The sequence below is a fragment of the Sphingobacterium sp. UBA6320 genome, assembly GCF_002440335.1.
Classification (GTDB): Bacteria; Bacteroidota; Bacteroidia; order Sphingobacteriales; family Sphingobacteriaceae; genus Sphingobacterium.
Window position 1 is genome coordinate 143,450 of sequence record NZ_DJTA01000002.1, and the last position, 57,671, is coordinate 201,120.

Genomic DNA, 57,671 nt, shown 5'->3' on the forward strand with positions numbered 1-57,671 from the left:
TTGAAACCCTTTTCTATTATATTTATAGTTTTATTGAGGTCAGTTATCGTTCGAACATCATTTCTACCAAGACATTCCAGTTTGCTTTTGACACATCATCCTTTGCCAGTTCGCTTAATTTCCAGATTCGAATATAATTATATTTGACAACCTTATCTTTCAGATTGACTGTAGCAGTTCCGAAAGAATAGGCATATTCGCCACTATAAGCTCTACCCACTTTTTCAGGAGTTGTGATGATATTAATTCGGGATTTTTTCAAATATGCCAGTATATCCTTTTTACCTTCTATCGGTTGGATCCAAGGAAAAAGTAAACGCGAGTCCTCATGTAAAAACTCTTTATAACCAGCTTGGTTATCCGCTTTTAATACGGTCGACAAAAGCTTATCAGTCTCAAAAACAATCTCTTTACGCTGATCTAAACGTACTTGAGAACGATGCTTTAAATACCAAGCTTCGCTAGGCTCATAAAATTCCAATTCAGAATTTTCCTTATTGCCAAAATTTTCGACTTCAGCGCGAATATCGACAAGCCATTTCCCTTTTTTATTTCTTTTCCAGACCGTTAGATACTGTCCAAAACGTTTTCTGGCGCCAACTTTCTGAAATTCAAAAGGGCCTGTAGTAACACCAAATTCTTGACTTTTTGAAACCATTGCTAATGCTGGTTCCCAAGTTAGTACATCAGGTATATTCGGCCTATTATTCAGATAATCTAAAGCATTGACCTCAGAAGGAACAAAAAATTTAGACTCTTTATCGACAATTGACAGAAATGCCTGATGAGGTGTTGTTGTTTTAGAAATCAATGCAGCTTCTTTATCTGCACGGATTAAACTACCTACTTTATCGGGAATCTGCGCATACACTTGTGCTGAAAATGCACTCATGAAAACTATTGCCGACATTTTATTCCATATATTCATGTAATGTTTTGATATTAATTCGACACTAACTATCAAATCTTATTCCAAAGCGTCCCATCTTTGCTATCTTTCAGTTGTATACCGATCGCATTGAGTTCCTCACGAATACGATCCGATGTTGCAAAATCTTTATTTTGCTTAGCACCATCGCGTAATTTAATGACAATAGACATAATCTCATCCATACTATCATTGCTGGATATTTGATCATCTTGCAGTCCAAGAATATCAAAAACAAAATGTTGTAAAAATGTTTTTAATTCTTCTAGATCAGGAGCACTAATAGCTGCTTTGCCGTCATATATTGAATTAATCAAACGAACGACCTCAAATAATTCCGCAATTAAAATAGGGCTATTAAAATCATCATCCATTGCAGCATAGCATTTTTCACGTAAATCGGCGATATTCAAAGCTGACTTACCTTTTGAAGGCTTCAATTTATCCAATAGATTAATGGCTGTCATCAAACGTTTAAAGCCCTTATCAGCTGCATCTAATGCTTCATTAGAAAAATCCAATGTACTTCTATAATGAGCCTGCAACATAAAGAAACGCACGGCCATAGGTGTATAACCACGTTCCAATAAAGGGTGATCTCCCGTAAACAATTGATGTGGCAAAAATCCATTTCCTGATGATTTTGACATGCGCGCACCATTGACCGTCAACATATTGGTATGCATCCAATATTTAGCCGGAGCAGTATGATTACATGCTTCTGACTGCGCGATTTCATTGGTATGGTGAGTTGCTGCCAAATCCATTCCTCCACCGTGTATATCAAACTGGTCACCCAAATATTTACGGCTCATAGCAGAACACTCAATATGCCAGCCCGGAAAACCTACACTCCAGGGCGAAGGCCAACGCATAATATGTTCTGGTTTAGCTTTGATCCATAGGGCAAAGTCCAAACGACCATGTTTCTCATCCTGACCACCGAGTTCACGTGTATTATTCAACATATCATCAAGCTTACGATTAGTCAAAACGGTATAATCGTAGTCCTTCACATATTTTTCAACGTCAAAATACACGGTTCCATTGACCTCATAAGCATATCCATTAGCAATGATTTGTTGAACCATTTCGATCTGTTCTGAAATATGACCGGTAGCTGTAGGCTCGATGCTAGGAGGTAAGGTATTGAAAAGACGTAAAACATCATGGAAACCAAGTGTATATTTTTGCACAATCTCCATCGGCTCCAGCTGCTCCAGTTTTGCCTTTTTAGCAAATTTGTCATCACCTTCGTCATTATCCCCTTCCAGATGGCCAGCATCTGTTATATTACGTACATAACGGACTTTAAATCCAAGATGCTTTAAATATCGAAATATCAAATCAAACGACACGAAAGTGCGACAATTCCCCAAGTGAACATCACTGTATACGGTAGGCCCACAAACATACATCCCTACTAAAGAGGGATGTAATGGTTGGAATTTTTCTTTTTTACGTGTTAACGTATTGTATAAATAAAGATTGTTTTCCATGTCTAGAAAAATATCAGTTTCTATTTTTGTCTAAAATATATTTGAATTGGAACTCCCTCGAAATCGAAGTGTTCACGTAGTTTATTTTCAATATAACGTTTGTATGGATCTTTCACATACTGTGGTAAGTTACAGAAGAATGCAAACATGGGTGTACGTCCAGGAAGCTGAGTAACATACTTCACTTTGATATATTTACCTTTTAGAGCTGGTGGTGGATAATTTTCGATCACCTGCAACATCACTTCATTTAATTTTGAAGTAGGAATCTTCTTTGTTTTATTTTCGTAAACCTTTGCCGCAACTTCCAAAGTTTTGAAAATACGCTGTTTCTCAGTAACGGAAGTAAAAACAATAGGAATATCTGTAAAAGGAGCGATTTTCTCTTTGATACGCGCCTCAAACTCTTTCATTGTTTTATTATCTTTATCAATGGTATCCCATTTGTTGACAACGATTACAATCCCTTTTCTATTTTTCTCTGCAAGATGGAAAATATTAATATCCTGCGCTTCAATACCGTCATTGGCATCCAACATCAACAGAACAACATCCGAATCCTCCAAAGCTTTGATCGTACGCATGACAGAGTAAAACTCAATATCTTCGTTCACTTTAGACTTACGTCTCAATCCAGCGGTATCGATCAATAAGAATTCATGACCGAACTGTTTGTAATGGATACGAATCGAATCACGAGTAGTACCGGCTACTGGAGTGACGATATTACGATCTACACCTAACAATGCATTTGTTAAAGAAGATTTCCCCACATTAGGGCGACCTACAATCGTATATTTTGGTAATGTCGTATCGTCTTCGGGTTCATCTTCAAAAGTGGAAACTACTGCATCTAATAACTCTCCTGTACCAGATCCTGTAGCTGAAGAAACATTATAGATCTCACCTAAACCGAATGCATAAAACTCAGCCGAATCATGATGTAATTTAGCATGATCAACTTTATTTGCTGCCACATATACAGGCTTAGAACTTCTTCTTAAAATATCAGCAATCTCATCATCTAAATCAGTGATTCCTGTGGTTACATCTACCATAAATATAATAGCAGATGCTTCTTCTATTGCGATATGAACTTGGTCACGAATTGCTTCTTCAAAAACATCATCCGATCCATGTACAAACCCACCAGTATCAATAACTGTAAAATTCTTTCCTATCCATTCTGCCGTTTCATAGTGACGGTCGCGCGTCACTCCACTAAAGTCATCAACAATAGCTTTTCTACTCTCCGTCAGACGATTGAAAAGCGTGGATTTCCCAACATTTGGACGACCTACAATTGCAACAATATTTGCCATATTTTTACTATATATTATTCTCGTTACCTCACGGCAACTTATTTAAATACAATTTAACTCAGTGGGCAAAGTTACACATTATACCTGGTATTTTTGAAAATCAATCTAATCTTATCGTAATCTCTACCATTTTTCTAATCCATGACAACAATCAGGTATAACACGATTAAACAGAGCGATTATCCGCTTATAAAAATTTTATAGTCAGAATCCGATTTTGACTGCAATTAGCTGGTTCCGATCAGCCAAAGGAGTTGCTAAAAAAGAAAGCCTCAGTGAGCACACTGAGACTTTCCAACAATACAAAATAGCATGCAACCTATTGCAGTACAAGTTCAAATTTATGGATCTTAATTTCAACAATATGGTCTGAGCTATTGATTAATCGGGCAGCTTTAGATTTGGACGTTTTAGTTGCTGACCAGGTCTCCCCATCATCGCTAAATTCTAATTTCAGTAACTCTTGTTTTGGCAAAACTTCAAAAAGCACGTCTTTTATAAACTGGGAAGAGGTGACCTCCAGACCAATATTATCTTTAGGATTTAATTTAACAACCTCCAGCATAGGACTTAATTTCAGGATCTGTTGTGGTCTATTTCCTGTAATCACATCATTCAAGATGGGTAAAGCCTTTAATGGAGCCAAACTCGTTATTACATGGCCACTAGCCTGATCAATGGATTGAGGCACTGCAAAACCTTTTTCTCGAAATAATTGTGCAAAATGAAAATACGATTTCTCCACCCAGGGTAATATATGACGGCTACCCGTTACAATACCGGGCTGATAGGGATTCCGATTATTATTTCGATCAATATCAACCAACTTATTACGTTGAGTCTGCAGTTCAAGAAAATGCCGGTAAGCTTCCTGGTCATCTTTTGAAGTTAAAAGATCCAGTAGCGATAAACTTGCTTGGCCCAAGCTTGCGAAGTGAAATAACCAAGGTTTTAATTCGCTTACTAACTTTTGATTACGCGAACGTTCAACAATATGCTGGACAGCAGGAGCAAATTTTGAAAACTCAGCTTGGAGTAAAATATAATGATCAGATTTTAATGCAATGGGAAAAGTTTTAAATTTCGGTGTAACATGTAATAAACTATCTATTAATGGACCAAAACCTTCCGATTCTATACGTCGATACTGATGATAACTTGGACCAGGATCTGTATTATGTTTTGAAAATAAAGCATATGATGTTTCAATCTCAGGCATTACTTCGTGTATACCTCGGAGCCAAGAGGTATTTGAATCAAAAGATTTCAAATTCCAAGAATAGTCCGCAACTGAAAAAATAGCGACTTTAGAAGCTTCGGCCTTATCCATTGGGTTAGTTACAAAACCTGACATATCAGATTTAATATCGTGACTTAAACCATAGACAGGTCCTAACAAAAGATGATTTCGAACATAATCACTCACTGGAAAATTCCACCAAACAAATGAAGGTCTTTTAATACGATTATTGACCCAAACTTGTCCTTCTTTCGTGATATCATGGATAACTGAATTGCCCGTCCACATGATTTCAATCTTGTTATCCAACTGATCTCCCAATAGATCTAAATAAGTATTTGGCTTTAAATTGGACCATAATTTATTGTACTCCGTCGGGCACATGATCAATGCCCCTACATGCTGCTTTTTATCGACAAATTCCTTTTGTAAGTAATTCAACAAACCTGCCTGTTTCTCTGCTTTTGTTCCTTCACCAGAAATATCATCAAAAAATACAGCAAAGTGTCTTACTCCCAAATCATACATTAAATCAAACTTATGCAATACAGCCAGACTATCTGCCTTATTCCATTTAATATCTTTCCCTGGATGAATCGCCCAATAAAAATCTACTTCATTATCTTTGGCAACCTGCACTAATTCCTGTATGCGCTTTGCTTCTTCTTGAGGATATGGTTCACGCCAATTGGGTGATGAATGATAAGGGTCATCTTTAGGACCATACAAGTAGGTATTCATTTTCCATTGCCCATAAAACTTCAACTGTGCAATGCGATCTTCGAAACTCCATGGCTCGCCGTAAAAACCCTCGACTGTCCCTCGAAAGGCAACGTCAGGAAAATCATGTATAAGCTGCTCTTGTAAAAAGGAGGTTTGTTTAGCAGTATCTAAAAGTTGTTTTAAACTTTGAGCAGCATAAAAAGCACCTCGTTGAGTTTTATAAGTTACTTCAATGCTCTTTGGACCAATAGATAAATCATATCCTTCCTGATTTGTCACCGTTTTTGACATTTTAAATCGAACAGGAATACCTGACTTAGCCCAATAGGGTGTCAATATAGAGGAGATCTGCTGATCTATATTTCCCTTTAGTACGATACCTGCATAAGGAATATGTTCTTTCTTTAGAATTGTTTTTTGAGGTATGGGGTAAATGTGCTGGGCTCGACTAGTTGCAAATAACGTACAAATAACAAAACATAAAATTAAAAATCTGGATAACATAATGATTGTAGAAATTGAATTAGGTTAAAGTAAAACAAGTATAATGGTATAAGATGAATGTCACAAATTCGAAAGTCATGAAATCGTTTGCGTGAAAACAAGAGAGGAAATACGATAAAAAAAATGGCCTTGCAAATCTGCAAAGCCATTTTCTTAAAATGATCAACTTAATCTATTGTGTTGGATTTTGAGTCAACACTCCAGGGTATGAATTAATCGCACTCTGCGGGATATAGTATACGACACGAAAGTCCGTTGGCGCTATAACCTCAGATTGATTATGCGGTCCTGGATATTGACGCGTCAATGCTTTACCATTACGAAATACATCATAGCTACGTTCTGCTTGAAATGCCAATTCCAATTCACGCTCTTTATCAATTAATGTACTTGCATTTGAAGCATTTAAGGATGAATACGCACCATTTGTAATCGAGCGGGTTCTTATTTTATTTAAATCCGCTAATGCTGCAGCGTAATTACCCAGTTTTGCTTGTGCTTCTGCTCTATTGAGATAAACCTCTCCTAATCTGCTGATGATTGGTGAATGTAATTGCGAATTTTCACCTTCTTTAGAACATTTCGTAATATAGAACTGAGGATATACACGATTTAATGAAATATAATAATCCAATACCCCATTATACGTTTTACCATCCTTGTATTTTATACTATAGGTTCCTTCATTGACGTTGATCACGATTAATGCATAAGGTATTCTTTGTTCGGCAGTAGTTGCCGTTTTTGGAATTACCTCTATAGCAGTAACGGTGTTACCTGTTCGCTCAATAATAAATTGGGCATAATTTAATGTATTTGCAGCGTCTTCTTTTATAAAGCGAAAGACCTCGGTATACTTCCCTGTCTTTTCATCTTCGGAATAAGTGGGTTCTATAAAGGAAGCACGCGCATCAACGATACGGTAGTTGTCTGGGCGCCAGTCGTTACGACCTGTTTCATTTAGCAAATCGATGTATTTTGCACTTGCATACATCTCACCCCAGCCCATACCGCCGATATTTGAATACATACCACCAACACCATAATAATGATCATAACCCGAAAATTCAGATGCTACTCTTTTAATGGCAAAGATCGTCTCGGCATTATTCTCTGGTGTAAAGGTATTATATTTCATAAATTTGTCTCGATCCAACAAGGTATAGTCTCCAGAGTTGATCACTTTATCCGCATACTCTACTGACAATCTTGCGTATTCGGCATTTGGGGACTGGTATGTACCACTCATATACAGATAAACCCGAGATAACATGGCTTGAGCTGCTCCCTTAGAAGCATAGATATTGCCTTTGTTAATTGTCAATAAGGATTCTGCCTTCTTCAAATCACTGATCGCCTGTTCATACGTTGCTTTAACCGTAGCACGGTCAGGTAAACGCAGATCATTAAAAACATCATCAGGGGTACCATTTACAATAGGCACTCCAAGATTGGTTTCAGGACTTTGGTAATAAGGACGTCCATAGGCACGAACCAAGTAGAAATACATCATGCCACGAATGTAATAACACTCCCCTAATTGGTTGTCTTTTTCAGGACTTTCACCTTCAGTAATGATTTTCATCACATTGGATGACTGCGCAATAGCCTTATACCCCGCATTCCAAAATTCAGATAAACGTCCGTTATTTGGCGTACGTGCATACGAAATAAACTCATAAAATGCATCCGTCGAAGCTCCGCGAATCATCATATTATCGCCGGCATACTCGCCAGCGCGATGCATCGGATCCGACCAGGCTTTCAATTGTCCATATGCGCCATTAATCCCGGCATCTGGATTGCTAGAAATATTATCCGAATCCATTAAATTATGGGGGAACCGATCTATATTACATGATGTAATGGTAGCAGCTGTTAATAGTATAGATAGTATCTTTTTCATAAAATTTTTCTCTCTTTTAACTAAAATGTCACATTAAGACCAAACATAAATTTGCGTGTAGCAGGATATATAGCTGGACCTGCCGAACCTAAGATAGCGCCTGTATCTTCATTGATCGAAATCTCAGGATCCACACCTGAATAGTTCGTAATGGTAAACAAGTTCTCCCCCGTAAAGAATACACGGACATTTTTCAATTTATATTGTTCCAATTTCAGGTTATAGCCCAAGGTCAACGAACGCAATCTTAAAAAATCACTATCTTCTAAATAACGCGTTGATGTAGAATTTCCTTTATCGTTATTATTGTATTTAGCGATTGGATGCGTAGCAATATCTCCTGGTTTTTCCCAGCGACTCCAGCCGTCTTGCAATTTCATCTGATTCCTATCGGTATAGGTTCCATCAGAATCATATTCTTGACGAGAATAATTATAGATCTTCCCACCAATGGAGTAGCCAAATGATGCATTGAGATCAAACTGTTTGTAAGTGATTCCTGTATTGAATCCACCAAATAGATCTGGGGATGCTTTTCCTGCCTTCTGCAAGGTCGCTGCTGAATAATTAGAAGTCTTGACTTGAGTTTGATTACCATCCTGATCGGTTTCAACTTTATACCACTCTGGAGCACCAGTCTCCACATTGACCCCAGCCCATATCGGCATATAATAAGTATCAACCGGTAATCCTGGCTCCAAAACTCGACTAGCAGAACCAGCGATGCCTAAACCATCACCGATGATAAGAGGTCTTGTCACATCGTTGCCATTAGCATCTTTACTCTTAATCAATTCGGTTAACTTATTTTTGTTATGGCCGATATTGATATCCAAGCTCCAAGTGAAGTCATTTTTACGAATGATATCACCTCCTAAAGTAAGTTCTACACCTCTATTTTGCATTTTACCAATATTCTTATACACACTTGTGACGCCCGTCATTCCACTGATTGGCACGTTATATAAGATATTGTCCGTTTTTTTATCATAGTAATCAAAAGTGACACGAGCACGATTGTTGAACATGGTTGCATCAAATCCTGCACCTGTTGTAAAGGTACGTTCCCAAGTCAGATTTTTATTTCCAATCCGATAAATCAAAGCTCCCGAATTTTCATTATAACCTGATGCCAATGAAACAGAATATAAGTTGTATTGTGGATATAATTCGCTAGGACGGTTACCTACTGAACCGTATGAAGCACGGACTTTCAAATTATCAATCCAGGCGGCATTGAACCAACTCTCGCGATTGATATTCCATCCTCCACTCACGGAGAAAAAATTACCATATTTAGCGTTATCTCCAAAATTGGAAGCACCATCACGACGGAAAGATACCTGTGCCAAATATTTACCATCGTAAGCATAATTTGCATTCGATAATAAAGATTGGACTGCCCATTCATTAATATTTCCTCTAGTACGTTCTGGTTTAGCAACAACATTTAACACTTCGAAGCCAGGAATAAAACCTGTACCATAAACATCCAATGTCTTGTCCCAATAATCATTGAATTCATAAGCTGCTAATGCATTCACAGCATGTTTACCCCAAGATTTATTAAAACGCAATATCTGACTGGTATAACGACGCGCATATTCTGAGCGGTAATCTGTTAAACGTCCTTTTACACTTTCTCCTCCACTAGAACGAGGATCTGTATACCCCGCAGCACTATAAGTATTATAGCGGTAGTTATTAACGGATGAGAAAGTCAACCAATTGGTGAATTTGATATCAAAGTCCATATTACCGCTGAACTCATAATTGGTATTGGCACTATGATCCCATTGTAAATCATACAGGTAGTTTGTGTTCGCACTATTAACCCACCCGCTATAACGATGAGGAACCGGCTTGCCATCTGCATCAAATGGGTTATCCCAAGGGAAATTTGAATACATCGCTGTTGTAGAATATTGTCTATCCTCTACTCCTCTACGTGCTCCAACTAAAGTTGGTTTAACGGTCAACCATTTCGTCGGTTTATAAACCGTATTCATACGGAAATTATAACGATCGTAATCATAGCCTTTCACAGCACCTACTTCATTGTAGTAACCCAATGATAGATAAGATTGTAGCTTTTCAGTACCCGATTGGATAGAAATATTATGATTTTGGGTAAAACCATGTTGTGTAGCCACTTTCCACCAGTCGAAATCACTATTTCTCAAATCAGCATTCCAACGGGGAAATTTAATTGCCGCTTGGTTTGCAAAAGAAGCATAATAATCATAAAGTTCAGCACCATTCATCATTTTCAAATTACCAGTAGTAAGCTGATTAAATCCGATTTTTGAAGAGAAATTGATTGAAGTGCTATTTGCAGTTGGATTTTTTGTGGTGACGACAACCACACCATTTGCTCCCTGTGAACCATATATAGCCGTTGAAGCTGCATCTTTTAATACCGTTAAGGTAGCAATATCATCTGGATTTAAATCACCAGCACTAGATCCGAGAATAACACCATCGACAACCCATAGTGGACTTGTCGTACCACTTAAAGTGGCTTGACCGCGAATGACTACACCACCTTTTGCGCCTGGTCTTCCCGTTCCCGGAGCGACATATACACCCGCAGCTTTACCATTTAACATGTTTTCAACTGAAGGAGAAGTAATATCGCGCAATTTATCACCTTTTACAGTCTGCAATGAACCAGTTAAGCTTTCCTTTTTTTGGCTCCCATAACCAACAACAACCACTTCTTCTAATGCCTCATTTGATGCTACAAGTACGACATTCACTGTTGCGCCCTGCACAGGTTTTTCAACCTTGTCAAATCCGACAGCTGAAAATACTAAAGTCTGACCAGCAGAAACTTTGATCGAATATCGCCCATTGGCATCCGTTGAGGTCGCAATAGTGGAATTTTCTTTCACATAAATCGTCACGCCACTTAATGGACCTGAACTAGAAGTAACAGTACCAGAAATTTTCTGCTGCGAACTGCTGATTGTTGAGCTAATTAAATCACCATCATCATGTGCTTCAGCTACGCTTGGAGCAATTAGCGCCAACATCAAAGCTGACGTAATGGGATAAAATTTAGTCACAAAAAAAGGTTTTGTAAATCTCTTATTCATAAACTTAATTTCAAGATAATCAGTAAATTAGTTAATTATCATAATTTATCTTCTGCAAAATAGTGTAAAGATTACTTAATATAAATTTAATATGAAACGAAATCGATTGCATAAAATAACGCAATCGTTTGTTTAGCTAACCAATACATGGTTCAATTTGAAATTACAAATCATACTGTTCTTTTATCTCTTGATATATCGATCTAGCGTATCCCTAGACACAATAAAAACTCAAAAATACAGACACTATAAAAAAAGCAGGTATCCATAGGAGATAGCTGCTTTTGTATGCCTTTTTGCAATTCTTTGAATAAGAAAATCAATTAATTTCTTTTTTATTATACGAGCAATTTTATACACTCTTGTTCAGTCAATACCTCAGTGACTCAGAAATATCACCAATTTCTCTAACTTCAGGATATAGAGACAGTACGAATTAAACGACCTTCAGTTTCACAACCTACTTTTAACCTGTTACGATCATAGCTTTAGTAACATATTCTCTAAAAAACAGGCAAAAAGAAACCCCTTAGCTTTTGACTAAGGGGTTCTTTATAGTAGCGGGAATCAGACTCGAACTGATGACCTTCGGGTTATGAGCCCGACGAGCTACCAACTGCTCCATCCCGCAATGTATTTTCAATGTCTTCGAATCCGTGTCTTCCAACGGACTCTTTAGTAGCGGGAATCAGACTCGAACTGATGACCTTCGGGTTATGAGCCCGACGAGCTACCAACTGCTCCATCCCGCAATGTATTTTTAATGTCTTCGAATCCGTGTCTTCCAACGGACTCTTGTAGTAGCGGGAATCAGACTCGAACTGATGACCTTCGGGTTATGAGCCCGACGAGCTACCAACTGCTCCATCCCGCAATATATTTTTTGGTCAATCTTACTTTTAAATACAAAAAAGCAAGATATCTTTACCTCCGAATTGGAGCACAAAGATATATTTTGTTTCTTTGTAATCCTAATTAAATTAAAAAAAATGTCGCATAAAGCAGGATTCGTAAGCATCATCGGTAAACCTAATGCAGGTAAGTCTACGCTAATGAACGCTTTAGTGGGTGAAAAGATGTCTATCATCACTCCTAAAGCTCAAACAACAAGACACCGCATTATTGGAATAGTGAATGATGAGGAGCACCAAATTGTCTTTTCAGACACACCAGGTATCATCAAACCAAACTATTCGCTACAAGAATCAATGATGAATTTTGTCCAAGGATCGCTAATCGATGCGGACATTATTTTATTTGTTACAGATATCAATGAAAAATATGATGAAAATGATGTTATCGAGAAATTGAAAAAAACAAGTTCTCCGGTAGCCGTTCTGATTAATAAAATTGATAAATCTAACGAAGCAGAAGTGATGGCTAAAGTAGAATTCTGGAAAGAAACCATCAATCCGGAAGTTATTTTTGCTGTATCAGCACTTCTTAATCACAATGTAACTGGTGTCATGGACTATATCAAGGAAAAACTTCCGGTACATGCCCCTTACTATGAAAAGGATGAACTGACAGACAAGTCAATGCGTTTCTTTGTCTCGGAAATGATTCGTGAAAAAATATTCAAACTGTACGACAAGGAAATTCCATACAGTTCTGAGGTCATTGTCACTTCTTATAAAGAAGAACCTAAGATCACACGGATTGCTGCAGAGATCATCGTAGAACGAGATTCGCAAAAAAATATTATCATCGGTACAGGAGGTTCCATGATTAAAAAAGTAGGTACCTATGCTCGTCAAGATATTGAAGAATTTATTGGCAAGAAAGTATTCTTAGAAGTTTTTGTTAAGGTAATCCCAGATTGGAGAAGTAAAAAGAATTACTTAAAAAGATTCGGTTACGACGACTAATTCTAGATTATATTTTTTGATCAATTACAATTAAGAAGAAAAGCCTCTAAAATTTAGAGGCTTTTCTATAGTATAAATTTTAGTTCTGATCAATGCGATTAAAATAAGTTAAAAGAGCATGCAACTGTTTGAGGTTTAATAATTTTTTCAGCTCTTCTTCAGGCGCCTCTTTAATCTTCTTGACAGACTTAAAGGTCGTCAACAGTTTCTCCACTGTGGTTTTTCCTATTCCAGGGATATCCTCCAATTCAGAAACAAAAGTCTTTCGACTACGTTGGTTCCTATGGAAAGTGATTCCGAATCGATGGGCTTCATCGCGAAGGTGTTGTATAATTTTTAGTGTTTCCGATTTTTTATCCAAATATAGGGGATATTGATCACCTGGATAATACAACTCCTCTAATCTTTTGGCAATACCGATCACCGTCACCTGTTTTTCTATCCCCAATAACTTTAAGCTTTTCAACGCAGCGCTTAACTGCCCCTTACCACCATCAATAATAATCAACTGAGGCAATCCGGTCCCTTCATCTAAAACACGCTTATATCGCCTATATACCGCCTCTTCCATCGTAGCGAAATCATTAGGCCCAACCACTGTCTTCACATTGAAGTGTCGATAATCTTTTTTTGATGGTTTTGCATCTTTAAATACCACTATGGCCGATACAGGATAACTTCCCTGTATATTGGAATTATCAAAACATTCGATATGTTGGGGCAACACATTCAACCGCAGATCTTTCTTCATCTGCGTCAAGATACGATCAACTCTTACATCAGGATTTAGTTTCTCATAATGCAACAAGCGTTCTTTCTTAAAAAAAGCCACATTCTTCAGCGATAGATCCAATAATTTTCTCTTCTCGCCTAATTTTGGAACTGTAAATTTGATTTGATCATTTTCTTGAATGTCCAATTCAAAAGGAACGATGATCTCTCGTGATAAACTTTTGAATCGATCTCGAATTTCAGGAATAGCCAAAGCTAGAAGTTCTTGTTCGGTCTCATCCAGCCGCCGTTTCATCTCAACGGTCTGTGTCTGGATGATAACACCATTCATTACTTTTAAGTAATTGACAAAAGCATAGCTCTCGTCCGATGCAATGCTGAAGACATCGACATTCGTGATTGATGAATTGACAACGGTGGATTTACTTTGATAAAAATCCAATTTGTCTAATTTCATCTTGTAAGCATGTGCTTTTTCAAAATTCATTTCTGAAACAGCTGTTTGCATTTGCTCTTTAATCCGATTGGTGACAACCGAAATTTTACCATTCAAAATATCTTTTATATCGCTCAGATTTTGGTCATAATCCTCTTCAGACTGATAACCTTCACACGGTCCTTTACAATTTCCGATCTGATATTCGAGACAGATCTTAAACTTACCTCGAGCAATATTCTCTTGAGTCAATGCCAGATTACAAGTACGTAACGGGAATAAATCCCGGATGACATCCAGCACAATGTGCATCATCCCTATAGACGCATAAGGGCCATAATAGCGGGAACCATCTTTAATATGCTTGCGTGTCCAAAAAACTCGAGGAAAACGTTCATTTTTAATAACGATCCACGGATAGGTCTTATCATCTTTTAATAATACATTATACTTAGGCTTATGCTTCTTAATCAATGAATTCTCCAACAACCAAGCATCAATCTCTGTATCTACAATTGTAAAAGCAATACGGTTGATCTGACGCACTAATACCCTTGTCTTACCGTTGTGTTGCGTTTCATTTACAAAATAAGAACCTACCCGATTTCTGAGATCTTTGGCCTTACCGATATAAATCAGTATATCCTGCTTATCAAAATACTGATAAACACCCGGTTTATGTGGAATTCTTTTGAGCTCTTCTTTATAATCAAACACGTTCATCTTCAATAAAACAAGCCAGATAACAAATTTCGAAAAACTATATTACCTGGCTTTATACCTATATTTAATATTATTTAAAAACCTAACCGATCATCATTTAAGCTTGATTCAGAACCCGTACTATCACTACCGGCACTTCCGCCCCCACTCCAGTATTTGGAACAATCTACCACTCGGGTCAATCCTCCTTCAGGAAGTTCAAAATCACCTTTCGTATAATTTAGGTTCTTATCAGCGTATATCTTCTGCATATATAGTGCAAATACCGGCATCGCAGCTGCCGCACCTTGTCCATCTTGCATATTCGCAAAGCTGATACCTCGATCTTCAGCACCAGTCCATACACCCGAAACCAATTCAGGTGTTATTCCGATAAACCAAGCATCTGAGTTATCATTTGTAGTACCTGTCTTACCTCCAATCGGATTCGTTAAATGATATTTCCATTGAATTCTTCTTGCTGTACCTTTGGAAACAACAGATTTTAACATATCCACGATAATGTAGGCAGATTCACTATTCAATGCTTTGACCACTTTAGGAGCTTTTTCATAAATAGGTGTTCCATTTTTATCCTCAATTCTTAAAATTGCATTTGGCTCTATCCAAGTACCGTGATTGACAAAAGCAGAATAAGCGCCTACCATATCAAATACAGAAGCTTCATAAGCTCCAAGTGAAATGGAAGGATAATTAGGAACATCACTTGTGATACCCATGCGCTTGGTCAAAGCTGCAACTGCCTCTGGTGTTACCTGATTTACAAGATATGCTGTCGCATAGTTTTGAGATAAAGCTAGCGCATTTGCTAATGTGATTGGGTTTCCACCTTCAGCTGTCCCGCGAGGTGTCCAATTACCATAAGTTTGCTGATAATTGGGAATACTGTAACATGGAGAATAGCCATTATCAATTGCAACGGCATAAGTAAAAGGTTTTGCTGTCGATCCTACTTGACGAGTACCCATTTTTACTTGATCATATTTATAGTGTTCGAAATTAATGCCACCAACCCATGCTTTAATATGTCCCGTTTTCGGTTCCATAGACATCATCGCATTACGCAACATCAATTTATTATATCGAATAGAGTCTAATGGAGTCATAACTGTATCAACAGAGCCCTTCCAAGTAAAAATTGACATCGGTACTTTTACCTTAAATGCTTTTTTAATTTCATCTTCAGAAAGTCCATTCTCTTTAAGGATACGATAACGTTCAGAACGTCGCATACCTGTAGTCAATAATTTGGCATTAGCTCCTTTAAATGCATCTCTACTTTTCCATTGCGCATTGAATTTTACTTGCAATGATTTCATCCATTCTTTTTGAGCATCCTCCGCATATTGTTGCATCGTCATATTGATCGTTGTATAAATCTTCAATCCATCACGATCCAAGTCATAAGGAGTACCGTCAGATTTGGTGATCGAAAGTCTTGAAAACTCCTTTTTGATCTCTTCTTTCAATACTGCACGAAAATAGGGTGCTAGACCTTCACCATAGTTTGCAATTTTCAACTGTAATCCAAGCGGTTTTGCCTGAGCGGCAGCTTCTTCCTCCAAAGAAATAAAGTTAGCCTTATTCATATTATCTAAAACTGTATTTCTACGTGATAATGCATTTTTAGGATATCTTACTGGAGAATAAACACCGGGACCTTTAAGCATCCCGACTAATAATGCTGCTTGATCAGCGGTAAGTTTATCTGGAGTCGTATTAAAATAGGTACGTGCAGCAGACTTAATACCAAAAGTATTATAGGCTCCAAAATCTACCGTATTAAAATACATTGTTATAATCTCTTCTTTTGTATAATTACGTTCTAATCGAACAGCAGTAATCCATTCTTGAAATTTTTGAATGATACGTTTGGGAGCACTTTTAGCTCGGCCATCCGAAAATAAATTGAGTGCCAATTGTTGGGTAATGGTACTACCACCTTGTTTATTCCCTGTCAGTGTGTGGAAAATAACTGTAAATGTGCGCGTATAATCAATCCCTGAGTGATCATAGAAACGTTTATCTTCTGTTGAAATCAGTGCTTGCACCAAATAAGGAGATAATTCACTATATTTTACATTAGATCTATTCTGAATATAATAAGTACCTAAAACCTTATTATCTTCGGTAATAACTTCAGAAGCTAAATTACTTTTAGGATTTTCTAAATCGCTAAAAGATGGCAATTTGCCAAATAACCCCATGCGTACACTAAATATAAATAGAAATCCAAAAGCTATTATTCCAATAATAAATTTCCAGAAATTACGTGTATACCGCTTGACATCCTCTGGTTGCAGTTGGTTTTTTTTTGATTCTCTCTTCATTGAACCTTATTCTTTCTCGATTTGATCGTTATAAAAATGTTAACATAATTCTTCGCTACAACATCAGATAATGTGCCAAAGATTATATGCATGACAACAAAGATATTACAAATATTTTGAGGAATCTCCATTCCATACAACATCCGTAAAAAAAAAACCTAAAAAAGAATCATTCACAACTTAAAAACAAGTTAAAATCAATAAAAATTATTACCTATTCAGGTCCATATCGCACAATTAATCAAATCTATTGGGTTAAACCCAAACCATGGAAGCGATCGAATTACAATTTTGAATATCACTGAAGCTTGGTATTTCAGAAATTTAGTTTAGATTTAAACTCAAATATCTTGGCCATCTATACTTGGATGCGTCCACCTGATGATTAATTTTATTATCGCTTCATTGATATTTTACGTGATTAAAACAAAACGCAGTATATATGTCCGTTAGTACCTCAAAAAGTTTATTCTTCATTTTTTTGACTGTCTTAATTGATGTCATCGGATTGGGTATTATCATTCCGGTCATGCCCAAATTAATAGAAGAATTAATTGGTGGAACATTGAGTGATGCATCTCGTTATGGCGGACTGCTTATGTTTTGCTATGCCCTTACGCAGTTCTTTTTTGCCTCTGTATTAGGCAACTTAAGTGATCGCTTTGGAAGAAGACCTATTTTATTGATTTCACTACTAGGTTTCTCCATCAATTACCTTTTAATGGGCTTAGCACCGACTATTCTTTGGTTATTTATAGGTCGATTTATTGCCGGTATTACTGGCGCAAGTTATACCGTTGCTGCTGCATTTATAGCAGACATCAGCTCACAGGAAAAGAAAGCTCAGAATTTCGGTTTATTAGGAGCTGCCTTTGGTTTAGGATTTATTGTAGGGCCATTATTAGGCGGACTGTTGGGGCATTATGGTGCGCGGATTCCATTTTATGCTGCAGCGATATTGAGTTTTCTCAACTTTTTATACGGGTATTTTCTAATTCCTGAATCCCTTCAAAAAGATAATCGGAGACCATTCAAATGGAGAAATGCCAATCCAGTAGGCGCTTTCAAGCAACTGGCCAAATATCCTCACTTAAAACAACTCTTTTTCTGTATTTTTTTAATCAATATTGCTTCGCATGCTGTGCAGAGTACTTGGTCTTACTACACCATGGAAAGATATCAGTGGGATGAAAGGATGGTCGGTATATCTTTAGGCTTTGTTGGGGCATTAGTAGCTGTCGTTCAAGCGGGTCTTATTCGTATTATTATTCCCAAACTAGGTTTAGAAAAAAGTATTTTAATCGGTTGCGGCCTTTATATGATCTCTATGCCTTTAATGGGGATGGCCTTTGCTCCTTGGTTGATTTTTTTAGCTATTGTACCCTATGTATTTGCTGGAATAGCCGGTCCTGCGATCCAAAGTTTGATATCCAACGAAACACCATCCAATGAACAAGGGCAGATACAGGGTGGGTTGACAAGTATCATCAGTCTAACAGCCATCATTGGCCCACCGGTGATGAGCTGGCTATTTGCCCATTTTACAGACAAAAAAGAAGCTCTCTATTTACCAGGAGCTCCTTTCTATCTCGGATTTGTACTGACTGCCGTCAGTTTTATCATCGCTTGTTTCTTTTTTAGAAGCAAAAAGAAACGTTAAGCTTTTTCAATCAAACAAACTGCATAAGCGACTACGCCCTCTTGTCTCCCAATAAAACCCATCGTTTCATTGGTCGTTGCTTTAATAGAGATATCCTCCACATCAAGACCTGATGCTGCTGCGATTTTTTCTTTCATCTGACTAATATAGGGTTTGATCTTAGGAGCTTCTAAGCATAACATGGCATCAATATTTCCTAAAGTATATCCCTTATCTGCAATCAATTTAATACAATGCTGTAATAAAACCAGACTATTAATACCTTTCCACTGATCATCAGTATTGGGAAAATGGTAGCCAATATCCTCTAAATTAGCCGCACCTAACAATGCGTCACAAATTGCATGTACCAAAACATCTGCATCAGAGTGTCCAAATGCACCTGCATGATGGTCCAATTCAACTCCACCTACTATAAATGGATGTCCTTCCTTTAATTGATGGACATCAAAGCCAAAGCCAACTTTAATTTTCATAATATAGCTAAGGTAACATTTTAAATGATCATCCCTGCCATTAATTCCATCATAAAACAATTAGCAACCACAGGATAGATTTGATCATTTCATATAACCCATTCTATCCCAAATCAGACCATCCTTTTTTAGCTCTGGTAGATGGAACAAAAAAAAGCGCCTAATTACTTAGACGCTTTTGTTCTTACCTATCTTTTCCTTAGACCGTTGACTCTTCTTCTACCGGAGCGAATTGATCAAACAGATCACTAAAAGCTTCATAGTCTTCATCACCATTCGGCTCAAATACCTGAACGCCTTTTTCTTTTGCGTATGCTAGAATTTCAGGATTCACACCTTCCTCAGCTACAACAGCTACATCTGTAAAATCCAATGCACCTTTATAGATGTTGACATAACTTCCGTCACCATAAGTAGCAACATCTTCTTGCGTCAATGCACCTTCAGGAGCAATCTCTCTGTATTTATCTCCTAAAGTACCTGAGAATTCTTCGTTATATAACGAATACATCACTTTGGCTCCCTTAAAAGTAGGATCATCTTTATATGTCGTCTTCAAATAAGCCGGCACCAATGCTGAAAACCATCCATGGCAATGTACCACATCAGGCGACCAACCTAATTTTTTAACCGTCTCCAATGCTCCTTTACAGAAGAACACCGAACGCTCATTGTTGTCATTAAAAAATTCTCCATTCTCGTCACGAAAAACTTTTTTCCGCTGAAAATAGTCTTCATTATCCAAGAAGTAAACCTGCATACGTGCCGCAGGCAATGAAGCTACCTTAATGATTAGCGGATTGTCATTGTTATCCACCACAATGTTTAAGCCTGACAAACGAATCACCTCATGCAATCTATTTCTACGCTCATTGATATTACCAAAACGAGGCATAAGAATTCGGATTTCAAATCCTTTTTCTTGCATAGCCTGTGGCAATTGACGCGTAATTTCAGAAATTTTAGTTAATTCGAGGAAAGGCGACATCTCGTGGGTTATAAACAATATCTTCGTTTTTGCCATCTCCAGTTTTTATTTATTTTATTTTTATTAGAACAGTAAAATCGGTCTACAAAGATACGTAAAATATCCCGACAATACAATTCCTTACAAATCATCGTTTTATATTCACAAATATATTCCTCACATTTGCCCTGCATTAAAATTTCTAAAAGTGAGAATTTTCAAGACTAAAAAAGAGCTTCAAGATTACCTGGAAACAGCGCGAGTCAACCAGCAAAAAATAGCTCTTATCCCAACAATGGGTGCATTACATGCAGGACATATCTCGTTATTGAATTACGCTAAACCGTTGTCAGATATAACCGTTTGCAGTATTTTTGTCAACCCCACACAATTCAATGATCCTAAAGATTTAGAAAAATATCCCAGACCAATTGAGCAGGATATTGCCTTATTGGAAGCCGCTAATTGTACGATTCTATTTTTACCTACAGTGGAAGAAATGTATCCTGATCAAGATGAAAAATGGCATATCAACCTTCATGGATTGGATGAAATATGGGAAGGTAAAATGAGACCTGGACATTTTCAAGGAGTTACACAAGTCGTATATAAATTATTCAATTTAGTTCAACCTGATATCGCTTGTTTCGGTCAAAAAGATTTTCAGCAAGTGATGGTTATTGAACAGATGATCAAAGAAAAAGCTTTACCGATCACCATTGCACTCTGTCCAATCATCAGAGATGACAATGGTCTTGCCTTAAGTTCTAGAAATATGCGCCTTTCTGAACAGGGAAAGCAACAGGCGCTGGCCTTGTTCAGGACACTTCAATTTATTAAGAATAATGTTCAGAACATCGATTTGCCTGAATTGAAAAAAATGGCCACCAATCAGTTAGAAACGAGTGATGGTATCGCTTTAGAATATCTAGCTATCTGCGAAACAACCACATTACAGGAAGCTATCGTTATTGAAAACGGTAAACAATATGTCGCTCTGGTTACCGCCAGAGTGGAAGATGTGCGCCTAATTGATAATATGATTTTGAATTAATTGTCACATTATACTTAATAGCTTTACATTTTTACAAGAAAAATCTAACTTTGCCACATGTTTATAGAGGTAATGAAATCTAAAATCCACCGTGTTCGGGTTACACAGGCCGAATTGAATTACGTTGGTAGTATTACAATTGATGAGGACTTAATGGATGCAGCAAATATTATTGCAAACGAAAAAGTTCAAATCGTTAACAATAACAATGGTGCACGTTTAGAAACATATGTTATTCCTGGCAAAAGAGCCTCTGGTACTATTTGTCTAAATGGAGCAGCAGCAAGACTGGTTCAGGTAGGTGATATTGTGATCATCATATCGTACGCACAAATGGAGATGGAAGAGGCGAAGAAACATATTCCAAGCTTAGTTTTTCCAGATGATAACAATCAACTTATAAAATAATCTGATAAAAATAAACTTTCCATAGAAAGCTAGGTTTATTTTCAATAATTTAGCACTCGTATAAATCGAGTGCTTTTTTTTATTAGCGACATGTCATATAAAATAAATATCAGAAAGGTCTTAGCATCCATGCAACTTGCATTGATCAGCTTGATCATTATTTCTGGTGTTATTTTTATGCACAAAGAAGTCAAGTCAAACGGCGAGATTGTCATGCACAATCACCCGTATGATTTTACAGACGATCAACCCCGACAGCAAGAATCCGATGATCAAATTGATTTTCTAAATGTTGTCTATTATCAAAATTTTGTTCAAAGTGAATTTATAGTTTTTGAAGATCCCATTCGGACTATCTTTCACGTTTACATTTACCAGGTCTACACACCTATTTTCAAAAATTGTGTCGTCGACCATGCTTTCCTTCGAGGTCCTCCCCCGTTAGTTTAAAATATCATCATCTTTTGCATTCCTCTAAGTCAGAGAAGAATGCTATTCGTCGTGCAGTTGCAAGTCACATCGCGATCAACTGTGCTATATTAATTATTTTAAACAAAAAAAAGTGAAAGTATCATGAGCCTTTTGCTCAAATTGACATTTATGATAGCCGTGTTCCATATGGCAACACCCTTATCATGAATAGCCCAGCTCATGATCAATCTGTAACTATAAAAGACAAATATCCTCATGAAAAATATACAGCTATTGATTTGCTTTATGCTAATCAGTATATATACCTATGCACAACACACATTAAAAGGAAAAATCAGCAATCATGAAGGGAAATCTATTTCTGGAGCAACCATCAGTCTGGAAAACGGAACTCATACAACAGTATCTGATACAAGCGGAAATTTTGAATTACAGAAAATTACCAGCCAAAGACAAAGTATACAAATAAGTGCTATAGGATACCAAACCTTAAAACAAACGATACTGCCTTCTGATACAACCATACAATTTAAATTAAATACGGACAATCTACATCTCAATGAAGTTGTTGTCAGCGCCACCCGCTATGGAGTAAGTAAAAAAGAAGCTCCGGTTATCGTACAAGTCTTAGGTCCTAAACTTTTTCAGGCAACACAGTCTGTCGCTATGTCTGAGACTTTAAACTATCAACCAGGAGTGCGCGTAGAGAACAACTGTCAAAACTGTGGTTTTTCACAGGTTCGCCTCAATGGTCTCGAAGGTGCTTATTCACAAATTTTGATCAACAGTCGTTCCGTATTCAGCGCTTTAAATAGTGTATATGGACTAGACCAACTTCCCACAAGTATGATCGACCGTATTGAAGTCGTTCGTAGTGGTGGTTCTGCCCTATTTGGAGCAAACGCAATTGCCGGAACCATTAATATCATTACCAAGGATCCTGTTGAAAATGATTGGCAAATTAAATCCACCAATTCTTTAATCGGTGGCAGGAGTTGGGATAATACAGTAGACTTCAACACCTCATATGTAGATGAAGACTTGAAAACCGGTGTTACCTTTTATGGTATGCATCGTAATCGTCAACCTTTTGACAAAAATAAAGATGGATTTTCGGAAATCACAAAACTAAATAATACGACTTTTGGTACTAAAGCATTTTTCAAGCCTTCCGATGTCAATAAAATAACCGTAGATTTTAGTACCATTCAGGAATTCAGAAGAGGAGGAGATCAATTTAACAAAGCACCTCATTTTACAGCTATCACCGAACAGCTGGAAACAAGCTCCCTTATTGGAGGGATCACCTATGATCACTATCTGTCAGATTACAAACAGAAAATATCTGTTTACGCCTCGGGACAGAAAACAACACGTAAAAGCTTTTATGGTGGACTGGGCGAAGCTCCAACAGCAACGGATAGTTTAAGAGCGGCAAATTCATATGGTGATACCGACGATGTATCGTTCGTAACGGGCACACAATACACCAATAATTTTGATGAAGATGTGTTCACAGGTGGTATTGAGTTCAATTATAATAAAACAAATGATCAGATCCCCGGTTATCAACGCATTATTGACCAAAAAACAAAAGGAATAGGTACCTATGCACAATACGAGTGGAAACCAATATCCTCTTTTAAAGCATTGATCGGTATGCGATATGACTATATTTTTGTGGATGGGAACTATCAATTGCAGCAGGTGGAACGGAGTAGCCAGAAAAATTTTGGATCATGGAATCCCCGTCTAACGATTTTGTACGATATTAATAACAACATTCAGTTTCGCGGAGGTTATGCACGTGGATTTCGTGCTCCACAAGCCTTCAATGAAGATATGCACGTCACTTCAATTGGTGGAAAACAGGTATTTGTATTAATAGGACAAGATTTAAAAACGGAATATTCCAATGCCTATACAGGCTCATTTAATTTAAGCAGAAACTTTGGAAATACACAGACCAGTCTTTTAGTGGAAGGTTTCTACACGCAATTAAATAATCCTTTTACAACTGTTTTGAAATCCGAATCTAACGATATCATGATTGAAGAAATGCGAAACGGTACAGATGCTTATGTATTTGGAACAAACGTGGAACTAAACATTGCCCCCTCAAGTATATTCAGTTTACAAGCAGGAGGAACAATCCAACGATCCAGATTCCAATCTGAACAATTGATCGCAGAGGCCAAACCAGGGCAAGAAGCCATCATGTCTAAAGATTTTTTACGTACTCCAAATGTTTATGGCTACTTAAATGCCAATTGGAAAGCAACAGAGAGATTCGCTGTCGATGTTACTGGTGTATATACCGGAGATATGAAAATTTCGCATATACAACAAGAGATCATGACACTGAAAAATACGCATGATTTTATGGAATTAAATTTAAGATTTGGTTATACTTTTGCTATTCACAAAGATTTTAATCTCGAATTATTTGGAGGCGTACAAAATATGTTTAATGCCTTCCAAAAAGATTTTGACCGAGGAGCTAATCGTGATTCAAATTATATCTACGGTCCAACAAAGCCACGTACAATAACTTTTGGTATAAAAATTGGTCATTTTCACTAATTCGATTCCTCAAATAAGATGAAATATTTGAACCAAATTATTTTATTGACAATGATTACCCTTTATCCGCTCAGCCATTATGGCCAAGAGCGGATAATTTGGACTAATTTCCAACAATTAGATTCTTTATTAAGCGTAGCTCCAAGAGAAACGATCATTTTTATTCATACTGATTGGTGTAGCTATTGTAGAAAGATGGAAAAAGAGGTATTTACAAAAAAAGAAATCGCTGAACTGATTAATGATAATTACTACCTGATTAAACTAGATGCTGAATCAGTCGAAGAAATTAATTTTGATCAACATACATGGAAACCTCAATCTTTCAAAAAACAGACAGGAGTATATCATCCTTTAGCATCCATATTGTTAACCAATCAAAAGATGATTTTTCCCACACTCCTTCATTATGACAAAACATTTAGATTAAAAAGTATAAAGCAAAAATATCTTAGCCCAAAAGAGTTAGCGAATTTTTTAAGATAATTTAACATCTGTTGTAGCGAAACCGAAAAACACAACGTTTTACTGGTAATATAAGATACAATTTAAAAAATTATGAAAAAAATTACTAAATTTTTAATGGCATTTTTATGTTTAGGGTTAATTTTTGCATCATGTAACAAAGATAACTTTGACTATGAGAAAGCTGAAAGAGAGCAAATTGAAAAAGTAAGATTAGAAAAAGTACGCAGAGATTCATTAAAAAGAATACAAGCTCCTTTATTAGAGCAATATGCCAAATCAAAATGGGGAGATAAAGCGAAATATTCTGATTCTACCGGAATTTGGTACATGGTGGAATTAGCTACCGGAAATGAAACACCTTATAAATATACAGGAAGCATTAGTTATTATGGTCCACAGTTGTCAGCTTGGTCAGCAACCTTAAATTTTAAAGGCGAATTAATGAATGGAACTGTATTTGATAAAAACACAGATGGAGTTCCGAAAAGTTATTCAAATATAAGTACAGCTATTGACACCTATGGAATAGCATGGATTTATGCATTCGTACCAACTATTATAAATATTCAAGGTAAAGATGAAAGATTTGACGGATTGTTACCTAAAGGATTACAAAAGAACGATAAAATTACCTTTATTTCACCTTCTTACCATACTTTTGACCAAACAGAATATACGAAAGGAAGTGAAAAAGTAACCGTTCCAAAAAACACTCCAGTAGTATATACTATTGAACTAAAAAGTATTGGAGCCGTTGGTGCCAATTAAAATACCAAAAGCATTCATTTTAATATCCTATTAAAATGAATGCTTTTATCTGTTAAAATTACCTTAAGAAAATTTCGCTTACTACAACATAGAAAATTTGTGTGTGTATTATTGTTTTATAGATCTTATGATAAACAACTTATCGTTATTTAAAAAATTGTAATGAATAGCATCCAATTTCGTAAAACTTTTAAAATATTTTAATATTTGTACTGCCATTACAGTATATTTGATTAGTATCCGAAAAAATAATAGTTGAGTATAAAAGAGTTGACTATTTTTAGAAAGAACACAAGCATATATAATTAAAATATTTAAACAAGCATTATTTCAACAAATTAAAAAATGAAAAATAGACTGATACAATTCATAGTTTTAGCGATCGCTGTAATCTCATTCGCATCATGCAACAAAAATGATGATAATTATTTTGATGCAAATAAGCAATTTGAACTTGACGCGCAAGCCATTAAAACTTTTGTAGATGCTAAACTTCCTGTAGCGGTTTTAGATAGTAATTCTGGAATCTGGTACCAAGTGATCGCTGAAGGAGATGGAGCATATGAATACAAATCAAAAGATTCAATCGTTTATGGAGAAACAAAGAAAGTTCCAGTAACTCCAAAAATTTCTGTCCGCTATACAGGTCAGCTACTTGACGGAACTGTATTTGATCAGAACCAATCTCAAGAAGGCATGACCGGATTTCTAACTCAATATATTCCTGCTTGGCAGATTGCTTTTTTTCCTAAAAAAATTGGAGATCTTAAAATCGGAGAGTTAACCTTTAAAGGCTTGTCTAAAGGGGCTAAAATCCGTATCATCACACCTTCATATTGGGCTTACGGAAATCTCTCTAATGGTAAAATACCAGCAAACTCGCCACTAGATTTCATGATTGAAGTTGTTGACATTAAATAAACACAAAACGATAACATATAGAAAAGGGATCTTTATCATGATAAGGATCCCTTTTTTATTCAAAATCAAAATAGAAAAATTACAATTCGATCAAAAGGTACCCTAAAAACTTCTTATCTTGCTCTCATATTCGTTTAGTACATTACATAACATCGTAAAATGAAAATAGCTTTAGGACAGTTAAACTATCATATCGGTAATTTCAGTTCCAATACTTCAAAAATTATTGCTGCTATTGAAAAGGCAAAAGCACAACAAGCTGAGATTATTGTTTTTTCGGAATTAGCAATTGGAGGATATCCGGCAAAAGATCTATTACAAAACGCAGCATTTTTAAATAACTGCCATGATTCGTTAACTGTTATTGCCTCACATTGTCAAGATATATTATGCATTATTGGAGCTCCTATACCTAATACCGATTCTGAAGGAAAAGCACTCTATAATGCTGCCGTTTGTTTGGAAAATGGTAAAATTATCCATATCAGTAAAAAAGGGCTTTTACCAGACTACGATGTTTTTGATGAATATCGTTATTTTGAACCCAATCGTCAATTCACTTGTTTGACGTATAAAAATACAAAAATAGCATTGACCATCTGTGAAGACTTGTGGGATGATGACCAAGGGAATAATTCATATGTAGGTGATCCTATGCAGGAGCTACTCCAAGAAAACCCCGATCTGTTGATCAACATTGCTGCCTCACCATTTTCATATAGCCATTATCAAGATCGACTTGCCGTTTTAAGATCGCAGGTAGCCAAAGCTAAACGTCCACTGATTTATGTCAACCAAGTTGGCGCTCACATGGATATCATTTTTGATGGAAGGTCATTGGCTATGGATGAAAACGGAGCAATTTGTTGTGAATTAAAAAAATTCGAAGAAGATTTGCAGATTGTAGATTACAGCGATCAAACCATACAATCTACGACAACATATACCGAACCTCAAGATCAAGAAATAGCACTGATCCATGAAGCGCTATTATTAGGACTTCGCGATTATTTTCGTAAATCAGGTTTTAAGAAAGCGGTATTAGGTCTTTCTGGTGGTTTAGATTCCGCTTTAGTAGCGGCACTTGCTTGTGAAGCTTTGGGAGCCGAAAATGTATTAGCAATATTACTTCCATCGATCTATTCTTCCGACCACTCCATTCAAGATGCATTAGATCTAGTCAAAAACACGAATTGTGCACATCATATTATTCCGATCAAAGATATTACGCAAGCTTTCGAAGCGACTTTAGCTCCGTTTTTTGAAGGACAGCAACCCGGCATAGCAGAAGAAAATATTCAGGCCCGAACAAGAGGTACATTGCTGATGGCGATTTCAAATAAATTTGGACACATTGTTTTGAACACTTCCAATAAAAGTGAGGCTGCTGTAGGGTATGGCACTTTGTACGGAGATATGGCGGGATCCATTTCTGTCATCGGGGATGTATATAAATCTAAAGCCTATGACCTTGCCCGTTATATCAATCGCAATCAAGAAATAATTCCTGTCAATACAATCGATAAAGCGCCATCGGCAGAATTGAGACCTGACCAAAAAGATTCGGACTCTTTGCCTCCCTATGACTTACTAGATGAAATACTATTTCAATACATGGAGAAACAGAAATCAAAGCAAGAAATAATCGCATTGGGATTTGACGAAAGCACCGTAGAAAGGATCACCAAATTGGTCAATAATGCAGAATTTAAACGGTTTCAAGCCCCCCCCATTTTGCGTATAAGTCCAAAAGCTTTTGGTCCTGGTCGTTCTATGCCACTTGTTGCTGTTTATCAATAATTTTTTTTAAACATTTTATTAAACCTTTAATAGATCTATTTGTCTAATTAAAAGAAAATTAACCCTATTGGTCATGAAAAAAATAATTTATTTCTTATTTGCAAGTCTAATTCTTGCTTCTTGCGCCTCTTATCAATACAATACGATGCGCGATGAGAAAATTGACTTCTCACAATATCGTACTTATGGGTGGCTACCACCTGTAGACTCACTATCAAAGTCATATTTTGATAATGATATTGCCCGCACAAATATTTTAGATGCAAGTAATAGCGAACTAAATGCAAAAGGACTTACCTATAGTAAGGATAATCCAGATTTGTTATTTCGCTATATAACAATTGTCAATAACAAAAGCCGCTTGGTATACGGTACTTCTTATGCGTGGGGTGGTCCTTGGAACTGGTACAGACCTTGGTTTTCACCTTACTACGGATATGCGAGCTACCCTGTTGCTAAAGAACGCTACCGCTATGCTCACTTAATCGTAGAAGCCGTAGATCGTAAAACAAATAAAGTCATATGGCAAGCACGTGGTTCAGGTGAAGTGAATAATCCTGAAAAAGCAACGACCAATATTGCTAAAGTCGTTAAAGGAATATTCAAACAATACCCAACCTCTTCAAAAAAATAAGAGGATGATCATCATACTAAAAAAGCCATGATATCCATCATGGCTTTTTTTATTTAAAAAGGGTTAACTTAGATAGATGCCCTTATTTTAATATGAAAAGGCACCTCCACCCTTTCCTTTGATTTATTCTTAATCAGATCTGCCGCCATCCTTCCCATCATTTCAAAATCCGTAGATATAGTCGTGATACCATTTAATATAAATTTCTTTAGCGGAGTTTCATTATAGGAAATGATACCAACATCCTGGCCAATGATGAGCTTTTTTTGTAATACCTTATTCAGTAATTTGACCAAGTCATCTTCAATGATATTGATGTAACAGGTACCCACTGTTATCTTTTCTTTATTGAGTTCGGATACCAGTTCATGCTCAAAAGCATATTGCTGGCAAAATTTATAGAAACCTTTTATAATAGCTTTTGGAAAATCACTATAATCAGGGAACACCAATTTCAGCATCTTATATTTACTCAAGGCTTCATTCGCCTCTTCCAATGCTAAGTAAATATCTTGCTCATAATTTTCGTAAACAGCGGGAAAGTCTCCAGGGACATCATCGATAAATTTCCCTAATAACATCAATTTATCCGTTGGAATCCGACGGATAATTTCTGGAGCTTTATCTCGTCCTTCTTTAAAATGTGGAAAAAGCACATAATAGTCATAGGTCTTAGTCAGATTTGCTAACAAATTCTTCAAATAAGAAAGGTCTGAATTGTACACAAACAAATCCAAATTGGCAAAGTCGCCCAGTTCTTTGGCAAATGAATCATAAAATATTTTTTTATGAACACTGAGTTTATTTAAGAATAATGCAATTTTACATTTGGATTGAACATCAATCTTATTGACATAATATCCTTTACCAGGATTAGATGCAATAATTTCATTCTTTTTTAAATAGCGATATGCTTTTTCAACCGTATCTCTAGATATTTCAAGATAAGCACTACATTCATTAATGGATGGTAGCATTTCATGCTTCTTGAGTACCTCATTCTTTACCGCATCAATGATGGTATTCGCAAGTTGTAGATATTTGGGAGTAGCTGAAAAATCACTAATTTCAAGTGTCTTTAAAAATTGAGAGGTTGAATTGGTCATTTTATAATTAAGATTAATGCCTAAAATAACGATTAATGAGCACAGATTTAAAAGAATATATCTTAAATCTTAAAAAGCAGATACTATACGATACCTCTAGACCTTAAAAGGTGAAAACAAAGAGACCTATCTTGATATCGATAGGTCTCTTGATTTATGGTCACTACTAATATCCAGGGTTTTGCATAGCTTGTTTTTCAGCAGGTGAAAGTGCAGCTCCTGACTCATTGGTAATTGCATCCAAAAATGATTGCGGAATAGGTCTATAGTAATGGGTACTAGGATTGAAAGCCGTATTGCCTCTCACAAAACCGTCGTTAAATGCTTTCCATCGAGATTCCAATGTTTTGGTACGAGCCAGATCCTCCCAACGATAAAGTTCACCACAAAGCTCACGCGTACGTTCATTGAGTAAAAAACTCATCATTTTTTGTGCATTGGAGGTCGCTCCAATCTTTTCATATATAGGCTTATCAACAACAGAATTATAAATATCATTCACCGAATTAATCAATAGGTTAGAAGCTGTTTCACTTGTTGATACAGCCATATCATTATTCGATTCATAATAGGAGTTTCTCTCCCAATAAATTGCTCCATCAGCAGAAAAACCACCTCCTTTTCCAACTGCATATGAATTATTTTTGTATGCTTGTCCACCATCTACATTTTTCGCACGATCTTCACCAGCTTTATAGCCAGCTCGAGCTCGAAGTTTATTTATCCATTGGATTGCATTAGCATAATCCTCTTTACGGATATAAGCTTCAGCCACCATCAATACATCTTCTGCCGAGCGCGCCATGATCGCATCACGGGTTCCAAATTGTGATGCAATATTTATCCGATAGCCATCTCTAAATTTAGATAAGGCGACCGATCTGGACTGCACCCCAAAATACCCATTATTACCATGAACACCTACCCATGCCTGAGGCTGCCCCTCAAAATAGCGAACAAAAGTATGCGTATTTTGCATCACACCATTTTTTAATACTCCTGTTGCATCACTAGCAACAGCCTTATAACGCCCATCCCCTGCGTTATTGACAATATATTTAATCGCCAATTCTCCACCTTTAAATCTTTTAGTTCCTGCCACAGTTCCTGCTGGACCTAAAGCGGCATTATTAGCGTTCCACGATGGAGCTCCATTGGTGTTGTTACTACCATACATGGTGATAAACGATTTCCAAAAACGCGAATCGTTTACACGGTCAAATACATCCATGGTGTAGTTTGTAGCTCGGGCATAAGAAAACTCACGTCCACCAGATATATCACGAGATGTCCCAGCTAAATCCTGATAAACAGCAGGATAGTACAGATGCATTTGATTACCATATCGACCCCAAGTCGCCTGATCGTCCGAAAACTGTGCAGACAACACCACCTCTGAAACTTTCTCATTGGCGCCATTTGCCCTCTGATAATCCCAAAGTTTGACATAATCATCTACTAAAGGATGTGCATTAACCACCTCTGAACTGTACTTGATAACTGCATCCAAATCAGCAGCAACAAATGAAGCATTCCAACCTGCATATAATTCGCTAGCACGTGTTAATTGTGCTTTTGATAAGTAATGCGCCGCAGCCCATTTGGTCACACGACCAAATTCAGTCGCAGATGGCGGTAGTAAATCATACGCTTGTTTCAAATCTGAAACAATTTGTAAAAAACACTCTTCTTCTGTAGCACGTTTGAAAAAAGTTTGAACTCCCTGAGATGGTGTCAATTTTAACGGAACAGCACCAAACTGTACAAGCAATTGTAAATAAAAATAACCACGCATAAAATAACCTTCTCCCAAACGCGTATTATAGTTAGAACTGGACTTATCGTAATAAAGTGGAACATTTTGAATCAACGTATTGGCAGATTCAATGCCACTGTACATATTGTCAAAGACAGGAGCAATATTACTTCCTCCATAAGTTGATTCTGCAGGATTCAGATCCATACTATAACTATTGAAACTTGGCGAGGGATTGTTGGCATCCGTAAATTCGTCAACACCCAAATTAAAAAGACCCATAGCCCATGTATAATTAAACTTAAACTTCAGTTTAGAATAAACACCAATGGACAAATCATCAAGACCTTTTTCGGTCTTAAAATAATCCGTATCTGGAATAGTAATCTGTTCTTCATTCAGAAATTTCTTACTGCAGCTATTCAAAACGAATAATCCAGCAGCTCCCAACAGGGAAGCAAGTAATATCTTATAATTTTTCATTTTCTTTTTTTCTATAAAATGTAATACGTTCATATCATTAGAAGCCAATATTAACACCTATTACTGCCCCTCTTGTCGTAATAGCAGATCCAGCCTGCACCGTATTGTTATTGTACGTCGATAAATCAGGATCTAAAAAGTCAATTTTTGAATATAACATGGCTGGATTCATCACTTGACCATACACCTTAAAATTACTGATCCCCAATTTTTTCAATTTTTCAGCCGGGAAATTATAACCAAAACTTATATTTCTCAATTTGACAAATGAGCCATCGCGGTAGTTCATGGACGAATTGTTCGGATCTGCAGCCTCACCATTGATACCGGGTTGATAATATTCAGCATCTTCATTGATTTGAGGAATAAAATAATCGAGTTTTCGCATCATGAAACGTCCTCCCAATGTTTCTGCTCCTGCGTTGATGGTCTGCCCCCAACGTGAATAAATAAAGAATGACAATTCAAAGTTTTTGTAATTGAAGGTATTGGAGATTCCACCAGACCATTTGGGACGATAAGATCCTAAAACCTGACGATCATAATTACGATCGATTTTACCATCTGGCACACCATCTGGGCCACTTAGATCCTTCACCCGAATTTGTCCAGGTTTTGCACCATACTTTTTAGCCTCTTCCTCTTGATCCGTCTTCCAAATCCCATCATATACCAGATCATAAGGTACTGAAATCTCTTGTCCTACGATCCAATTATTTGTTAGATCTTCGGTTCTTCCATTGGCCAATTCCACCACTTTGTTTTTATCCTTTGACCAGGTAATCGATGTCATCCATTGAAAATTTTCTTTTTTAATATTCACCGTATTAATCTGTAGATCGATACCCCAACCCTCAGTTTTACCTACATTTGCATAAATTTTCGGGTAGCCCAAAATTGGAGGGAGATCCATTGTTTGCAATAAATCATTTGTTTTTGTCTTATAGATGTCAAATGCTCCACTAATCCGATTTTGGAAGAAACCATAATCTAAGCCTAGATTATATTGTGTGGTACGCTCCCATCCCAACTCTGGATTCGCCATTTTCTGAGGGTTAGCTGCTGATGGATCCGAAGCAATATATCCTGGGGTAGAGTTTGTCGAACTCCAATTATAAAAATTCTGAGTTAATAAACCCTTTGTCTGGTAAGGACCTATTGCAGAGTTTCCCACAACACCAATTCCCAAACGTACTTTTAACGTGTTGACAAAAGAGACATCCTTCATAAACTGCTCTTGATCGATACGCCATGAAGCTGCAACAGAAGGAAATGATTGCCATTGATATCCTGGAGCTAATACAGAAGCGCCATCCCAACGAACAAATGCGCTTAGCATATAGCGGTCTTTATAGGAATAATTCAGACGAGCCATATAAGAATTCATCTGCTCTTCCGATAAGCCAGTACCATATGACCCAATAAAACCTCCAGAAGATATATTGTACCACAATTCTTCTGCACTATATACATCTGTAGCTTTCATATTTGAATTTTCAGTATTGCGAGCCGTGGAGGATTGTAATAAAGTAACGCCCAAATGATGATCCGTTCCAAAATCACGGTCATAATAAATTAAATTATCTAATGTCCAAGCCAGATTCCGGTTAGTAGAATAAGTAACCGCATTATTGCCATCACCGTTTATTCCATCTGCAGCATTGGCCAAACCTAAACGATAATAGCGAAACTCAGGACCAAATTGCATCCTGTAGCGTAAGCCTTTTAATGGAGCATAGATCTGACCGAGATCAAGTTGACCGAAGAAACTTCCATTAGCTCCAAAAGTTTGTCGCTGATTGGTATTGTATTCTAATTCGTTAATTGGATTAATGATATTAATATCACCTGCAGCAGGATTACGCAGATATTTACCATTTTCATCATAGGGTACTGTCCAAGGTAACATACCGCGTAAAGCACTGTAGTAGTCCCCCGCTCCTGTCACAGACTTTGAAAAGTTATATCCATAATCTTGATCCGAGAAAAATGTATTGATGGATGCGCCCATCGTAAACCACTTGGTCGGAGTCGCTTCAAAACTTACCTTAGAAGTATACCGATCAAATTTTTGTCCCGGCTGAGTGGCATCCTGTTTCAAATAACCAAAAGACCCATAACCCCTAGAATTTTCTCCACCACCAGCAATACTTAACGTATGTTCTGTGGACAAGGCATTTTTTCTACCCGCATCAGCCCAATCGTAGTTTCCAACGAGGTCGGGATTCCATAACGTATTATTATTGGTCCAACCTTTGGCAATATTTTCCCATGAAGCCGCTACAGAACCCCATAAAGAAAAATCCTTGCTATAATCAGGAGTTGTCGTTTTGTTTTTTGCCAAACGTGCATAATCCAACCATTCTGCCGCATTCATATACTCCGTGACATCATACATTTTTTCCAAAGTAGCCGTTCCTGCATAGTTTAATGTCAGTCTGCCTTTTTTTCCTTGTTTTGTCGTCACTAGCACCACACCATTCGCACCGCGAGCTCCATATACTGCTGTTGAAGAGGCATCTTTTAAGACATCAATGGATTCAATATCGCTTGGGTTGATATTGTCAATACCACTTGCCTGCAGCACCATACCATCCACCACATATAATGGACTTTGATTTGCACTTAATGAACGAACACCTCGGATTTGAATACTACCAGTTGTGCCAGGTCTTTGATTAGAAGTAATATCAACACCTGCCACTTTACCCTGCATGGCTTGTAAAGCATCTTTTACAGGCATTGCCTTTAATTCTTTTTCCCCAATACTCGCAATAGCTCCAGTTAAATCCTTTTTTTTCATGGTTCCATAGCCCACAACAACGACCTCATCCATGACATCAATTTTAGGCACTAAAATGATGTTAAATCGTGTTTGACTTCTCACAGCTATTTCTTGCGACTCATAGCCCACGCTTGAAACCACCAATAGATCTACAGGTGCGCCTGTGATCGTAAAATTTCCTTCAGCATTTGTTTTTGTTACAGCGGATTTTCCTTTTACCTGAATGGTAACCCCTTCAACGGGTGATCCTTTCTCATCATGGACTCTTCCGCTTAATGTTGTTTGAGCATACAATTGAACAGTACTGTAGATGGATATCACGACCAGCAACAAGTACTTTTTTAAAACATGTTCAAACTCAATTTTGAAACTGCTTCTCATTTGGTTATAATTTAGATGTAATTAGATATTATTTCTATCGATTTTTTTATATAAAAAATCAGTATTAAGCAATGGTTACATAGAAAAGCTAAAGTAATTATTCCCTTGTCAACTACTGGTTACAGTTTCAACCAAGACCTTTCTAGATTTATAATGATGTATAAATGTAGAAGGATAAGATAAATTATCCATCCTGCTCAATCCTGCCAATTCTGTTCAGGATTATAAAAAAAAGAGCCACCTTTTGCTTAAAAGGTGGCTCCCACATCAACAAGAGGGGTAATAATCAATAAACCAAGTAATTAACACTAAACAAAATGATGATAATACCTGACCTATACTAAAAATTAGAACCTCGCCAATACAAAACTCTTAGTCAGATATAAAACTTTATTTTCAATAACTAAAAAGCTCAACAGGCCCCATCAACCCACTATCCATGGGTTCCCAATCACTAGCATCAAATTCCTTATAATTGATATTGACAAAATTGATTTCATGATAGTTTCGCCATGACACTTTATTTTTGTCTAAATAACGCATCCGGTTAGCCATTAAATTAGCAACCTCAATACGTATATTATTTTCACCATCAACCAAAAATTGTTCGATATTGGTCTGAAAGGGAATTGACCACAAAATCCCAGCATCTTGACCGTTAATATATACCCGAGCACTTTCAGCCACTCTTCCCAATTTCAATAGATAGCGTTTTCCATCATTTTTTTTCAGAGAAAAGCTGGTTTCATAAGCAGCTGTACCCGAAAAATTAACAGCTTCTTGATCATCCCACTTGGTCCAAGAGGATAAGGTTTTTACGTTTCTTGAATGAGGTAAAGTTGGCCCCCCCGCAATAAAGTTAACTTTCCATGGCGCAGTCAGCTGTACTTCCGAATGTAAATAATCCATATAAACATATACCTTATCGGTCTTTTGATTTGGAGAAACTAAAATGATCCAAGAATATCCGGGTTGGATCTGCACACGAATTTTTCCCGCTGTAGGTGTCAATGCATAGATCATACCCGTTTGTGGATCCAGTAGAGAATAATAATTACTTTTTGCATTAAGCTCAATAGTTTTATCGACAGTTTCTGAACCATGATTTACTAAATAATAATAAATCTGATCCTCTGAAATACGACGCGTAAACTTTAATCCAGTTTGACTAACTCTTTCAGGAAAAATATCTTCTGTTTCTAAAGCAGTATGGATATCCGCAGTCAAATAAATTTTTCCTTTTCCATAAGCAGTATATTGATTTTTATTTTCCTGATCAAATCCTAACGAACCGATATATTGCTGAAGCATAGCAGTACGTTTCTCCAATTGACTAAAACCTGGAACTTCCTTAGGTATGGCTTGAAAAATTATCGTAGCACCATCTTCGGCTAACTGCAATATTTTCTTCATTGTGTTTTCCGAAAAATAATGACAAGCTGGAATATAGATCGCTTGATAAGGATGAGCCTCCTTAGAAGTTAAAATATGATTTCCCTTGATTATGGATTGATTCAAAATATGATCACTTGCAAAATCGAAACTATAACCGCGGCGTTGCAATTTTATGCTTTCCTTATAAAAAGCTGTTGGGTGTAACCAGTCATCAACATCATGGACTTTCAAAGCTTTATCCCATACTTCTTTCCCATCATCACTATGCGATGCATGCTGCAATTTCTCTGCATCATTCCACAGATCATATACAGGCCAGTAAACCAATAATTCATGATTTGCCTTCGTCGACTGTAACACAGACTGCACACGTGTAATGTATTGGTTTAAGCCGGAAAGATGATCCCAAAAAGAGTTGTGAGGAACAAAATTAACAGAAGCATAAAACAACCAGCCTGGATAAGGTACTTCTTGAGGTGAATAGGTCGTACCGTGATAGAATATATGATTGACACCGGCAAGAAATAATTGTTCGACCTCAGGTTTGGTTTGAGATAAAGAGGTCTTAAAATGCTCGGTTAACCAAGTAAATGTTTCCGAAGAGGTATATTTTTTTCCATATACATTTGTTGCCGAAGTAGCAAATTTTGCCATCATTGGATCGGGATCTACATTTCTGACATCCGCCGAATCCCTTCTTAAACCAGGAATTTGAAAATAACTAGAACCAAATGTTTCGCATTCAGCAATATCGGTAGCTGCATATAGATCAATCAAATTACCCGGTGAACCGTGTGCTTGATTTTTAGATAGTGCTCCATTTTGCTGTGCAAATGCTGTAAAAGGGGTTAAAAAATTTTTAGTTAACAACATATCGACCACCTCTCTGTAATCAGATTTAATTCTTGCCGTCTTATTGACATCTCCACCCTTCCCCGCAAAATCCAACAGGTGGTCTTGTAATTTATATCCCTTCATCCGATCAAATTCCAATAAGAAAGTATCCGTCCAGTTTGCACCATAAACTTCATAACTATCATTAAAGAAAGCTCTGACTTTTAAATTTTTATGATCAAATGCATGGTCAAATCTATTTAAATAGTTTTTTACGGATTGACTCCCTAGATGGTCAAGCGTATAGCCTTCACCACCAGGAGCTGCCCTCTTTACTTTTTGATAGGTTCTTGCAGTAAATAATGCCCATATTCTAACATCTTCAGGAGCTGTCCAATAGCCAGAAATACGATCTATATTCACGTCAAGATTGATCTCCTTATTGCCTGCTGCATAAGCTCGTAGCGCTTGCAATGCAGCATATTTATGTTTGGAATCTTGTGGTTTTAAAGGAAATGTGAGTTGCTCTCCCTTTTTCAAAACGATTTCTTCCAATATCAATTTCGTAGCAGCATCCTTTTCTTGGATTTGCGGACCACCAAATGGCCAGCCTGTACCCAAATTCATGTCGACCCCCATACCGAGTTTAGTCGCTTTATCTGTTGTGGCGTTCAGTATATCCATCCATTTAGGAGAAAGGAAATTGATGTATTTATTTTCGAAGCCCTTCGCCCCATAAATAGGCGTAATTTCTACTCCACCAAATCCACTTTTTTCCAGCAATGTCAATTCACGTGCTATGTTTTCCTTATCTACAGCAGATCCCAGCCACCACCATCTTGTCCAAGGTTTCATCTCCTTAGTAACTTGGGGCCAAAGATTTTGACCATAACATTGACCACCCATATTCATAGCACATGCAATCAACAAAAACACATATATTTTTTTCATATTGTTTTCTTTATCTCCAGTTCATTAATCCATATGAAATACATGTTGTAGATTTTTTGATATGGGTGAATTATCCGGATTCACTTCCATCAGATCGCGCATATATAGCCACCACTTCTGAACAATGACTTCATTACCTAAATCTTGAGAAGAATGACCAGAAAGACGTTGCACAGCAAAAAGTGTATCCGTTTCTTCATCTAGAAAAATAGTATAATCAGAAATCCCATTATAATGAAGTAAATCAACCAATTCTGGCCAGATCTCATGATGTCTTTTTTTATATTCTTCCAGCATTCCTGGCTTTAGTTTCATTTTAAAAGCTACTTTTTCCATTATACTTTATTTTTTTCAATACTAATTTTGCTCATGCATCTTCTACCATGAGCATGATCCAATAGTAGACTTGCATCTCACTTTATATTTTCATTATTCTCCTCTTATCATCAGATTCCACCTCAAATTGGGTATCTTAAGATATGTTATTTATTCAGCATCTTATAAACCTCTGTTCCCCCCAACAAGAAACACCCCAAACCATAATCTTCAAAATCGGGCATACTTGAAAAACTTACGGGTTGTCCATCCTTTGGTTCCTTACCGGTCCCTTGCATAAAGCCTAGAAAACCAGAAGGATGAATGGCTTCATTAGACATGGCTATCCAAGCTTTTTCAACAACTGGTCGATATGTTTTTTCATCTAAAAGACCTTTATTAATTCCCCAAGCCATACCATATACAAATAAAGCGGTGCCTGAGGTTTCTCTTCCTCCAAAATGATTAGCATCATGTAAACTCACATTCCAAAAGCCATCTGCTCGCTGTATAGGCAATAGAGCTTCCATTAAATCCTTATAATCTTGAAGATACTCAGCCCGATGAGCCTCGTCTTGAGGAATCAAATCCAACACACGAACCAAGGCGGCTACTACCCAACCATTCCCTCTTGACCAATAACAATCTTGTCCATTAGGCTCCTGATAGGGTGGAACAAAATCTTTGTCTCGCCACCATAATTTATCGGCCTTATTATACAGTCCTCCACCCTCAATAACTTTTGAATGGTGGTACATTTTATACATATACTCAAAATAGGTCTTATCGTTATTCATGACACCTAATTTTGCAAAAACAGGCATACCCATCTGAATCGCATCTATCCATGTCCAATCATCGACTTTACCCGATTGTATGATAAAATCAATATTGGCTTTAATATCCTTAATACGCTGCGGTTGTGGGTCGATTTCATAAAGGTCCAAATACGTTTGACCACAAGCCTGATCATCTGCATTTCGTGTTTCGACACCATTGCGCATGCCCCATTTATGTTTATTTCCCCAATCTACAGCATAATTATAATAGCTCTGATCAGGATCGATTTGATATAATGCCATCAACCCTTCATAATAAACAGCTCTTGTCCAGATATTACTGGGGCGCCACCTGTTCGTATAAATAGGCTTTCCCGTATCGGGCCATTTATCCATAAAATAACGATTTGTCAATCTCAGCGACTGCAACACCTGATTGGAAGATATGTGCTGAGATGGAGCTTTCACCTGCTTAGCGCTAGCACAACCTGCTATGGTGACGATACTAAGTAGCACAAGGATATAACACCTGTGTTTTGTTTTTTTCATATTTATAATGGAATAGTTTTATAATAATATCCTCCGAAATACTAAAATAGAAGTACAGCATTTATTCTTCGTTACGTTATTTTGTCATTTAAGATCATAAAATAGTAAGGAATAAGAATATGGATCAACGATATTCAGATTTAGTACCGGTTTTCAAATAGCTAGTATACACTTATTTTAGGATTTGCGCATCCTGAGGTATCCTGATAGATCAACTAAAAGCACAAAAAAATGGGCTAGATAGCCCATTTCTAACATCATTTATTTCATAAATTTTTTAATACCGATGCGGGATTGAAGTTTTAGCTGTTGCGCAACGAGCTTTGCATTCAATAGAGCACCAGCTTGTAGGGTATGAGTTGCATCTTTAGTATCAAAATAGGTGGTTTCAACTTTTTCTTTTCCTAGTTTCTCATATTCAGCAATGACCAAATCCTGTAATGGGATAAAAAAGCTACCCGAATTTTGAGCTGCTTCAGCAGCCCAAATCGCGTACTCAGATGATTTAACGTACTGACCATTCCAGCTATTACGAGGAATAGGAGAACAAATAATCGCCGTAGCGCCCTTATCCTTGATATTTTTTACAAAACGCCGCAGATAAAAACCATAACTATAAACAACCTCATGTTGCTTCAATAAGGGATTATATACCTCTTGATATTCATCACCATTACCTTTAATTGTCCCCCTTGCACGTAAGGTATCAACAATAGGACTTGAATCATTATGTCCAAATTGCATGATCACAAAATCTCCTGGTCGAATACGATCTAACACCTGTTGCCATAATTTTGGATTATTATAAAAAGTTCTTGTACTTGTACCTCCTAACGCTTCATTTTTCACATGAATCTGAGAAAGATCAAAATAGGGATCCATAAAACTTCCCCATCCCCACTGACCATTAGATCCGTTACCTTGTCCATTTTTTACCGTAGAGTCTCCGATTATAAAAATAGTTGGTTTATTGTCCTTTAGTAAAAATGACATACTAAAAAATGCAAATAGCAGTCCAACAAGATTTAATAATTTTAATTTATTCCCAATATTCATTTCAATATGTTTTAAAAATCATAGATGAAGACTTTATTTTGCTTCAAGAATCTACATCTGTTTTCTTATCCTGCTACTTGTACAAAAAGTATATGCACTTCAACAACTTCCGGCAATTCATCAAACATTCACAACTCGTCTTCCAATCCGCAACTGATCCTTGGTCAATACCCTTATCCATCCCAAGAGTTTATACTGACAGCAAATTGCTCGTCATCATTAAGCCTATTTTAAATAATTGATCAATGAGCTCTGGATTTCTTTAAGACCTTGAACAACAGAGGCCGCGTTTTCCATAGCACCTTCTCTATTGGTATGTGTATGATCGCCAGGGAAAAATCTTTCCTTCACCAACTCAGCTCCAAGTTGATCATATTTATCAGCAGTAATACGATTCAGATCAAGAAATGCGATTTCTTGTTCTTCTGCAATTTGCCTCGCCCATAGACCATAATCCCGATCAGCACGTTTTACTTTACCTGTACCATCCCATTGATTGCGTGGGATCATAGATATCAATATTGGGGTCACGCCCTTATTCTTTGCCGCAATAACAAAACGACGTAAATTTTGACCATAAGAGTATACTACTTCTTTGCCCTTACTTCCCCAATCCAAAACCACTGAATCTGTTCCTATCCCAGGCAATACACCACGGTATCCTTGTTTACTCGTGTCAGGCTTGCTCCCTTCATTATGTCCAAACTGGATTAACAGGTAGTCCCCAGGTCGCAACATCGAATCAACTTTAGCCCACCGGCCCTCTTTAACAAAAGTACGTGTACTCCGTCCCGCCATAGCCTGATTATTGACACTTACTTGATTACTATCCAGAAATTCAGGCAGCAAAGTTCCCCATCCCCAATATTCTTGATTACTATTGCGTACCGTAGAATCTCCTATTAAATACACGGTAGGTCGATATTGATCCGCAACAAAAGAAATAAATACGAAAGCTAGTAAAACTAGAATTATCCATCTGGCGTTTAACATATTACTTATATTTAAATAATCACGATGTCTGCTAACTACTTTTATGAATTTCCTCATCTTCGGATTACTTCTCTATTTGGTTTTACAATTTTTAGAATAGGTTTCACTGGAGTTTGCATACCAGTGCCAAGATAATAACCTGTATGTGGGGGTTGATTATAAGCTACATTTTGCCAAGCAATACTCAAACGATACTGCGGGTCGTGCATTAAAGTATAGATACGATGATCGGTAGGAATAATTGTCGTATAGATCCGCAGATTTTGATTGTCATTTGTCCTTAAAATAAGTTCTTCGCGCCAATCCCCTAGAATATCTGCAGATAAATTAGGCGTTTTTTTGGTACCATTAATAGAAGAAGCGCCTTCGGCAGTAAAAATAATGCCTGTATTATATTTTTCAATATAATTGCTATTAAGCAATTCCCGACTTAGATCCTCATCCCACCAAATCAGAAAATTAGTTGAACCAGGTGCAACACCCACCATGTTTCCTTTCGCGTCATACATATCCTTAGAACCCAACCACCACAAGTAAGCCCCACGGTGGTTTGGATCAATATTTTCAGCTACTCCACGTGGGACATCTTGATCGATCGCATTTTTAAATAAAAGCTCACCATTCTTTGCATCTAATAAACTAACACCAATCCCTTTTCTACCTCCTTTTAGTTCATGGATACCAAAGATTTCTAGGCCTGGTCTATCTGGATCAAGATCACCAACATGCAAAGCATCACCATGTCCCAAACCTGTACTATACAAACCCTTACCCTGATCATCGATTACCATAGACCCAAAAACAATTTCATCCCGACCATCTTGATCGACATCTGCTACCGACAAACTATGATAACCCTGTCCCGAATAAGGATGTTTACGCCCTTTGGTATCAAAAACCCAACGACTCACTAATTTTTTATCTTTAAAATCCCAAGCAGCTAAGGCGGTTCTTTCATAATAACCTCTAGTCATGATCACACTCGGGTTCTCCCCATCCAAGTAGGCAACAGCAGCTAAGTAGCGATCGCCACGATTTCCGTTGGTATCACCCCAAGAACGAAGATCTTCCCGACCTGGAAGATAATCAACCGTACTCACCGCTTCTCCAGTCAGACCATCAAAAACCGTTAAAAATTCGGGACCAGTCAAAATCCTTCCAAAATTTATAGAAGTCCTTACCGTATCGCGCCAGTCTGCTAAAGGATTCCCAATGATCTTACCCAGCCCATCTCTTGTTCCATCTGCAGTTTTACAAACCAATTCTGCACGTCCATCATTATCCAGATCATAGACCATAAATTGTGTATAATGTGCCCCTTCCCGAATATTTTTACCTAGATTGATTTCCCATAAAAAAGTACCATCCAATTGATAAGCTTGAAAAATAGGTTCAGATGTAATGCCATTATGCGCATTATCATGAGCAATTCCAGTTTGATGGACAATCAATTCGTAACTGCCATCACCATCCAGATCTCCAACAGAAACATCTCCGGGTGTATATCCAGCTGGAGTTCGCAAAGGAATATTTAGGTATTGTTGGATTTGCTGATCTTTAGTCAACGTGATTTTATCCACTTCTACTTCTTTCCCAGCTTGGACAAGAGCCAATGTATAGATCACCTCTTGTTTCAGGTCAACAGTTTGATCCAAAAAATTAGTTCCTTTAATCAAAGGATTTCTATTTAATTTTTGTTTAGGACCATCCCCTTGTTGCCTATAAAGCGTAAAAGCGGTTTCATAATCATCCGTACCTAACAATCTCCAGCTCAAAAAAACCGATTTATCCGTTGTTTTCAGACCTACCATACCTCTGTTGAGAAACTCCATGTTTCTCTGTGCTGATAAATCAAAATAACTGATCAGCACAACCATGATCCATAAAAGTTTAATTTTCATCATTTAGGTATGAAACTTTTGAGGTTAGCAAATTATAGTTTTTTATGATTGACAGTGACATTTTTAAGCGTAAAATTCTGAATATATTCTTGATGAATAACTGGATCTTTTGAAGCACGAATATTCATATTTTCAAATGTAAAATTGGATAACACATATTGTTGTGAATTCAATACATCAAATACGATAGCACAGTCAAGATCGATATTACGCAATAACATATTTTTTGCATAGGACATTTTAATTTGATTTTCACCCTTTAAATCGAAAAATTGAGTCCAGGGTTTGATATACAACATGCTTTGTACATTTCCTTTAATATTTTCAATCAGTATATTTTCATATTCCTGCGGAGTATCTGGCCTCATCTTTAATTGAAGAAGCTTCTGTGCTTGATCTAAAGTATTATTTCTAAATATAATATTATAGCTATGCACGGATTCGCTACCAAAGGTCAAAGCACTATGACAGAAACCAAAAAAACAATTTTCAATGATCACATTATAATTTGGTCCATTATTTGGATCCAGATTAGACTTAGGCCCTTTACCACCTTTCAAAGCAATAGCATCATCGTTGACCGACATATAACAATCTTTTATCAATACTTGATGACATACATCCAGATCAATAGCATCTGAACTGGGGGCTTTTACTGGCGCTTTTGGTGCCGTAATATGTAATCCGATTAATTTCAGATTTTCACATTTATAGTAATGAGAAGTCCAAAAAGGAGAGTTTACCAATCGAATGCCCGAAATCTGTACATCTTTACTATTGGAAACATACAATAATCTAGGTCTCATTTCGTCCATATTGGTACAGTTGGGATTAAATTGACGTCTCAGCCAAAAAGATTTCCAATAACGAAGACCATTTCCATCTAAAGTCCCTTTACCCGAAATCGTAAAACCATCAACTTGATCGGCATTCACTAAAGCCAAAAAATAGGTTAAGGTCTGTCCCTCCATACGTGTCTCTGCCAATGCAAAGTCTGCAATGTCATCACTCCCTTTCAATACAGCACCTTCCTCCAGATGTAAATGTGTTTTTGGTTTAAAGAATAAGGATCCACTGAGGTAAACACCTCGAGGTATAACCACTACACCACCCCCACTTTCGTACGCCTTATCTATTGCGCGTTGGATCTTGGCTGTTTGTATGATCGTGCTATCTTGTATAACATCAAAATCTGTTATGCTATATTTTTGTCCTAAACTTTCAATAGCAGTAGGTACTACCGTTTCAAACCAATCTGATATGGGCGCTCCATTTGGAAATTTATGTTGTCCATTTACATGGGAGAACACAACAAAAGCTAGGAGTACAAGTAAAGAGCAACAAGTTTTTCTCATTATATTAGATTTTTATTGATGGTTTATAGTTGTACTGATTCTGGTCAGCATATGTATATTTCTCTGTTTCCTGTACTACCTCTATGAATCAGGTCATATAAGCTTATCATCTCAACAGTAAAGATCTTAAAGGTATGAACATTTTCACCAAGAGCTGTCCTGTAGTATCCTGAATACCAATTTTTTCAAAGCCCTTTTTCTATACCCATAAAAAATAAGTTGGTATGAACGGTAATAATCAATTAATCAGTTAACACATTTATTTTAGGCATCACGAACTGTGTATTTTCCTTTTCTCCTTTAGGTATTCCAAAGTAAAAATATAAGGTTCTGGTGGTTTCTCCATGTAGTTGATTCAACTCACCCGCAGGACCGTTAACTGCAGCATTATTGTTGATTCCCAATGCTAATTTAGTTCCTATTGGCGGAATAGCGTCTAAAAAAGATATATCTCCTGAAGGCAATTGAGGATAACCTTTGGGGCCAGAGATCCCATAAAATTCGAACAACCGTAAAAACATATTATCCTGTTCTGTTGCGACCAAGAATTTACCTTGCACTGTATTAAATTGCACCCAACTTACATCTGAAAAATATCCCTTAAATTCAGGAAATATCCATGGTCCGATACCCGCATGCCCATCGTTATACATTTTTTCCCAAGTATTCAACGTTACCCCCTGCATCCTATTTTTCCAGACGCGATAAGGACCATTCCCCAACCATTTAGCACTAATGATATAATTCTCAGGAAAACTGAAACTAACACCGGCGTATAAAGTTGGTTTATTTATGTGATAGGCATAATCCAGCTTCAGCCAACCATCAGGATGCATAGTCCAACGAATGAGACTCAAACCACCTTCCAATATAAATTCGACAATCTGATTTTGACCGTCTTTCCAGGTTTTAGCTGTTTTGACATGCGATTGTCCATCCGTTAATATAGGTCCATTATTGAATGCCAATTTCATACTGTAATCATTCGCCAGATCTACAAGAAGTCCTGTTTTCTTTGCAATGAAAGCCGTTATTCCATTTGCTTTCAAGATATAATTGGTACTATCATCCGTTAATGTTACAGCACTAGCAGATTTTATGGGCAAAATTTCGGCAGTGATCCGTTTATTATCCTTTATTCGCCATGTCCATGTATAAATTTCTTCTCCATGCGAATCTACAGCGGTTAATAAGAGTGCATCATACTGGTTCCAATCGTTAGGAAGCTGTAGTTGGAGCACACCTTTCTCTGTAGGGGCTATTGCTGGGCTATTGATCACCTGTCCACCAATAGCATCCATGCCAGCCCGATCTGCATCAGGTCGTTGATAAGTCACCAGTTTATACGCAAAAGAACATTCTTTTAAATTCGTATGATGATAGCGATTCTCAACTTCAATCGCACCATCAAAATTTGCTGGTAATTGTTTTAAGGTAATATGAACGGGTGAAAAAATTTCTTTTATCGCATAGAAACTACCTTCTTTTTCACGATATGGACCGAGAATACCATCCGGCGCATTCACTTTATTGACATCGATCTGTCCATTAAAATCTGTTCGCACTAAACCTTCATCGGCAAAATCCCAAATAAAACCTCCTGCACCAAGTTTTGCATTCCAATGCAACTCCCAAATATCGGCAAGACCAGCCGCTGCGCCTCCATCGTCCTGAGCATGCAAAAATTCGGTAGGCATATAAATATGCGGTCCCTCTAAAATCTTTTTGGTGGAATAGAAATCTTCGTAATGATTACAATCAATACCATTGATCTCGTTTCCAGGTCGGTGATGCGCATGGATCACCGTACGTCCAGAAAGATCATATTTTTTATACTCATCGATCAGTTCTTTGTTATGTCCCCCTTCATTCCCATTACTCCAAAGAATGATCGATGGATGATTCACATCACGAATAACCATTTCTTTAACCAATTTTTTTCCTACAGGCGTTTGGTACGCTTTCTGCCAACCAGCTAACTCGTCCAATACATAAAGACCCAAAGAATCACAGATTTCTAAAAAAGATTTGTCTGGTGGATAATGGGAACAACGCACAGCATTCATATTCATTTCCTTAATCAGCTTGACATCATTCAAATCGATATCGCGATTCACTGATCGTCCTGTTTCAGGCCACCAAACATGCCTATTCACACCTTTCATTTTGACTTTCACACCATTTACAAAAATGCCATCGCCTTCCCGAACCTCTACTGTTCTAAACCCAAAACGTTCTTGATGTTCGTAAACCTCTTCATTCTTTTTTCCCAATGTAAAAACAGCATGATATAAGTGAGGTGTTTCTGCTGTCCATAACAATGGTTTATCTACAGACAGTTCAATTAATTTAACAGAATCTGATGGCTGTACAGTAAACTTTTTAACAGCAACAGTCTTATCCAAACGATCTTTGATCTCAAGTAATAGCTCTTCTTTCTGGGTCAATCCTTCCAAGTAAACATGACTACGAAAACTCCCATCAGCCTGAGCATCTATAGCAGTCCAACTGATATGCTTTTGTGGCGTTGCTTCCAGATAAACGGGCCTGTAGATACCGCCCAAAATCCAATAATCAGCTAAACGCTCCGCGTTGTTTACCGTTTTTTCATCTGACATTTTTGATACCATTACTTCTAATGAATTGGGTTTTCCAAACCGAATTTTATCCGTAATATCATATTTAAATCTATAAAAAGCACCTTGGTGGACCTCTCCTGCCAACTGACCATTAATTTTTACTTCCGTATCGGTCATAGATCCCTCAAATACAATAGCCACTTTTTTTCCTTTCCATTGTGCTGGTATTTCAAAATGATGACGGTATAAACCTTTCTCATCATTAAATTGAAAATTTTTACCATAGGTAACATAGTCGCGACCATAATTGTACGCTCCAAACCCCTGCTGTTCCCAATGGCTTGGCACAGCAATCTGAGTCCATTTACCTGCATTTCGGCCACCAGTGACCCAAAAATCCCACGCTACCGTATGCGCATTATCTGTTCCAGAAAGATATTGAATTTGTTTTTTAGACTGTCCCTCAACCAGGGTCGCTAACAATAAATAAAATAGGATAGAAATTGTAATGCGGATATTTAACATAGGTCGATTCTTTGTATGAAAGTATCTAAAGTATAGAATTTTATATGGAAAAGTATCCTGAACTTACCTGCTATGTCCATCAAATCATTGAAATCAGTTGATCTACTGTCCAAAGAATCATCAGATAGCAAAGATGCCCCATCAAGATCAAATCATGCCTACATAGCATAATGAATGATAGGATTAAAAAATAGGGATATCACTTTCACATCATGACAGCACAGGACAATCCATTCATTTTGTTTCTTTAGTATTGTAAAGTAAGATTTCAGGCACATGTTAATGTGTACGATTACAGTCTTCTTCCTCATAAAAGTTAGTATACTTGATAGCAACATAACTAAAATGATCAAAGAAGTCCATAAATTTTTATCATAATAAGTGAATTGGTTTTTTTACAAAGGTTTTCATTCTCCCTGTCTGAAAACCTTTTTTTTATGTCACCTATTCCTTTTATAAGAAGTTAATATCGAAACTATAATGCTAAAATTTATGAGTACAATTACTCACTGGCTCTCCATATATTTTCCAATATCGTTCGATCTACCTTAAAAGCAGTACCATGCCTTGTCCCTTTTGGAAAACTAACCTGATCCGAAACATCCTCCCAATCTACACCATCTTTACTACGGACTGCACCATACTGATGGTCACGATATTTATCGAAATAGACATAGATATATTCGCCTACTAGTAGAGGAGCAGGTCCTTCAGCCCAATAGCTACCGGTGATCGGTTTAGAAACTTCTGTAGGAAACCCATTTTTTAAACTTTTACTGACCGTAAATCGGATATTTTTTTCTGGTGGATTAGAGTTTTCATTTTTCAGAAACATCATATACTCGTTGTTATGTTTCTGAAAATAGCCGCATCGATCACGCTAAAATCTGGATTGAAAAATAAACTGGTTTTAGAAAAAACAGTAAAATCTCGTGTGGAAACACTATACATACGATGATTTAATCCTTTCTCACTCGCACTTGTATTCACTTCCAGATGACGTCCAGGTATTGTACTTGCCCACATGACATGGTACTGTTGCTCAGCTTTGTCATAAAAGACCTCAGGAGCCCAAGCATTTTTTGCTTCAGACTCCTCCTCCATGACAGGAATAGACTTTTGTGCTGTCCACTGCATAAGATCTTTAGAAGACGAATAACCAATACTCTTATCCCACCATCCAGTTGTCCATACCAAATGAAAATTTCCATCTGGACCTAAACAAATACTAGGATCACGCATCAGTTTATCTTTCCCGATCATAGGCTTGAGAAATGATTTACCATGGTGTAGGGGTTCCCATTTTAGACCATCCAAACTGTAAGCAAGATGCAATCCATCAGCGCCATTATCTACAAAATAGGAAAAGAGATAAACAGAAGATTGTCCCTTGACACAAAATCCCAATAACAACAATAGTGGGAAAAGAAATAGTTTTTTCATCATCATCCTTTCAAATTATGCATAATTACTTTAAACTGATCGCTCTATCCAAAAATTAAAACTGTACCGAACTATCGTTGATCACGTACTTATTATTATTAATCAATTCATATATTTCAGCACCAGCAAGTAAAACAGGACCATAACCATGAGCCGCAAATTTATTGACAGGCCTAAAATAATAAAAAGCAGGATCAAACCCCATACCTGTACCTACACAAGTACCCATAACTTGCCCCTCATGATTGACTTGAGAATCAACGGCATTCCAGGCTTGAAGAACCATAGGTCCATAAGCTTTTTTATCCAACCAGCCCGCATTGATGCCCCTAGCTATACAATACGCATAAATTGCTGTTGCCGATGTTTCTAAATAAGAGTTATTTCGATCCAGCAACTGATGCCAAAAACCTGTACCATCTTGAAGGGATGCCAAACCCTGCACATGTTTTTTATACTGTGCTAATAATGCACCCTTAGCGGCATGTTTATCTGGTAATACATTCAAAAGTTCGACCATAGTCAATAATGCCCACCCGTTGGCTCTGGCCCAATGAAATGCAGGATGCGGATCCATATCCTGCACCCAGCCATGCCGATATAAACCCTTCTCTGGTAAAAACATTTTATCAGTAAATAACCAAAATTGCCGGATCGCTTCATCCATATATTGAGGATCTTCACTATACATAGACATCTGTGCCAAAGCAGGCAAACTCATATACAGATCATCTAACCAAAGTGTATTCGGTAGAGGCCTATTTCGCGCCAGAGTGCCATCGCTCAAGCGAAATTCTTTATTTAAAATATAATCAATGTAATGATGAGTAATGCCTTTAATATCCTTTTTTAAGGCATTGGATCGCTGTGCCTTGATCATAGCTGCGCACATCGCCCCAGCATCGTCCAAAGCATGTGGTTGCAATACCGAATGTACAGGCGAACGGTAGCCCGGATATTGTTCTTCCAAAGCACGAAATTGAGGAAGCACATCTGCAATCAATTCTAATCGACGATGTGTATAATCAGCATATTTTTGATCATGAGTGGTTTCCGTGACACGAAGCATAGCACCATAGGTCACTCCCCATTCATAACTGATCAATCGAAAATCACCTTTTTTAAAAATACTGTTCGTATCGATCAGATGTATATCTTTTATTGGCTTATGGCTTTGCGCATGCTCCAACATCACAGGAGTGACGTTATTCAAATAAGCATATACGCGATCTAATGTTTTTTTAATACCCGATGTTGTCACTTCACCATAACGAACAGGATAATCAGGCTGCAGTAAATGTAAAGGCGTATTTGAATCATTGGATTCGATGGTACTCCCCACCTGCTGTCCAAAGGAATGACTTCCTAATAGTAACAACAAAAAAGATAGACTGTAAATCCTTTTTTTTAAAATCATCGTTCTAGGTTTAATATTTTTATAATTGATTGTCCCTAAAATTGATATTTAGAAACAAGATTCCGTTTCAACTTTCTTCCTTAATTCAGAATTTTATGGCGTCACATTGACTTCACTTAATTACCATCAGGTTTTGTGGCACCAGTGATCATACTGGGGGGCCAATTCCATTTCCTCCAATCATTTGGATGAATGGGGTCATACCCATCAAAATTTTGAATATGTTTGGCAAGTGGCAATTTGCTTTTCTCAATACCTTGTAAAACCATCAATGCTATTTCATGAGCACCGTAAGTGTTAAAATGAGTATTGTCAGCTAGTGGCTCAGGTTGATTAGGAAAAGTTCCTGCAGCATAATGAACAAGAGCTTTTTTTGAACCTTCAACTCCCAATGCCTGATAGAATTGAGTTGTCATCAAGTTGAGATCAATGACAGGAACATTCAATTCATCGGCAACCATTCGAGCCGCTTCTGGAAAATCACCTAAAGTATTGACAACATTTCCATCATCATCAAAAGCTCTTCGTGCTGTAGAAGTGACAATAATAGGAGTTCCTCCTTTTTTCCTAAACTCCCTTACAAATAGTCTCAACCTATCCGAATACGATAAAAATGCACCTGCATATTCGCCTTTTTCTTTTTGATCATTATGCCCAAATTCTACAAATAGATAATCACCAGGTTGAGCATCTGTCAATATTTTATTGAATCGATAAGCAGAAAGAAATGATCCTAGCGAGAGACCAGACTCCGCCTGGTTGACCACAACGACTTGATCGTCAAAATATGCCGGTATCATTTGGCCCCAAGACGCCCATGGCTCTTCTTCTTGATTCACAACAGTAGAATTTCCAGCTAAAAAGATAGACGTTATACCCTTTGCGCTTTCAAGTCGAATAGATTCAATAAAATTTTGCCCCTGAAACTCTAACGTCAATTTATCATCCCAATCCAATTTATGACGTTCTCTTTCCTTTAATTTTATGGTTTCTGTTGCACTAATTTTTGCATCTTTTACCTGAACCACAAATGTTTGTTCATGCATTCCGGTTGAATGGACCACATAATGGTTTAAATAATTGCGTCTTGACTCAGCACGTATGGTACACGTAAAACTATTTTTTTGAGGAACATATCGAACTGTTATTTTATATGCACCTTCTGGTAATTTAAAAGAGAAATAAAAAGGCTTGTCGCTGATCAAACAGTTATTTTTAAGAAAAATATTTTTTTCTGTCCCAAAATCAAATCCAAAACCGCTCTGCGAATCATAACGGATCGCATCATTGATATTTATTTCATTTTTCTCCTTTTTTATTTTGGAACCAAAACTGTAAATATATTGCTCCTGAGCATACGTGCAAGTGAATATCGTCATACAAAAAATACCCCCCAATATGGTGCTTAAAATTCGATGAAATATTTTTTCCATGTGCAAGAAGATTAATAATTTGCTCTATAATAACGTAACTCAATAATATCATTAGGGATAGATTGATTATTCCAATGTTCATGGATCACCAGAGCTGCTCCCAGTGCCGTCGCTTGCGCCATAGAGGCAGCAAAAACCTCCACTTCAGAAAATTCCTTTGCTAATAAATTCATATAAATATGATTTTTACTAAACCCGCCATCGACAAATATTCTAGATACCTGATTGGTGTCTAAAATAAGCTTAGTTGATTGAACTTGTGCCTTGATTAAATACAAGACTAAACTATGATAAGCCTCTTCGTAATTTTGAAATCTTTCTAATGGTATTGTTGAAAAAGCCTTTAAATCACTGTCGATTTCCGACAATGATAATTGATCAACAATCGACCAGTTAATTTGTAGATTACGAAATTTAGCAATCGTCACCTGAAAGAAATCAGCGATTCGTTTCGATTGCAACTCATGTTCATAACCCGCAAATAATCGAGATGCCTTCACAGGAGTTCCTGCATAGGATTGATAAAATAAGCAATCCTGTTTTAACTCATCAACGGTTAAAGCACGATGATTAAAAGGGTTGAAAGCAATACACCAAGTACCTGTAGAGATTAAAATAAAGGGTTCATGAAAATTCAACAAATAAGGTATCAAGGCTGATGAACTATCATGTAAACCAGGTCCAACACGATAAGGGCTACCTGGAAATGCGCCATCAAATACCTCGTTTCCCTGTACAATAGGAGCCAATTTTTCCTGTATACCTTCCTCTTTCACCCAATCGTGATAATCACCTTTCTCAAAATCCCAAAGACCCGTATGACAGCCAATGCTGGTCATATCCGAATATGTTTTTCCAGAAACCAGAAAGCTTAAGTATTGCGGCAAGTGCAGCGCAAACTTAACCTGTTTAAATATAGCTGGTTTTTCCCTTTTCAACCGCAAGAGTTGGAAGCCTGAATTTAGGCTTCCCAAAGCTGGCGAAGAGGTAATCATCGAAAATGATTCTTTGCCACCATTTTTTGCATATACATCCTCTTGAATAGCAGTTGGAAATTCTTTGAGATAATTGTATAGCGGTGTCAATGGGCGTCCATGCTCATCAATGTAAACAAAACTAGCCCCATAAGAAGTGAAATTTATTGCTTTGATTTCAAATTCATTTTTTCGAAATATCTCATGAAGAGAATCAAATACAGACAAACGAAGGCTTTCTAGATTCTCACATGGATCACCATCTTCATCTGTTGTTTCTAAAAACCGAGCCGAACGTTCGAATACGATGTGATAATGCTCATCAAAAAGAAACAGCTTCTTATTTGTTTTACCAACATCAAAAATAGCAACAACTGGAATTTTCTTATCATTCATGCTTTCGCTCTTATAATCCCGTTGCCACAGTATTTAAACCTCTCTCCGCGATTAATTGACTTCTGATTTCATTTTCTTGAAAAAGCTGGACAGGATCAATTGCCCCTCCCATTCGCAATCTTGCCTCCGCCACTAGCGCTCTAACATCTGTTCGGAAAGCATCTTGCAATAGTTCTTGGGCCTTCACAATATCATTGCTTTGCTGTGCCTTTTTTAAAGCTTCACGATCAACCAACAGCGCCTGTGCATAAGCAATTTTAATGGCTTCTACAGATTGCAATAAATCAATCAACGGATCTTTTAAATTGTGTGAAGCATCAATCATCCATCCTAAACCAGAAGCGTGATCCATACCGTGAAGGTCCATCCCATCGATTAATTCATTAAAGATCAAAAAGAGTTGATAAGGCTTGATACTCCCTGCCGTAAGATCATCATCGGCATATTTACTATCATTAAAATGAAAACCACCCAATTTTTTTTCCATCAACAATAAAGACACGATCTGCTCAATATTTGCATTCGGCAAGTGATGCCCCAGATCAACCAAGGTATATGCTTTCGGACCTAGCTTATTGGCCAGCAATAATGATTGTCCCCAATCTCCAATTGTGGTGGAATAAAAATGAGGTTCAAATGCTTTATACTCAACAAATAATTTCCAATCTTCTGGAAGGTGATGATAGATTTCTTGTAAGCTAGCAAGCGTATTTTGAAATGCTTCACGAAAATTCAATTGACCCGGAAAGGACGATCCATCAGCCAGCCAAACTGTTAACGCTTTAGAGCCAAGTGATTTTCCATAATTAATCACCTCAATATTATGATCAACAGCCTGCTTACGCACTCTTGGATCGACATGATGCAATGAACCATGTTTATAGCTGTAGGCTTGATGGGGTTGATCTTGAAAAGTGTTCGAATTCACTGCGTCAAATGCGATCCCTAAAGAACCTGCCAATTGCTTTATTTTATCAGCGTCCGTAGGGATATCCCAAGGAATATGCAAAGAAATCGCTCCGCTGGATTTATTTAAAGCATGCAATAATCCAACATCTTCTAATTTTTGCTCCAAAGTTCCTGGCTCTCCGGCACCTGAAAATCGTCCAAAACGAGTACCTCCAGTACCAAGAGCCCAGCTAGGTATTGCAATTTGAAATTGCTGAAGCTTTTCTAAAATGTAGTCTAGATGGGTAATATCCGAAGAGAGATGAGTAAAATTTCTTTTATGTTTATCGAGTAATTGATTATTATGTTGATCTACGACCTGTTTGTTTAGTATCATAATTAAATGGGTTAATGATTAATAATTTAAAGAAATATCGAGTGAATTTCCTCCACTCGATATCTAATTGCTTTTAATTAGCGTACAAATGCCATTGCAACCCCGCCATCGACGTTCAGAACATTTCCTGTAGATTTATTTAACAAACCGCTTACATAAACAAAACAAGCATTTGCAATATCCTCAGGAAGAATAATCTCGTTCAATAAAGTACGTTTAGCATAATAAGCTGGCAATTCCTCAACACTTACACCATATGCTAGTGCGCGGCCTTCTGCCCATCCACCGGCCCAAATATTACTATCAGAAATAACCGCATCAGGATTAACCACATTTACACGTATTTTTGATAGACCTAATTCCGCAGCACACAAACGGCTTAAATGTAACTGTGCTCCTTTAGCACTGCCATAAGCCGCATTGTTAGGACCACTGACCAACGCATTTTTACTAACAATATTAAGAATGTCACCCCCTATATTTTGTCCCTTTAAGATTGGAGTAACTGCTTGAGTAACTAAAAACTGACCTTTAACCAATACATTATACAGTAAGTCCCAGTCCTTTTGAGTATGATCTTCAATCGTTTTAGAAATGGATAATCCTGCGTTATTGACAATGATATCAACACCTCCAAATGCTAATGCAGCATCATTAAGTGCTTGTTTAATCTGCGCTTCGTTTGTTACATCGAGGATCGTGGTAATAACGGCATCTCTACCAAATTCCGATACAAAATCTTGCTCACAAGCTGCAAGTCGTTCGGCATTGATATCATTTAACACGATAACAGCTCCTTCTTGTGCCATTTTTTTTGCAATAGCTTTACCAATACCGCCACCACTTCCGGTCACTAGCGCAATTTTACCTGAAAGAGCTTTAGGTCGTGGCATACGTTGCAATTTTGCTTCTTCCAACAACCAATATTCAATATCAAAAGCCTCTTGCCTTGGCAGTGCTGTATACGCACTAACAGCTTCTGCACCTTTCATCACATTGATGGCATTGGTATAAAACTCGGCAGCCACACGAGCAGTTTGTTTATCTTTTGCAAATGAAAACAGACCTACTCCAGGATATAAAACAATGACTGGATTTTTATCTCGAATAAGGGGACTATTATCATGCTTACAATTTTCATAGTATTCCTCGTACATCAAACGATAGTCTTCAAATAAGGGTTCCAATTTTGTTTTCAGTTCTTCCACATCATCCAAATTCTCTAACTTATCCAAGTGGAGTACCAAAGGCTGAATTTTAGTTCTTAAAAAATGATCGGGACAACTTGTTCCCAGAGGAGCTAATCGCTCCAGATCATGAGAATTAATGAATTCCAATACGCGTTCATCGTCTGTAAAATGTCCGATCATATGACGTTCGCTTGAACAAAATCCTCTTAATATAGGGGCTAATTTTGAAGCTTGAGCATTCCGGTCTTCCTTTTGGAGGCTTTCGATCTTTTGTCCGCCAAATACAGGACCTCTTTGACCATAATTCTTT

39 protein-coding genes and 3 tRNA genes (1 of these 42 cut by a window edge) are annotated in these 57,671 nt (G+C 37.2%); 11 read left to right on the forward strand and 31 right to left on the reverse strand.

Features of this window, described 5'->3' with window-relative positions; translation table 11 throughout:
- Positions 1-43: 43 nt before the first annotated feature.
- The 9 genes from B3P23_RS00990 to B3P23_RS01030 form a co-directional block, all read right to left on the reverse strand.
- On the reverse strand, positions 44-928 hold the full coding sequence (locus tag B3P23_RS00990; RefSeq protein WP_045752607.1) for a hypothetical protein: 885 nt from the start codon (positions 926-928) through the stop codon (positions 44-46).
- Positions 929-960: 32 nt separating this feature from the next.
- Positions 961-2,427 carry a cysteine--tRNA ligase gene (gene cysS, locus B3P23_RS00995; protein WP_293923752.1) on the reverse strand — a complete coding sequence of 489 codons (1,467 nt, stop codon included), beginning with the start codon at positions 2,425-2,427 and terminating at the stop codon, positions 961-963.
- A 20-nt stretch (positions 2,428-2,447) separates the two neighbouring features.
- Positions 2,448-3,749, reverse strand: coding sequence for a ribosome biogenesis GTPase Der (gene der, locus B3P23_RS01000; protein WP_045752609.1), 1,302 nt, complete (start codon positions 3,747-3,749; stop codon positions 2,448-2,450).
- A 319-nt stretch (positions 3,750-4,068) separates the two neighbouring features.
- Positions 4,069-6,216: a beta-N-acetylhexosaminidase family protein gene (locus B3P23_RS01005; protein ID WP_293923756.1), complete on the reverse strand. Its 2,148-nt coding sequence runs from the start codon at positions 6,214-6,216 to the stop codon at positions 4,069-4,071.
- A gap of 172 nt (positions 6,217-6,388) precedes the next feature.
- Positions 6,389-8,122 (reverse strand): RagB/SusD family nutrient uptake outer membrane protein, encoded by a 1,734-nt coding sequence (locus B3P23_RS01010; RefSeq protein WP_293923759.1) that lies wholly within the window; start codon positions 8,120-8,122, stop codon positions 6,389-6,391.
- A gap of 20 nt (positions 8,123-8,142) precedes the next feature.
- Entirely contained in the window at positions 8,143-11,220 is a 3,078-nt protein-coding gene (locus B3P23_RS01015; protein WP_293923762.1) for a SusC/RagA family TonB-linked outer membrane protein, read from the reverse strand.
- A 558-nt stretch (positions 11,221-11,778) separates the two neighbouring features.
- Positions 11,779-11,851 (reverse strand) — tRNA-Met (locus B3P23_RS01020).
- Positions 11,852-11,899: 48 nt separating this feature from the next.
- Positions 11,900-11,972 (reverse strand) — tRNA-Met (locus B3P23_RS01025).
- Between the two features lie 49 nt (positions 11,973-12,021).
- Positions 12,022-12,094: transfer RNA gene (locus tag B3P23_RS01030), tRNA-Met, on the reverse strand.
- A 115-nt stretch (positions 12,095-12,209) separates the two neighbouring features.
- On the opposite strand from B3P23_RS01030, the gene era reads away from it, so the two are divergent.
- Positions 12,210-13,088 (forward strand): GTPase Era, encoded by an 879-nt coding sequence (gene era / locus B3P23_RS01035; protein ID WP_045756147.1) that lies wholly within the window; start codon positions 12,210-12,212, stop codon positions 13,086-13,088.
- 79 nt (positions 13,089-13,167) lie between these two features.
- Here era and uvrC read toward each other — a convergent pair whose 3' ends face one another.
- Both uvrC and B3P23_RS01045 read right to left on the reverse strand, forming a co-directional pair.
- A complete protein-coding gene (gene uvrC, locus B3P23_RS01040; protein WP_293923768.1) occupies positions 13,168-14,979 on the reverse strand; it encodes an excinuclease ABC subunit UvrC in 1,812 nt (603 codons plus the stop codon).
- A gap of 74 nt (positions 14,980-15,053) precedes the next feature.
- Positions 15,054-17,309, reverse strand: coding sequence for a transglycosylase domain-containing protein (locus B3P23_RS01045; RefSeq protein WP_260948247.1), 2,256 nt, complete (start codon positions 17,307-17,309; stop codon positions 15,054-15,056).
- Positions 17,310-17,751: 442 nt separating this feature from the next.
- On the opposite strand from B3P23_RS01045, the gene B3P23_RS01050 reads away from it, so the two are divergent.
- Positions 17,752-18,969, forward strand: coding sequence for a TCR/Tet family MFS transporter (locus B3P23_RS01050; protein ID WP_094773258.1), 1,218 nt, complete (start codon positions 17,752-17,754; stop codon positions 18,967-18,969).
- Here B3P23_RS01050 and ispF read toward each other — a convergent pair.
- Both ispF and B3P23_RS01060 read right to left on the reverse strand, forming a co-directional pair.
- Entirely contained in the window at positions 18,966-19,445 is a 480-nt protein-coding gene (ispF, locus tag B3P23_RS01055; RefSeq protein WP_045755032.1) for a 2-C-methyl-D-erythritol 2,4-cyclodiphosphate synthase, read from the reverse strand. The genes B3P23_RS01050 and ispF overlap by 4 nt on opposite strands.
- A gap of 199 nt (positions 19,446-19,644) precedes the next feature.
- The gene (locus tag B3P23_RS01060) at positions 19,645-20,469 is read right to left on the reverse strand and encodes a glycogen/starch synthase (RefSeq protein ID WP_045755033.1); all 825 of its coding nucleotides are present in this window, start codon (positions 20,467-20,469) and stop codon (positions 19,645-19,647) included.
- A 151-nt stretch (positions 20,470-20,620) separates the two neighbouring features.
- Here B3P23_RS01060 and panC point away from each other — a divergent pair, with 151 nt between their 5' ends.
- From panC to B3P23_RS01105, 9 genes are all read left to right on the forward strand, one after another.
- A complete protein-coding gene (gene panC, locus B3P23_RS01065) occupies positions 20,621-21,466 on the forward strand; it encodes a pantoate--beta-alanine ligase (protein WP_293923781.1) in 846 nt (281 codons plus the stop codon).
- Positions 21,467-21,523: 57 nt separating this feature from the next.
- The gene (panD, locus tag B3P23_RS01070) at positions 21,524-21,874 is read left to right on the forward strand and encodes an aspartate 1-decarboxylase (RefSeq protein WP_094773256.1); all 351 of its coding nucleotides are present in this window, start codon (positions 21,524-21,526) and stop codon (positions 21,872-21,874) included.
- Between the two features lie 90 nt (positions 21,875-21,964).
- On the forward strand, positions 21,965-22,324 hold the full coding sequence (locus B3P23_RS01075) for a hypothetical protein (protein WP_260948241.1): 360 nt from the start codon (positions 21,965-21,967) through the stop codon (positions 22,322-22,324).
- Positions 22,325-22,561: 237 nt separating this feature from the next.
- Entirely contained in the window at positions 22,562-24,889 is a 2,328-nt protein-coding gene (locus B3P23_RS01080) for a TonB-dependent receptor (protein WP_094773254.1), read from the forward strand.
- Positions 24,890-24,907: 18 nt separating this feature from the next.
- Complete coding sequence (locus B3P23_RS01085) at positions 24,908-25,375, forward strand: thioredoxin family protein (RefSeq protein WP_045755037.1); 468 nt, start codon at positions 24,908-24,910, stop codon at positions 25,373-25,375.
- A gap of 72 nt (positions 25,376-25,447) precedes the next feature.
- A complete protein-coding gene (locus B3P23_RS01090; RefSeq protein WP_293923792.1) occupies positions 25,448-26,125 on the forward strand; it encodes a hypothetical protein in 678 nt (225 codons plus the stop codon).
- Between the two features lie 345 nt (positions 26,126-26,470).
- Positions 26,471-27,046, forward strand: a complete 576-nt coding sequence (locus B3P23_RS01095) for an FKBP-type peptidyl-prolyl cis-trans isomerase (protein ID WP_293923795.1) — start codon at positions 26,471-26,473, stop codon at positions 27,044-27,046.
- Between the two features lie 159 nt (positions 27,047-27,205).
- A complete protein-coding gene (locus B3P23_RS01100) occupies positions 27,206-28,846 on the forward strand; it encodes an NAD+ synthase (RefSeq protein WP_045755039.1) in 1,641 nt (546 codons plus the stop codon).
- A 73-nt stretch (positions 28,847-28,919) separates the two neighbouring features.
- Positions 28,920-29,480, forward strand: coding sequence for a DUF4136 domain-containing protein (locus tag B3P23_RS01105; RefSeq protein ID WP_045755040.1), 561 nt, complete (start codon positions 28,920-28,922; stop codon positions 29,478-29,480).
- Positions 29,481-29,548: 68 nt separating this feature from the next.
- On the opposite strand, the gene B3P23_RS01110 is transcribed toward B3P23_RS01105, so the two are convergent.
- The 18 genes from B3P23_RS01110 to B3P23_RS01195 all read right to left on the reverse strand — a co-directional run.
- Positions 29,549-30,586, reverse strand: a complete 1,038-nt coding sequence (locus B3P23_RS01110) for a GntR family transcriptional regulator (RefSeq protein ID WP_293923799.1) — start codon at positions 30,584-30,586, stop codon at positions 29,549-29,551.
- 166 nt (positions 30,587-30,752) lie between these two features.
- Complete coding sequence (locus tag B3P23_RS01115; protein WP_248755597.1) at positions 30,753-32,825, reverse strand: RagB/SusD family nutrient uptake outer membrane protein; 2,073 nt, start codon at positions 32,823-32,825, stop codon at positions 30,753-30,755.
- A 37-nt stretch (positions 32,826-32,862) separates the two neighbouring features.
- On the reverse strand, positions 32,863-35,991 hold the full coding sequence (locus B3P23_RS01120; protein ID WP_293923804.1) for a SusC/RagA family TonB-linked outer membrane protein: 3,129 nt from the start codon (positions 35,989-35,991) through the stop codon (positions 32,863-32,865).
- A 396-nt stretch (positions 35,992-36,387) separates the two neighbouring features.
- Positions 36,388-39,171 (reverse strand): glycosyl hydrolase, encoded by a 2,784-nt coding sequence (locus B3P23_RS01125; RefSeq protein WP_293923806.1) that lies wholly within the window; start codon positions 39,169-39,171, stop codon positions 36,388-36,390.
- Between the two features lie 24 nt (positions 39,172-39,195).
- Positions 39,196-39,507, reverse strand: coding sequence for an L-rhamnose mutarotase (gene rhaM / locus B3P23_RS01130; protein WP_248755594.1), 312 nt, complete (start codon positions 39,505-39,507; stop codon positions 39,196-39,198).
- Between the two features lie 146 nt (positions 39,508-39,653).
- On the reverse strand, positions 39,654-40,814 hold the full coding sequence (locus B3P23_RS01135) for a glycoside hydrolase family 88 protein (protein WP_293923811.1): 1,161 nt from the start codon (positions 40,812-40,814) through the stop codon (positions 39,654-39,656).
- Between the two features lie 261 nt (positions 40,815-41,075).
- A complete protein-coding gene (locus tag B3P23_RS01140; RefSeq protein WP_293923814.1) occupies positions 41,076-41,870 on the reverse strand; it encodes a rhamnogalacturonan acetylesterase in 795 nt (264 codons plus the stop codon).
- Positions 41,871-42,095: 225 nt separating this feature from the next.
- Positions 42,096-42,863 carry a rhamnogalacturonan acetylesterase gene (locus B3P23_RS01145; protein ID WP_293923817.1) on the reverse strand — a complete coding sequence of 256 codons (768 nt, stop codon included), beginning with the start codon at positions 42,861-42,863 and terminating at the stop codon, positions 42,096-42,098.
- Positions 42,864-42,916: 53 nt separating this feature from the next.
- Positions 42,917-44,767 carry a rhamnogalacturonan lyase gene (locus B3P23_RS01150; protein ID WP_293923819.1) on the reverse strand — a complete coding sequence of 617 codons (1,851 nt, stop codon included), beginning with the start codon at positions 44,765-44,767 and terminating at the stop codon, positions 42,917-42,919.
- Positions 44,768-44,796: 29 nt separating this feature from the next.
- On the reverse strand, positions 44,797-46,119 hold the full coding sequence (locus B3P23_RS01155; protein WP_293923822.1) for a rhamnogalacturonidase: 1,323 nt from the start codon (positions 46,117-46,119) through the stop codon (positions 44,797-44,799).
- Between the two features lie 242 nt (positions 46,120-46,361).
- A complete protein-coding gene (locus B3P23_RS01160; protein WP_293923825.1) occupies positions 46,362-49,223 on the reverse strand; it encodes a glycoside hydrolase family 2 protein in 2,862 nt (953 codons plus the stop codon).
- A gap of 502 nt (positions 49,224-49,725) precedes the next feature.
- Positions 49,726-50,061 (reverse strand): hypothetical protein, encoded by a 336-nt coding sequence (locus B3P23_RS01165; protein ID WP_293923828.1) that lies wholly within the window; start codon positions 50,059-50,061, stop codon positions 49,726-49,728.
- Positions 50,058-50,666 carry a family 43 glycosylhydrolase gene (locus B3P23_RS01170; RefSeq protein WP_293923831.1) on the reverse strand — a complete coding sequence of 203 codons (609 nt, stop codon included), beginning with the start codon at positions 50,664-50,666 and terminating at the stop codon, positions 50,058-50,060. Before B3P23_RS01170 ends, B3P23_RS01165 begins: the two co-directional genes overlap by 4 nt.
- 55 nt (positions 50,667-50,721) lie before the next feature.
- Positions 50,722-52,083: a glycoside hydrolase family 88/105 protein gene (locus tag B3P23_RS01175; RefSeq protein ID WP_293923834.1), complete on the reverse strand. Its 1,362-nt coding sequence runs from the start codon at positions 52,081-52,083 to the stop codon at positions 50,722-50,724.
- 116 nt (positions 52,084-52,199) lie between these two features.
- Complete coding sequence (locus tag B3P23_RS01180) at positions 52,200-53,516, reverse strand: rhamnogalacturonan acetylesterase (RefSeq protein ID WP_293923837.1); 1,317 nt, start codon at positions 53,514-53,516, stop codon at positions 52,200-52,202.
- An 11-nt stretch (positions 53,517-53,527) separates the two neighbouring features.
- Entirely contained in the window at positions 53,528-54,886 is a 1,359-nt protein-coding gene (locus B3P23_RS01185; RefSeq protein ID WP_293923839.1) for an FGGY-family carbohydrate kinase, read from the reverse strand.
- A 10-nt stretch (positions 54,887-54,896) separates the two neighbouring features.
- Complete coding sequence (locus B3P23_RS01190; protein ID WP_293923841.1) at positions 54,897-56,171, reverse strand: TIM barrel protein; 1,275 nt, start codon at positions 56,169-56,171, stop codon at positions 54,897-54,899.
- Positions 56,172-56,248: 77 nt separating this feature from the next.
- Positions 56,249-57,671, reverse strand: partial view of a bifunctional aldolase/short-chain dehydrogenase gene (locus B3P23_RS01195; RefSeq protein ID WP_293923844.1) — the 3' portion only. The gene runs 686 nt beyond the window's last position; the window shows 1,423 of its 2,109 coding nt (coding positions 687-2,109); its start codon lies beyond the right edge, outside the window; its stop codon occupies positions 56,249-56,251.

Excerpts from the sequence above, each read along its gene's own strand:
- B3P23_RS00990 (WP_045752607.1), bottom strand. The coding sequence starts at position 928 with ATGAATATATGGAATAAAATGTCGGCAATAGTTTTCATGAGTGCATTT.
- cysS (WP_293923752.1), bottom strand. The coding sequence starts at position 2,427 with ATGGAAAACAATCTTTATTTATACAATACGTTAACACGTAAAAAAGAA.
- der (WP_045752609.1), bottom strand. The coding sequence starts at position 3,749 with ATGGCAAATATTGTTGCAATTGTAGGTCGTCCAAATGTTGGGAAATCC.
- B3P23_RS01005 (WP_293923756.1), bottom strand. The coding sequence starts at position 6,216 with ATGTTATCCAGATTTTTAATTTTATGTTTTGTTATTTGTACGTTATTT.
- B3P23_RS01010 (WP_293923759.1), bottom strand. The coding sequence starts at position 8,122 with ATGAAAAAGATACTATCTATACTATTAACAGCTGCTACCATTACATCA.
- B3P23_RS01015 (WP_293923762.1), bottom strand. The coding sequence starts at position 11,220 with ATGAATAAGAGATTTACAAAACCTTTTTTTGTGACTAAATTTTATCCC.
- era (WP_045756147.1), top strand. The coding sequence starts at position 12,210 with ATGTCGCATAAAGCAGGATTCGTAAGCATCATCGGTAAACCTAATGCA.
- uvrC (WP_293923768.1), bottom strand. The coding sequence starts at position 14,979 with ATGAACGTGTTTGATTATAAAGAAGAGCTCAAAAGAATTCCACATAAA.
- B3P23_RS01045 (WP_260948247.1), bottom strand. The coding sequence starts at position 17,309 with ATGAAGAGAGAATCAAAAAAAAACCAACTGCAACCAGAGGATGTCAAG.
- B3P23_RS01050 (WP_094773258.1), top strand. The coding sequence starts at position 17,752 with ATGTCCGTTAGTACCTCAAAAAGTTTATTCTTCATTTTTTTGACTGTC.
- ispF (WP_045755032.1), bottom strand. The coding sequence starts at position 19,445 with ATGAAAATTAAAGTTGGCTTTGGCTTTGATGTCCATCAATTAAAGGAA.
- B3P23_RS01060 (WP_045755033.1), bottom strand. The coding sequence starts at position 20,469 with ATGGCAAAAACGAAGATATTGTTTATAACCCACGAGATGTCGCCTTTC.
- panD (WP_094773256.1), top strand. The coding sequence starts at position 21,524 with ATGTTTATAGAGGTAATGAAATCTAAAATCCACCGTGTTCGGGTTACA.
- B3P23_RS01075 (WP_260948241.1), top strand. The coding sequence starts at position 21,965 with ATGTCATATAAAATAAATATCAGAAAGGTCTTAGCATCCATGCAACTT.
- B3P23_RS01080 (WP_094773254.1), top strand. The coding sequence starts at position 22,562 with ATGAAAAATATACAGCTATTGATTTGCTTTATGCTAATCAGTATATAT.
- B3P23_RS01085 (WP_045755037.1), top strand. The coding sequence starts at position 24,908 with ATGAAATATTTGAACCAAATTATTTTATTGACAATGATTACCCTTTAT.
- B3P23_RS01090 (WP_293923792.1), top strand. The coding sequence starts at position 25,448 with ATGAAAAAAATTACTAAATTTTTAATGGCATTTTTATGTTTAGGGTTA.
- B3P23_RS01095 (WP_293923795.1), top strand. The coding sequence starts at position 26,471 with ATGAAAAATAGACTGATACAATTCATAGTTTTAGCGATCGCTGTAATC.
- B3P23_RS01100 (WP_045755039.1), top strand. The coding sequence starts at position 27,206 with ATGAAAATAGCTTTAGGACAGTTAAACTATCATATCGGTAATTTCAGT.
- B3P23_RS01105 (WP_045755040.1), top strand. The coding sequence starts at position 28,920 with ATGAAAAAAATAATTTATTTCTTATTTGCAAGTCTAATTCTTGCTTCT.
- B3P23_RS01110 (WP_293923799.1), bottom strand. The coding sequence starts at position 30,586 with ATGACCAATTCAACCTCTCAATTTTTAAAGACACTTGAAATTAGTGAT.
- B3P23_RS01115 (WP_248755597.1), bottom strand. The coding sequence starts at position 32,825 with ATGAAAAATTATAAGATATTACTTGCTTCCCTGTTGGGAGCTGCTGGA.
- B3P23_RS01120 (WP_293923804.1), bottom strand. The coding sequence starts at position 35,991 with ATGAGAAGCAGTTTCAAAATTGAGTTTGAACATGTTTTAAAAAAGTAC.
- B3P23_RS01125 (WP_293923806.1), bottom strand. The coding sequence starts at position 39,171 with ATGAAAAAAATATATGTGTTTTTGTTGATTGCATGTGCTATGAATATG.
- rhaM (WP_248755594.1), bottom strand. The coding sequence starts at position 39,507 with ATGGAAAAAGTAGCTTTTAAAATGAAACTAAAGCCAGGAATGCTGGAA.
- B3P23_RS01135 (WP_293923811.1), bottom strand. The coding sequence starts at position 40,814 with ATGAAAAAAACAAAACACAGGTGTTATATCCTTGTGCTACTTAGTATC.
- B3P23_RS01140 (WP_293923814.1), bottom strand. The coding sequence starts at position 41,870 with ATGAATATTGGGAATAAATTAAAATTATTAAATCTTGTTGGACTGCTA.
- B3P23_RS01145 (WP_293923817.1), bottom strand. The coding sequence starts at position 42,863 with ATGTTAAACGCCAGATGGATAATTCTAGTTTTACTAGCTTTCGTATTT.
- B3P23_RS01150 (WP_293923819.1), bottom strand. The coding sequence starts at position 44,767 with ATGATGAAAATTAAACTTTTATGGATCATGGTTGTGCTGATCAGTTAT.
- B3P23_RS01155 (WP_293923822.1), bottom strand. The coding sequence starts at position 46,119 with ATGAGAAAAACTTGTTGCTCTTTACTTGTACTCCTAGCTTTTGTTGTG.
- B3P23_RS01160 (WP_293923825.1), bottom strand. The coding sequence starts at position 49,223 with ATGTTAAATATCCGCATTACAATTTCTATCCTATTTTATTTATTGTTA.
- B3P23_RS01165 (WP_293923828.1), bottom strand. The coding sequence starts at position 50,061 with ATGATGTTTCTGAAAAATGAAAACTCTAATCCACCAGAAAAAAATATC.
- B3P23_RS01170 (WP_293923831.1), bottom strand. The coding sequence starts at position 50,666 with ATGAAAAAACTATTTCTTTTCCCACTATTGTTGTTATTGGGATTTTGT.
- B3P23_RS01175 (WP_293923834.1), bottom strand. The coding sequence starts at position 52,083 with ATGATTTTAAAAAAAAGGATTTACAGTCTATCTTTTTTGTTGTTACTA.
- B3P23_RS01180 (WP_293923837.1), bottom strand. The coding sequence starts at position 53,516 with ATGGAAAAAATATTTCATCGAATTTTAAGCACCATATTGGGGGGTATT.
- B3P23_RS01185 (WP_293923839.1), bottom strand. The coding sequence starts at position 54,886 with ATGAATGATAAGAAAATTCCAGTTGTTGCTATTTTTGATGTTGGTAAA.
- B3P23_RS01190 (WP_293923841.1), bottom strand. The coding sequence starts at position 56,171 with ATGATACTAAACAAACAGGTCGTAGATCAACATAATAATCAATTACTC.